This window comes from Pseudomonas sp. 37 R 15, from assembly GCF_900004865.1.
Lineage (GTDB): Bacteria > Pseudomonadota > Gammaproteobacteria > Pseudomonadales > Pseudomonadaceae > Aquipseudomonas > Aquipseudomonas fluorescens_AM.
This window is the reverse complement of sequence record NZ_CVTV01000055.1, coordinates 45384-101602: the sequence shown is the minus strand read 5'-3', so window position 1 is coordinate 101602 and position 56219 is coordinate 45384. Positions and strand designations below refer to the sequence as shown.

The following is a 56219-nucleotide window of genomic DNA, read 5'->3' as shown; positions in this document are numbered from 1 at the left end:
GAACTTAATCCACTTATAAATAAAGGTTATTCATTATTCCACTTTCACACTTTTCAAAAACTCCAGGTTCAATTGCCTGCACGCCTCGCCAAGTTCGACAGGGCCTGAGGCGGCCGCACCGGCGACCCGCTTCAGATGAAGGCACAATGCCAACTGCCCGGCGGCTTCTTCACGCTGGCGGTCTGCCTCGGCGTTGAGGTGTACGAAATAGAAACCCAGCAACGCCGCAACCCCCAGCACGCCTACCACGAAGTTGCGCAAGCTGTTGGATGGCTCGGGGTCCGGGGCGCGCATAGGATCAGCGCGCCCTGTGCTTTTCGTAGCGAACGTCGTCACCGTCTGCGCCGCCAGCCTTCAGCCAGCCCAGGCGCTGATAGAACCCGTTGGCGCGGATCTCATCGCGGCCATCGGTGACCAGGTACACGCGGTCGTGATGTTCGAACAATGCGGCCTCGGCTGCCGCCATCAACTGCCGGCCCAGTCCGAGGTTCTCGTGGGTGGGTAGCACGAACATCGCGAACACCTCGCCAGCTTCCAGATCGACCATGGAAAAGGCCGCCGCCTGGCCGTCCACTTCCGCGACCCATGCGCACGGGGCTGTGCGCAGGGTGTCGGTGAGCACCTGCGGCGTGATCCCCAAGTCAGCCATCTGCTCGACACTCAGGTGGTTTTGCACCACAGAGGTACGGATTGTAATGAGCGTGTCGACGTCGTCGACGGTCGCCGCTCGAATAAGCACGTGCATACACGCCTCCCGATCAAGGACGCGATTGTATGCAAATACTTACACGGCATTTGTCGTGGATTTGTAAACCGCTGCGCAGGAACCTGCGACTGGCGCTTATTTGCGCGCCACTTTATAGCGCAGGCAATCCTGATAGAAACTCTGGCGAATCGCCTCGGGCTTGAGCCGGGAGTGGCTGTCATAGGTCTGCTCGGTGATGCCCATGGCCATCATGCGCATCCACGATTTGTTGAACTTGAGGGTCTGGATCTTCTGCCGCGCGGCGTACAGCGACACCCCCGAAAGCTTGAGTTCCTGGGCCCTGGCGGCCGTGCCGGCGCCCCAGCTGCACATATATTTGTCGCCCTCGCGCAGCTCCCGGGCCTGCACGGCTGCCGCGCCGCCGGCCAGTGAACAAGCAACCAGCATGATTCCCACAGTGCGCATTGGCTTCCTCACCTAACCACCTGAAAATAAAAGCGATTCTGGCGAGGATTTTGTTACAAAGGGGCCATCAGATTGCCTTATCTCATGCCCATGCCACTACCAGTAAGCCGGCGCCCAACGCCAGGCACAGCGGCGAATAAAAGTAGGTATCCAACCTGGCGAACCTTGAGCCCACCACCTTCTTGAAAAAACCCACCAGCTCCGAATCGCCGATCGCCCTGGCAAACATCACCACGGCAACGGCGCTGATCCCCCATTGCAGCGCCCCATGGGACACTGGCGAAAAATACAGTCCGGCGCGCAGGCAGACCAGCAGCGCAATCGCCACCAGTCCCATCGCCACCAGGAACGTACCCAGCGCCGAGGGCTTGAAAGCCGGCCTTGGCCCGCTGGCGAATTCGCCCGGCAATTGCGGTATGGCGGCCAGGCTGCCGAGTTTGCCGCCAGCGGCCCAGTACAAATGCACCATGCTGATGCAGGTGAAAATCCCGACGATCCAGCGCGCAATGACGAAGCTCATGGCGGGCGCTCCCAGAAATGGTGGGAATGAGCATAGACGCCCGGATATTTTTTGCAGGTATTTCGTCGGCAGCTGATGTTAAAGTGCCGCCCCATGAAACTTGCTCGTACCGACCGCTCGCTCATTGCCTGGATGCTGTATTGCTGCGTCCTGTTCAATGTGTTCGCCTGCAGCATCGGGCACGGGCAGATGGTCGGGATGCAGCTCAACGGCATCAGCGGTCAGTTCTGTACGGTCGACCCGCGCACCCAGGCGCCCGTGCAATCAGACTCTACCGGCGACAACCTGCCGACACTGGCCAAGGCGTTCGGTTGCCCACTGTGTTCCACCGGCGGCATGGGCCCCGCGCTCAGCAGTCACCTGAATGTGGCGGTGTTGCCGCAGCCACACGCCCCGCCTGCGGCGATTGTCCTCGCCGCTGACATTCCTGCCCGCTTCACCTGGCCCACGGCCAACCCGCGCGCGCCGCCCGCCGCTGCCTGATCCCTGCGCTGTCCCTCTGCACAGCCCCCTGTTTCCATCCGGAAATACGCGCGGTCGTGCGTTGTTTTCACGCCAAGTTTTCAGGATTCAACCATGAAACATTTACCCTTGCTGGCGGGCCTGTGCGGCTGCCTGCCTGTTTACGCCCCAGCCCTTGAGCTGGCCCCGACCACCATCGAAGGCGAACAAACCCGTGACTCCGGCCTGACACTGGATCAATCCAGCGGCATGGCGTCGCGGCTGGGGTTGAGCATGCGCCAAACCCCGGCGTCGGTGGCCGTCGCCACGCGCAACGATATCGAGCGCCATGGCGCCAAGACTTTTCGCGATGCGGCCAATACCTTGCCCGGCGTCAACGCCAGCGCGCCACCGGGCTTTGGGGGATTCGTCTCATACCGCGGATTCACCAGCAGCCAGATCACCCAGATGTTCAACGGTATCAACGTCGCCACCGGCCTGGCGCGGCCGGTGGATGCGTGGATCTACGACCGTGTCGAACTGGTCGGCGGCCCCTCCTCCCTGATCAATGGCGCAGGCTCCGTAGGCGGTTCGTTGAACTACGTGACTAAACTGGCCAGCCGTGAGGAACACGCCGTCCAAGGGCAGTTGACGTATGGCAGCCATGACACCGCCGGCCTGGCGTTGGGCCTCAACCAGGCGCTCACCGAGCCGAGCGCCGACGTGCAGCATTACGCACGCCTGGATGTGAGCCGCAACACCCAGCACAGCTATATCGACCGCGACCAGCGCGAGGCCTGGAGCGTGGCGTTTTCCCTGCTCAGCGACCTGACTCCGGACCTGTCTCATACCCTGGCCCTGGAATATCAGGACGAGCACGAAGACAGCCCCTACTGGGGTACTCCCGTGCTCAACCCCAAGGCCGGCGAACTGAAGATCGACAGGCACAACCGCTTCAACAACTACAACGTCGCGGACGGTCGCTATGAGCAGCGCACACGCTGGGCACGCTCGATCATTGACTACCGGATCAGCGACAGCACCACCCTGAAAAACACCCTCTACCACCTCGACAGCCAGCGCGATTACCGCAACCTGGAGACCTACCAGTACAACGCCGACAACAGCGCGGTGAACCGCGCCACCGCCTATCAGGTACGGCATCAGGGTCAGCAGAACGGCAACCAGTTCGAGCTGCGCCATGAGGACGCTGTCTTCGGCCTGGCCACCACGTGGTCCGCAGGGTTGGAATACAAGGTCAACAGCACCACCAACAGCCCCTTGAACGTGCCGGGCAACAGCACAGTCGACCCGCACGGCTATCAGCCCGGCCACTTCTACGACATACCGGGCACCCGGCCCGGTTTCGTCAAAGACAAGACCAGTGCCGTGACCACAAAAGCGCTGTTCGTGGAAAACCGCCTGGGCTTGACCGACACGTTGTCGCTGCTCACTGGCCTGCGCTATGACGCCATCGACCTGGACGTGACCAACCATAGGACGGTCACCGCCGCCAACCCAAGGCACCTGAAGCGCAGCTGGGAACCGGTGACCGGGCGCGTGGGTTTGACCTATCAGTTCATGCCCTCCGCCAACATCTACGTGCAATACAGCACCGCCGCCGAACAGCCGAGCACCACGACTCAGGTGTTCGACGTCTCCACCGGCAAGCAATGGGAAATAGGCAGCAAGTTCGACTACCTCGAGGGCCGCGGCGCCGCCACGCTTGCCGCCTACAGGATCGAGCGCAAAGACTTTGCGGTAACCGACCCACTGGACCCCACCCGCAGCGTTCCCGTGGATGCGCAATCATCCAGGGGCATCGAGCTGGCCAGTTCGCTGCGCATAACGCCCAGCCTGCTGGCTGAAGGCAACTTAGCCTGGGTGGACGCGCAATACGATGATTTCAACGAGAAAACCGCCAGCGGCGCGGTGGTGTCGCGTAAAGGCAATACGCCGACCAACGTGCCCAGGCGCGTGGGCAATCTATGGCTGACCTATGACTTCTCCGAGGACTGGCAAGGCGGTGTGGACGCGCGCTATGTCGCCCAGGTGTATGCCGACAATGCCAACACCCAGACGGTGCCGGCCTACACGCTGTTTGGCAGTTTTCTGCGCTATAAAGTGGACACACATACCTCGATAACCGGCCGGGTGCGCAACCTCACCAATGAGGTGTATGCCGAATTCGCCCACGTATCACCGGCGTATTACCTCGGCTCACCGCGAACGTTCGAGGTGGCCGTACAAACCGCATTCTGAAGCTCAAACGCAAAAAATGTGGGAGGGGCTTGCCCCCGATTGCAGTGTGTCAGCTTGCACATCCGTGTCTGGCTGACCGCTATCGGAGCTTAGGTACCTACACAACTTTCCAGACCGTAGCAGCCGACGGTAACCACAATGCGAAGCGAGTCGCTCTTGATCTTAGGCGCCCCGCTAAACCACCCTGGCCGAGCGCAGGCTTGAATCCGTAGGCCGCAGTCAGGGCGGAACCCATAGCAGCCGTTACCGCAGAAACAGATATGTACTCGGTCTGACCCAGCATCCTGGTCGGCCCAGAGGCCGCCATCGGGGGCAAGCCCCCTCCCACATTTGGATTGCAGTGCATCAGTCAGATAGCTATAGGCTGTACGGCCGTCACGGGAGCAAACGCAAAAAATGTGGGAGGGGGCTTGCCCCCGATTGCAGTGTGTCAGCTTGCACATCGGTATGTGGCTGACTGCTATCGGGGCATAGGTACCTACACAACTTTTGAGACCGTGCAGCCAACGGTAACCACGATGCGAAGCGAGTCGCTCTTGATCTTGATCTCAAGCGCCCCGTTAAACCACGCTGGCCGAACGCAGGCTTGAATCCGTGGGTAACCCGGCAGGACGCCGGGTTAGCCGCACTGGGCCAGGGATGGCCCATTGCGGCGGCCCACGGATTCAAGCCTGCGTTCGGGCACACCGAGCCTAGGCGAGGTGCCGAGTGGTGGGGCAAGAGCCTTTTTGGTTACTTTTGGGGCTCTTTTCCAAAAGTGACCCGCTGTAAAAGCGGAACCCATGGTGGCCGTGACCGCAGAAACGGATATGTACTCGGTCTGATCCAGCGTCCTGGTCGGCCCGGAGGCCGCCATCGGGAGGCAAGCCCCCTCCCACCTTGAACCGAGGCGTGTCAGTGGGTAGCTGTCGGTTGGGAGGCCGCCATCGGGGGCAAGCCCCCTCCCACATTTGGATTGTGGAGCATCAGTCAGATAGCTATAGGCTGTCCGGCCGTCACGGGACAAGCCCCCCTCCCACATTTTGAGTTCCATCAGGCAGCGACACTGTCGATCACTTCAGGGCCGACTCAACCTTGAGTGCCACATCCTCCGTCAACCACGCCTTCCACACCTCGGGATGAGCCTTGAGAAACGCCAGGGCCACGTCCCGAGGCGGCGTATGGTTCTCACTCATTTTCGCCAACGCCTGGTTAAGCGGCTCGATAGGAAACTCAACCTTCTCGAAAAACTGCGTAATCTGCGGATGCTCTTTCTGGAACGGCGTGGACACCCCGATGCTCAACTTCGACGCCAGCGACCGCGTCGGCTTGGGATCAGGATTATCCGCATCCGTCAGCGTCTTCCAGGCCTGCGCGTCGAACGGCGGCTCTTGCAATTGAATCAGCTGATAGCGGCCCATTAATGGCGTCGGTGACCAGTAATAGAACAGCACCGGCTTGCCCCGGCGTATTGAAGAGGCAATCTCGGCATCCAGTGCGGCCCCCGAGCCGCTGCGAAAGTTCACGTAACTGTCGTCCAGGCCGTAGGCCTTGAGCTTTTGCCTGTTGACCACTTCCGAGGTCCAGCCGATGGGGCTATTGAGAAAACGCCCCTTGTCCGGTGATTCCGGGTCTTTGAACACATCCTTGTAGCGCGCCAGGTCTTGCACGCTTTTCAAGTCAGGGGCCAGCGGCTTGATACCCTTGGCCGGATCACCCTTGACCACGTACTCCGGCACCCACCAGCCCTCGGTGGCGCCCTTGACCGTATCGCCCAGGCCTACCACCTTGCCTTCAGCCTCGGCCTTGACCCAGACCGGACTGCGGCCCGCCCACTCTTCACCGATCACCTGAATGTCGTTCTTGGCCAGGGCGGTTTCCAGGGTGATCGTGGTACCGGGCAAGGTGTCGGTGGGCAAGCCGTAGCCCTTCTCGACAATGAACCGCAGTACCTCGGTGATCAGGCTGCCGCTTTCCCAGTTCAGGTCGGCAAAGTGCACCGGCGCCTGGGCGGCCGATGCCGGCACTGACGCCATGGACAGGCCCAGGCTCGTCAGCGATGCAGCCAACAGCGTTCTCAATCCTTTCATCCCTTCGCACCTCGCACTATCGCAGCCATCAGCGGACGGCTTTGCTGCTATGCGCGAAGCCTCTCTAGTAGTTAAGTCAACTCAACTGTAGTAGAGGTTCCGGGAGATAAAGGAAGTTCGCCGTGTTTGCGCTTATTCACTGGCCTTGAACGTTACCAGTTCGCCCTTGCGCCACTTGGCGGCCTTGCCGGTGACGGCCTTGAGGGTTTTGGTCAGGCCTTCCTGCAGTTGTTCCTTGGCGGCAAATACCAGCATGACGCTGTGGCCTTCCTTGAACACAATGCCTTCGCCTTCGGCCGAAGACACAAAGGCGTAGTCGCCCAAGCCATACACGGTCAACTTGATATCGCGAAACTTCAGTTCAAACTTGCCACCTTCACGGCTGGGCAATACCGCCGCGCGAAAATGATCGCCTACCTTGAGTTCCAGGCGTGGCTTGTCGTCCACGACCAACGCCGCTTCGGTATCGATCTCGGCGATGTAGATACCTTCCGGGGTCTGTTCGGTAACGTAGACAAAACGAGATTGAAACTGCTTGACCAACTTTGCGCGTAAATCACCCAGCACGAATAACGCGTGCATATCCAGATTACTGACTGCCAAGGAAACGCCCCCACATCGATAAAGCACTGACCGCTTGAGCGGGCAGCACAAAAAAACGGCCGTTACGGCACGAAAGACAGACTCGTTAAAAACCTGAAGACAACCATAAGACCCGTACAGACAGCCGCGGTGGCCCTTGTGCGAGGTCATCCGGCGACACAGCAAATCACAGGTTCAACGACCCGAGAATACGAGTCGAACAACTTCAGAGAATAACCCGGTTAAAAACACAGTTTTCCGACACGCATCACAAAAGAAAATACCCGGGCATGGAACCAGGCGCGCGTTGCCGACGACAATACTAAAACAGCAACACCGGTCAAAACCAGCCGAACCGTGGCGCTGATATCAACCAGGTCAATCGACAGGAGCTGAGCATGCAACGACGTCAACACGACACAGCGTCTTTTCACACTCGTTCATCATGTCCAGAAGAACACCAATACTACTGCTTACCTACGCCCGATGGGTACTCCCATTGCGTGCTTTATCGAGTGCTGCCGGCTGGAAGAAACTTTTTTCATATCCAGGAAGTGACCAGCGGCAGGATAAAAGGCTTTCGCAGCGATCACAGCAAGGCCTGTGCACTGGCAAAAGCGCTGGAAGCCAACCTGTACAGCTTGCACGGCACACTCGTTTCGTCAGCTGGCTGACTTTACTGCACACTTTACTGCACAGCGGCCCTTCAACAACTGCCATACTGACCCGTCCTTGAAGTTTGCCCCCTGCGGGTCAGGTTTCATCAGTGCAGTTACCTCGAAGGGAAGGCTATACGTGACGGAATTTGATATTGGCGAATTTTTTATCCATGGCGATGCCAGGGAAGTGGACGGTGAGTTTCAAGCGGTGATCTTCATGCGGGCCAAACCGCCGTTGACCACAGTAACAGCCCATCAGGTCGAAAAAGACCGCTGGTTCAAAACCGTCGACGCTGCCGCCATTGCAGGCAGAGACGCCGCCAAGGCCCTGAAAGCCGCCGTGGATTCAGGTGCACTCAATTCGTGACAATCCAATAGAACTCTGGCGCACCATACCCCTCACATGCAGAACGATGATCAGCCCGCATGGAGAATATTATGGACACCACGACCCCGACACTTGAAACCCTCTTCGACCAGTTAGGCCTGGATTCCACTCAGGAAGGCATCGAACGCTTCACCGCCGAGCACCGTCTGCCGGATGACGTGAAACTCATCGACGCGCCCTTCTGGAGCGAGCAACAGGCGAATTTCCTCAAGGAACAACTGCATGTCGATGCCGAATGGGCACCTGCGGTCGATGACCTCAATGCCTTGCTGCATGAGTCTCCCGTCGCTTGATTCAAACGCACTGACAGCACGCCCGCTCCTCCCGCAGGAGCGCGCTTGCTGCTAGCGGGAACTGGCGCCTTGCGGCTTGTAGCCCAGGCGCAAGCCACCCCAATGCCGCCCGCGGACGATGATCGGCACTGACAGGTCGTGCATCAGCTCGCCGGTATCGCGCGTGTAGGTCTGCAGCAACATGGCTTGTTGATGGCTACCGCAGCGTATGCCGGTACGGTCATCAAATTTGCGCTTGGTACGGTTCTGCACCGCGTCCACCTGCGCATCACCGCTCAATGCGTGGGAAAACGCTTTGTTATGCGTCGGCACGTAGCCCTGAGGCGTACAGGCAATAGCAAACACCAAACCCTCATGAAGCGGCAACAGTGCCTCTTGGATGGCGGGTAATACCTGGTCGGTGTAGGCGTCAAAACGTGTTTTATATTTACTCGGGTGGGTATTTGGGATCGGCGTGTAGGTTCGGTCGAACAGATCTTCCAGACTGATCCGGTTGTGCAGCACATCCGCCTCGAACTGTTCGCCGATGCGCCTGGCGCCTTCGCGAGCCAGGTCGTAGATGCGCTGGTGATAGTCATCCAGGCCGACGTGCGCCAGGCGCTCGCTGATGGTTTCCGCCTGCCCTTCCATCTGCACGGCGGCGTCGGCGAGCTGGCGGGTTTGCTCATCGCTGATTGCAAGGTCACTGCGCATTTGCTCCACGGCGTGGAACAGGCTGTCGAGTTGGGTGCGGTTGGTGTCGGTGCCGTGGGCTATTTCACTGACCTGCTGTTCCACATCCGCCGCCAGGCCGGCGATGCTCGCCAGGTGTTGGCCGGCATCTTCCACTTGTTCTACACCGGTGTGCAGGTCCGCCGACAGCTGGCGAATCTGCTCCACCACCTGGGCCGTGCGCTGCTGGATATCGGCGACCATCACCCCGACTTCATCCGTGGCCGTGGCCGTACGTCCGGCGAGGCCGCGCACTTCATCGGCGACCACCGCAAACCCGCGCCCATGCTCGCCGGCCCGCGCCGCTTCAATCGCCGCGTTCAGCGCCAGCAGGTTGGTCTGGCTGGCGATGGATTGGATCACCAGCGTCACGCGCTGAATTTCCTCGCTGCGCTGGCTCAAGGCTTCGATCAGCGTGCGGCTGGCATCGGCACGCTGGCTGAGCTGGTGCATGCGGGTGATCGACTGCACCAGCACTTCACGGCCTTCGCTGCTGCGCTGATGGGCCTGGCTCGCCGCGCCCAGGGCCTGACGGCTGAGCTGTGAAGTGACCTGTTCGGTGCCGATCATCACCTGCGCGCTGCTGACGATTTGCTGGGAGGCGCTCAACTGCGATTGCAGGCGCGCCGCCAGCTGTTTGACCGAATAGGCCACGCCCGCAGCGGAGAGTGCATTATGGCTGGTGGTGTAGGACAGGTCGCGCGTCAGCTCGCCAATTGCATCGCTGGCCGCAGCGTGCATCACAGAAGGCTTGGAGGGTCTCAGGCGGGGCAGCCAGATCACCAGCAAGGCCAGCGGCAGGCACAGGTAAATCGGCAAGCGGGCAAAGGCCAGACCCAGCAGTAGCAGCACCAGGACGGTACTCTGCGCGAGCGGTATCAGCCAGCCGGGCAACACCCGCACCACCGGTTGCGGTGGTACTGCTGCGCCCATCAGAGATCCGTCTCCAGCCATTGTCGTTACCCCACTGCTTGTCGTTATTGTGTCTGCATTAAACGCCACTATCGGGCCATTATCCATGGGCCTTTAGTACAGGCGCTTGCAGCAGATCAATAAAGGGGGTGTAACGGAAAACTCTCCGGGGGGCCGATGATACGGCCCCCGTGCGCCGCGTCAGGCTTGACGCTGGTGCTTGTCGATCTGCTCGTGGCGCTCTTGCGCTTCGATACAGTATTTGGTGGTCGGGCTGATCAGCAGGCGTTTGAGGCCGATAGGCTCGCCACTGTCATCACACCAGCCAAAGGAATCTTCCTTGATGCGTTCCAGGGCACGTTCCAGCTGCGGCAACATGCGCTGGTCGCGGTCGATGGCATTGACCAGCCAGGTGCGCTCTTCTTCCACGGAAGCAGCGTCGGCCGGATCGGCCGGGGTATCCAGGCTTTCAATGGCGATACGGTTCTGTTCAATGCGCTCGTGGTGTTCCACTTTCATGTCTTGCAGCAACTTCTCGAAAAAAGCGTGCTGTTCGGCATTCATGTAGTCATCCGCCGGCATGGCCAGCAACTTTTCCTTTGTCATTGATTTCTCTATAAAAAATACGTGCATTAAGGCGAATAAGGGAGCGTTCCGGCCGACCTCTGCAGGTCTCGGAAAGGCGCCATCCATTCCAAGCGCCACCCGGCACTCAATTTACGAGGGGCGGCAGTCTAAGGCCGACTTGAAGGCGCAGCAACTGAAATGACAGGCATTTTTTCCCGATCAACCCCCAAAAGCACCAGGACGGGCTTGGCGAACGGTCATCGGAGTGCGTTTATAGCAAGAAATTCAAGTTTATGGAGCTATATAGAAGACAAACGGTTGATAAGGACGGCATAGAACTAAAAATGTGGGAGGGGGCTTGCCCCCTCCCACATTTGATGGGCGTTGTCCTCGAGACAGGCTCAGCGCTTGAGCTTGCGTTTGTTGCGGTATTGGTCGATCACCACCGCCACCACGATGATCAGCCCCTTGATGATGTCCTGGATATACGCATCGACCCCGACGAAGGTAAAGCCGCTGGCCATGACGCCGAGAATCAGCGCGCCGATCACGGTGCCGGTGATGCGCCCTACCCCGCCCGCCAGGCTGGTGCCTCCGATGACCGCCGCGGCGATCGCATCCAGTTCATAGGACATGCCCATGCCCGCCTGCCCGGTCGCGGCGCGGGCCGAAGCCACCACGCCCGCCAGGCCCGCCAGCAGGCCGGCGATGCTGTAGACGATGATCAGGTGACGCTTGACGTTGATCCCTGAGGTGCGCGCCGCCTGCATGTTGCCGCCGATGGCATAGGTGTACTTGCCGTACTTGGTGTAACGCAGGGCGATGTGGAAGATCACCGCCACCACCAGAAAGATGATCACCGGCATCGCGCCATGACCGATGGCCGTGTACGAGTCCGAGAGCATGCTCACCGGCTGGCCTTCGGTGTAGTAACGCGCCAAACCACGGGCCGACACCATCATGCCCAGGGTCGCAATGAACGGCGGAATCCCGGTGACCGCAATAATACTGCCGTTGATCGCCCCCGCCAGCAGGCCCACACCCAGGCCTATCGCCACCGGGATCCATACCGGCAAGTCGGTCAGGGACGGAAACACCGCCCGGGAAAAATCGGACGTCTGCGCCAAACTGGCGGCGATCATCGCAGACAACGCCAACACCGAGCCGGACGACAGGTCGATCCCGGTGGTGATGATCACCTGGGTCACGCCGATGGCCAGCAAGCCGATGATCGACACCTGCAGGATCATCAGCACCAGCCGCTGGGAGTTCATCAAAAAGCTCTGGTCGCGCACGATCCAGCCGAACACTTCAAACACCAGGCCGATGCCGATCAGCACCAGGAAGATGCTCAATTCGGTGGGCATGCGTCGACGGTTCTTGACCGGTGCCGTGGCCGGCTTGTTATCTGTTATTGCATTCATAACCCATCACCTTCTTATTCTGGAGTCAGTGGACTGCGGTCATACCGGAGGCCAATTGCATGACTTTTTCCTGGGTGGCATCCGCGCGATCCAGGGTGCCCATCAGTTCGCCTTCGTGCATCACCATCACCCGGTCGCTCATGCCGAGCACTTCGGGCAGTTCCGAGGAAATCATGATCACCGCCATGCCTTCGCTGGCGAGAAAGGCGATCAGGCGATAAATCTCGGCCTTGGCGCCCACGTCGATGCCCCGGGTCGGTTCATCGAGGATCAACAGGCGCGGGTTGGTCATCAGCCAGCGCGCCAACAGCGCCTTCTGCTGGTTACCGCCGGACAGGGTATCGATGCACTGTTCCAGCGAGGGGGTTTTCACCCGCAGTTTCTTGCACATGTCCTCGCACAAGGCGCGCAGGGCCTTCTGCTGGATGAAACCGTTGCCCGAATAGTGCGGCAGCACCGCCATCTCCATGTTTTCCAGCACCGACAGGCACGGGAACAGGCCGCTGAGCTTGCGGTCCTCGGTCAGCAGCGCGAAGCCCTTCTCGCGATGGCCATGTGCGGGTCGCTGATGCGCACCGGCTGGCCGTCCAGGGTGATCTGCCCGCTGCTGCTGGGGGTGATGCCGAAAATGGTTTCCGCGACGTTGGTGCGGCCCGAGCCCATCAGCCCGGCGATGCCGAGGATTTCACCGGCGTGCAGGTCGAATGAAACGTCCTTGAACACGCCGTCCAGGCTCAGGTCACGCACCGACAGCAACAAGTCGCCAATCGGCGTCTCACGCACCGGGAACAACTGGCTCAGCTCACGGCCGACCATCATCGAGATCAGGCTGTCGCTGTCCATGCTGTCGGCGCGCTGCAGGCCGATGTACTGGCCGTCGCGAAATACCGCCACTTCATCGGCGATGGCAAACACTTCGTTCATTTTATGCGTGATGTAGACGATGCCTTTGCCCTGGGACTTGAGGTCGGCAATGATCGAAAACAGGTGGGCGACTTCCTTTTCGGTAATCGCCGACGTCGGTTCATCCATGATCAGGATATCGGAGTCATAGGAAACGGCCTTGGCGATCTCGACCATCTGCCGTTCGGCGATGCTCAGGTTGCCGACCTGTTCTTGCGGGTCGAGGTTGATGCGCAGGCGCGCCAGCAGGTCGGCGGTGCAGCGGTGCATTTCGCGGTGATTGACCATGTGCAGGCTGTTGAGCTGCTCACGGCCGATCCAGATATTTTCGGCGATGCTCATGTGCGGCATCAGGTTGAGTTCCTGGTGGATCATCGCAATCCCGGCCTTCTGCGCCGCCAGCGGCGTCTCGAAGGTGATCGGCTTGCCCCGCAGGCGGATTTCGCCGGCGTCGGGCTGATAGATGCCGGCGATGATTTTCATCAGCGTCGACTTGCCCGCACCGTTCTCGCCCATCAGCGCCAGCACCGTGCCGGGGCGCACCCGCAGTTGCACATCGTCCAGGGCCACGACGCCGGGAAAGCCTTTGCTGATGTTGAGAATTTCCAGCAGGTAGGGTTCGTCCTGCGCCAGCGGCTGGATACCCGGCGGCGGCGAGGCAGTGGCGTGAGCGAGCATAGGGAGGTACTCCATCTGCAGGGTGGCCGTGACCGCCCTGCGAGCTTAGGGTTGTGAGTTCAGGGCTACTTGAAGTCTTTGACGTTGTCCGGGGTGATGAGCTTGAACGGGATCACCACGTTCTGCTCCACCGGCTCGTGCCTGGCCATCTTGCGCGCCGCTTCCACCGAGCCCACGGCCTGGCCCTTGGCGTCCTGGAACGCCGAGGCAGCCATGTCGCCCTTGGTGATTGCGTTGAGACCGTCCGGCGTGCCATCGACCCCGGCGATCAAGACCGTGCCGGGCTTGGTACCTGCCGACTTCAGCGCCATGGATGCCCCGATCGCCATTTCGTCGTTGTTGGCCAGCACGGCATTGAACTCGCGGCCCTGGGTCAGCCAGTCATTGACCAGGGTCATGCCCCTGTCGCGCAGCCAGATACCGGTCTGTTCCTGCTCGATCTTGATGTCCGGGTACTTGGCCAACACCTCCTTCACGCCCTTGGTGCGGTTGGTGGTGGAGTTGTTCGCCAGGTCGCCCAGCAGGATCACGATCTTGCCCTTGCCGCCGAGTTTTTCGGCGATGTACTGCATTTGCAGCCTGCCGGCCTCGACGTCATCGGAGACCACCGCCACCACGTCCTTGGGCAGATCTTTCTGGTCCGGACGACGGTTGACGAACACCAGCGGGATGCCTGCCTTGGTAGCCGCATTGATAATGTTCTTCGTCGAGGCGGTGTCCACCGGGTTGACGATGATGGCGTCGACTTTCTGGCTGATAAAGTTCTCGACCTGGCTCAGTTGCTTGACCACATCGGCGCGGGCGTCTTCGAACTGCAGTTGCACGCCGTCGCCCTTGGGATAGGACTTGGCCTGCTTGTCCATGTCTTCGCGCAGGTAGGTCAGGAAGGTGTCATCGAAGGCGGACATGCTCACGCCCACCTTGATGTCAGCGGCTGCGGCAACGCCGCTGGCGAGTAGCATCGACAGGGCCAGCGCGGTAAAACGGATCGGGGTCTTCATGAACGGTCTGTCTCCACTTTCTTGTTGGTTTTATGGACGTTGCGTTTATCAGCGTTCGGCGGGCACGCGTACCACCGGTGCGCCGGGAATGCAGCAGACCAGCGCGCCCTGGTTTTCGACGCACAGCACATTGAGGAAGGAGAAGTAGAACGGCCGGGCGCGAGGCAATGCGCGTGGCGTGTGGGCAGGGCGTAAAACTCGCAGTACAGCGTTGAAGATTTTCATCTGACGGTACCTGGTTGTTTTTGATCTTGTTTTTGTTGAGTCGCCGGGGTCGAGCCCAAGACGTACTTTATGCAACCTGGAAAAGACTTTATTGGAAAATAATTTCCATATCAACCTGTTTTAGAATTTTATTCTATTTTTGTCGAAACCACCTGCTGGCGCTCGGCGCTCAGGCGTGCGGTGTCCAATATACGGGTGGTTTCCAGCGCATCATAGGCATTGACCGGCAGCGGCCCCTGGCCCTGTACGGCACCTTGCAACTGCCGGTAGAACTGCGGCCAGCAACCCTTTTCCGAGGGCACCCGTTCGCGCTCCGGCCCTTGTTCGAACCAGCCCCAGCGTCGATGCTCTTCCGCGCCCCAATGCTCGCCTTCGGTTTTCGGTGACTTGCCGGCCATCAGCGCGTCTTCCTGGCCGTCCAGCCCTTCGACGGTATAACAGCCCAGCGTGCCACTGACACGAAATCGCGGTGCCTGGCTGTTTTGCAAGGCGCTGCCCCACAGGTGCGACATCACGCCATTGGCATGGGTCAGCGCAACGAAAAAACCGTGATCAAGGGTGGGATGCTCGGGCGTGAAGTGCAGTTGCGCAAATACCCGGTCCACCGGGCCGAACAGTTGCAGGGCCTGGTCCACCAGATGGCTGCCGAGGTCGCGCAACCAGCCGCCGCCGCTGGCATTACCCACCGCCTGGGGGCTGTAGCGTTCGACGCGGGATTCAAAACGGGTTATCTCACCCAGCGCACCGGCCTCGATGAGTTTGCGCAGGGTCAGGTAATCCGAGTCCCAGCGGCGGTTCTGGTAGACGCTGAGCAACGTGCCTTGGCGTTCAGCGGCGGTGATCAAGGCCTGGGCCTGCTCGGCGTTGGCGGCGAACGGCTTGTCGCTGACCACCGCCACGCCATGTTCGATGGCTTCAAGCACCAGGGCCGGACGGCCTTTGAGGGTGGTGGAGATGACGAGGGCATCAACGCCGGCTTCGACGATCTGGCCGATGGTGTCGAAGGCCTGCAGACCAGGGTGGTCGTTTGCCAGTTGCTGGCGGCGCTCGGGGGATCGTGTGACGACGCCGACAAAGGTCGCGCCGGGCAACGTCGCAATCAGCGGCGCATGAAAGAAGCGCCCTCCGTGGCCGTAGCCGACTAGTCCGATTCGCATGATTTATTCCTTCTTTGAAGTGCAAACCCAATCAAATGTGGGAGGGGGCTTGCCCCCGATAGCAGTGGATCAGTGACAAGAGTGTTGACTGACACACCACTATCGGGGGCAAGCCCCCTCCCACATTGACCGCATTTCAATTCTGGTTGGGTTCAGCCATAGAAATGCGGGCGATCCGGCAGGCTCACCGGCACAATCTGCCCACTGCCCTGCGCTTCGATACACGCATCCGCCGCCACCGCCGCCGCATAGCCGTCCCAGGCCGACGGCCCGCCCACTTGCCCGGCGCGCACGCTGTCGATGAACGCCTGCAATTCCACGTCATAGGCGCCGATAAACCGGTCCTTCCAATCCATCAGAATCGCCTTCGACAACTTCGCCCCACTGCGCATCTGCACCTGCGAAGGCTCCGGCAATTTGGCGATACCGCTCTCCCCTACCACTTCGCATTGAATGTCGTAGCCGTATTGGCAGTTGACGAACACTTCCACGTCGATGCGCGTGCCCTTGACGGTCTCCAGCAAGACGATCTGCGGGTCGCGCAGGTGCGCCAGGGCTTTGCTGGTCTTGCGCGGGAACACCACCTGCACGGAGGCGTAATCGTCGTTGAGCAGCCAACGCAGTACATCCAGTTCGTGGATCAGGGTGTCGGTAATCGCCATGTCGGTCTTGTAGTTGTCGCCCACCGTCGGGTTGCGATGGGCGCAGTGCAGCATCAGCGGTTCGCCGATCTGGCCGCTGTCGATCACCGCTTTCAAGGCACGATAGCCTTCGTCGTAGGGGCGCATGAAACCGACCTGCACCAGGCGCTTGCCGTACGCCACCTCGGCATCGACGATCTTGCGGCAGCCTTCGGCGGTGACGGCCAATGGCTTTTCGCAGAACACGGGCTTACCGGCGGCAATGGCGGCGAGCACAAATTCTTCGTGGCTTGGGCCCCAGGAGGTCACCAGGATCGCTTCGACCTGCGGCGAATTGATCAGCGCATGGCCGTCCGGATATACCTCGGCGGTAAGTTTCAACTCTGCAACGACCTTGGCGGCTTGCTCAAGGTTGATGTCCGTCACGGCCACCACCTGGCTGTTAAGCAAGGTCTGGCTGCAACGACGAATATGGTCACGGCCGATGGCACCGGTACCGATTACTCCAAGCTTCAACGACATACAAACACTCCTCTTGTTATTAGTACTGCCGGGCTTTAGCCAGCTGTTCATTGAGTTTTTTTGCAGCGGCATTCGTGCGCTCGCTGGTGGACACCTGCGCCACCCCCACTCGCCACCACGACAGGTAGCCATGCACCATGGTCTTGGGCAGCACCTTGATATCGATCAGGGTCGAAACGGTTTGGGTACGCGCATCGGCCAGCGCCGCTTCAAGCTGTTCCACGCTGCTGACCTTGTAGGTCTTGCAGCCATACGCCGCCGCGCTCATGGCGAAATCCACCGGCACCAGGCCGCCGTCGAGCTTGCCGCTCTCGGGGTTGCGGTAGCGGAACTCGGTGCCGAAGCTGTCCATGCCGTTGCCGATCTGCAGGTTGTTGATGCAACCGAAAGCCATGTTGTCGAGCAGCACCACGTTGATCTTGCGGCGCTCCTGGATCGAGGTGGCCAACTCCGAATGCAGCATCATGTAGGAGCCATCGCCGACCAGTGCGTACACTTCTTTGCTCGGTTCGGCCAGCTTGACGCCGAGGGCGGCGTTGATCTCGTAGCCCATGCACGAATAGCCGTATTCGACGTGGTAGGTGTTCACGCCCTTGCTGCGCCAGGCGCGCTGCAGATCGCCGGGCAGGCTGCCGGCGGCGGCGACAATGATGGCGTCGTCGGCCAGGGTCTGGTTGAGCACGCCGAGTACGCGACTCTGGGTCAGGCAGGAGCCGGTCAGTTCGATAAATTCGCGCAGTACCGCGCGGTCCAGGTGGTCATCGACTTCGGGGACGAAATCATCGCCCTGGTACTCGACCTGATGCACCCGGTCCACTTCGGCATCCAGTTGCGCCCTGGCGTCACGCACCTGGTCGCCCCACCCGGCGCGGTAATCACCCAGCGCATCGGCCAGGGCTTCAAGGGCGACCCTGGCATCGCCCAACACTTGCACGCCGTCGAGCTTCAATGCATCGCACGGGCTGATATTGAGGTTGAGAAATTTCACCTGCGCGTGCTTGAACAGCGATTTGGACGAGGTGGTGAAGTCGGTATAACGGGTGCCGATACCGATGATCAGATCCGCCTCCGGCGCCAGCAGGTTGGCCGCCAGGCAACCGGTCTCGCCAATGCCGCCGACGTTCAGCGGGTGACTGGACACCACCGCGCTCTTGCCCGCCTGGGTTTCGGCGAAGGGGATATCAAAGCGCTCGGCAAAGGCTTGCAGCGCGGCATTCGCGCCGGAGTATTTCACCCCGCCACCGCAGATGATCAGCGGTTTGCGCGTGCCACGAAAGGCCGCCAGCGCATCGTCGAGCATCGCGGCGGTGGGCGGGCGACGTTCGATGCGGTGCACGCGCTTTTGCAGGAAATAGTCGGGATAGTCCCAGGCCTCGGCCTGCACATCCTGGGGCAGCGCCAGGGTGACGGCGCCGGTTTGCGCAGGATCAGTCAGCACGCGCATGGCGTGGATCGCCGCGCTCATCAATTGCTCCGGGCGGTTGATGCGGTCCCAGTACTTGCTCACCGAACGGAACGCATCGTTGGTGCTGATGCTCAAGTCGTGAAACTGTTCGATCTGCTGCAGCACCGGGTCGGGCTGGCGGCTCGCGTAGACGTCGCCGGGCAACAGCAGCAACGGAATGCGGTTGGCCGTGGCGGTGGCCGCTGCGGTGAGCATATTCGCCGCACCCGGCCCCACCGAGGCGGTGCAGGCGTAGATCTTGCGGCGCAGGTGCTGCTTGGCAAACCCGATGGCGGCGTGGGCCATGCCCTGCTCGTTGCGGCCCTGATGCACCACCAGGTCACCGCTGTCCTGCTCCAGCGCCTGGCCGAGGCCCAGCACATTACCGTGACCGAAAATGGTGAACACGCCGGCGACAAACTTGCTCTGCACGCCATCGACTTCGATGTATTGGTTATCCAGGAACTTCACCAGGGCCTGGGCCATGGTCAGTCGGGTGGTGGTCATGTCGCGCCCCTTAACTTTTTTTCAGGTGGGCAATGCTTGCCCCCAAGGCCTGCTGGATATCCGCCAGCTCATGCACGCTTGCCGCAAACGGCTCGAACGACAGGTAGCCGCTGTAGCCGGTGCTGAGCAAGGTGTCGATCTGCGCCGCATTGCCGAGGATGTCGCCCTCGCCGACCAGTACGCGGTGGCCGTCACGGATCGAGTTGAGCGGCGCCTCGGCATCCTCCACGCCGGAGATGTGGACCAGGCCAGTGAGTTCCGGGAAGAACTCATGCTCATTGGCAAGGTGATGATGGAAGGTGTCGTGCACCACACGGAACACATCCAGGCCGCCGATGGCCTTGATCGCGTCAACCGCCACGCGCTTGCGGCGCAGGGCGGATTCTTCGAAGCCCAGGGGCTCGACAAAGCCGAGGATGCCGTATTCGCGCAGGATCGGCGCCAGTTCGCTCAAGGCCGTGCGCAAACCGGCGGCACGCTGGGCATCGGTGCGCGTGTCGCCCGGCTCGTTGAACGGGCACATCACCAGGCCCTGGGCGCCGCATTCACGGGCATAGGCGGCAAGCTCGAGCGCCTGGGCCCGGTGCTCATCGTTCCACACGTCAAAGGGATACAGCGCGTTGATCGACAACACTGTGATGCCCTGCGCCGCGCACAACTGGCGCACGCGGCTGGCCGGCGCGCCGTATTCGATCTGGCGGTCCTTGAGATCATTGCGGATCTCGATGGCATCGCACTTGAGCGACGCGGCCAACTGGATGAAGTCCGGCAGGGACAGGTTGGGTGCGACCATACGGTTAAGGGCAAAGCGTAGCGGCGACTTCATTGTTGTTGTTCTCCGTGCGAAACCGTTCAGAGGTCCAGCAGCCAACTGTGCTGCGGGTCGTTGTGGAAATGCCAGGCACGCTTGGGGCCGGCCATGACGTTGAGGTAATACGACTCGTAACCGTACGGCACGCTAACCGGGTGATAACCCTTGGGCACCACCACCAGGTCGCTGTTTTCCACGGCCATGGCCTGGTCAATACTGCGATCGTCGGTGTACACGCGCTGGAATACGAAGCCCTGGGGCGGATTGATCTGGTGGTAATAGGTCTCTTCCAGAAAGCTCTGGTGCGGCAGGTCATCGATGTCGTGCTTGTGCGGCGGGTAGCTCGATGAATGCCCGGACGGCGTGCGCACTTCCACCACCAGCAATGAATGCGCCGGCTCGCTGTCGGGCAGGATGTCGCACACATAACGGGTGTTGGCACCTTTACCGCGCACGCTGCGCTTGCAGTCTTCGGGACGGATCAGGCGCGGTTCGTAACCCTGCGCACCGGGCGCTGCGCAGACCGCGATCTGCACGTCGCTCAAGGCGGTGACCTGGGCCGCAGTGCCGGGCGGCAGGTAGGCGGCGAACGGCGATTTGTCTTCGAATACCGACTGGCGATCACCGAGATTCTGCCAGTCGAAGCCCTCGCCCTGGATATTTACCCGGCCGCTGAGCAGCACCAGGCACAGTTCGTTATCACCGGCGCTGACCGGCAGGGTTTCGCCCAGGCTCAGGCGATAAGCGCTGAAACCGACATACTCCAGGCGCCCTGCTTCCAGGGCGACCATGGTCTGCCCACGTGTGTTGCTCTTGACCAGCAAGCTCATGATTAAGTCCTCTCGTTGAGAAGCGCACGCAACGTGTCATAACCCTTTTTTGCATAGACATAGCTGGGCGCCACCGCCGGGTCCTGCTCGGCTTCCACCACCAGCCAGCCCTCGTATTTCGCGGCCAGCAGCACATCGAGCAATTCGGCAAAGTCGATATCGCCATCGCCAGGCACGGTGAAGGTGCCGTTGACGATGCAGTCGGGAAAGCTCCACATCTGGTTGCGCGCCAGCTGCACCACGGGGTTGCGCACGTCCTTGAAATGCACGTGGCAGACACGGTCGATGTGTTTGCGCAACACCGCTAAAGGTTCGCCGCCGCCCATGTAGCAGTGGCCCGAATCGAACAACAGGCCGACTTCCGGACCGGTGCGGCGCATCAACTGGTCGATGTCTTCCGGGGATTCGACGTAGGCGCCCATATGGTGGTGATAAGCCAGGCGCACGCCCTGGGACAAGGTGAAACGCGCCAGCTCCGTGAGTTTGTCGGCGTAATCCTGCCAAGCCTGCTCGCTATGGAAACGCGGGCGCTCGATCAGGCGGATGCGCGAGCCCTGGATCGAATCGGCCACCTCGCCGTACACCAGCACTTTGGCGCCGTTGTGTTTCAGTAACTCGACGTGGCCGGCGATGGCCTCGATTTCCTCGGCCACCGAACGCCGCGCCAGGCGGCTGGAATACCAGCCGGAGACCAATGCCAGGTCATAGGGGCGCAGTACATCGCCCACGCCCTTGGCGTCCTTGGGGAATTTGCCGTTGAGTTCAAACCCTTCGTAGCCGATCTCCTTGCCTTCGCTCAAGGCGGTGCTCAGCGGCGTTTCACCGCCCAGGGCCGGCAGGTCGTCGTTGCTCCAGGAGATCGGGTTGATGCCAATTCGGATTGCGGGCATGGCTGCACCTTTATTATTTTCAGGTATCACTGAGATCTGCTTTTTGCTTTATGTGGGAGGGGGCTTGCCCCCGATAGCGGTAGATCAGTGACTGAAGTGTTGCCTGACACTCCGCTATCGGGGGCAAGCCCCCTCCCACATTTGACCTTATTTAATTTCGCGCACTGCGCCAGGCGCTGATGAGTTGCTCGAACGTGGCCTGCACCTGCTGGATCAACGTTTCATCATCGATCTCCCCCGCCATCCACGCCTTGCTCGGCTCCTGGAAGATCGTGCGGCCCACTGCAAAACCACGGCAGGTGGTGCTCTGGCTGGCCTGCTTGAAGCCGTCGGCGAGAAATTGCGCCGACGCATTCAGCCCCAGCAGCACCACACCCCGGCAGTACGGGTCGCGTTCGTGGATCAGTGCATCAAGCTTTTCCCAGTCCTCGGCCGATTGCGCTTCGATCTTCCACCACGCCGGATAGATGCCCAGGTTGTACAGGCGCTTGAGGCTGCGGTAGAGCACGTCGGGATAAGTGGACGGGTGATCCTTGGGCGGGATGACTTCCAGCAGCAGTTCATGACCGCTGACCAGGGAGGCGTCGTACACCGCCTTCAGTTGCGCTTCCTGTTCCAGGCGCAGCATCGGCTCGTCATCGGGATGGTATTGCACCAGGCACTTGATGATCTGTTCCTGGGGCCAGGCGATCAGGTTGCTGCCAACCGAACGGCCGTGCTCGAAGGCCAGCGGGCGCGAATTCTGTACTTCAACCGGGCGCGCGATCCACCAGCCGCGACCGCTGGCGGCGTTGAGCGCGTCCTGGCCGAAGCGCTGGTCGGCCAACAGACCCACATCGGCCTCGACGCCCTGCTCGGCGAGCTTTTTTTCCACGCGTTCGATGGCCTGGATAAACAGCTGCTTGATCTCGCTGATGCGGGTCAGGTCCTGGCCGCCGCGTTGCGCCAGGTCCACCAGTTGCCAGCGATGGTCGAAGGCGAAGATGAACAGTTGCTTCCAGGCCTTGCGCGGCACGCTGACGCGGTGCAGGCGCTGCAGCGTCACATCCTGGTCAGGCCGGGTGATCGGCACCGGGCTGCTGAACAGATAATCCAGCTCGGCAGGCGTCGGCATGGCCGGCGCACAGGCGTGGCGCGAGACGACGAGACCGCCACAGGCATTGGCCAACTGGCTGCAACGCTCATCGCTGGCGTCATTGATCCAGCCGCTGAGAAAGCCCGACATAAAGGCATCGCCGGCGCCCAGCACGTTGAGCACTTCAACCCGCACGCCCGGGTAGATGGCGCCATCTTCCAGCCGCGCCGGGATCGCACCCTGGATTACCGTGCAGCCTTGCGGGCCAAGCTTGACCACCAGGGTGGCCGGGGTCAGTTCACGCACGGTGCGCAGCGCAGTGAGCAAATCTTCACTGCCGCCGGCAATCAGGAATTCTTCTTCGGTGCCGACGATCAGGTCGAAACGCGGCAGGATTTTCTGCACATGCTGGCTGACATTCTGGTCGGCGACAAAACGGGTCTCGCCGTCAGCCTTACCCGCCAGGCCCCACAACACCGGGCGATAGTCGATATCCAGCACGCGCTTGACGTTGTGTTTGGCCGCATAGTCCAGGGCCTGGATGCTGGCCTTGTACACGCCGTCGGTGGAGAAATGCGTACCGGTGATCAGCAGCGCTTTGCTGGAGGCAATGAAGGCTTCGTTGATGTCCTCGGCACGCAGGGCCATATCGGCGCAGTTTTCGCGATAGAACACCAGTGGGAAGGTTTCGCGGTCCTTCAGGCCCAGCAACACCAGGGCAGTCAGGCGTTCCGGGTCGACCTTGATGCCGCTGACGTCGCAGCCTTCACGGGCCAGGGACTCCACGAGGAAGCGGCCCATATGGTCGTCCCCTACCCGGCTCAGCATGGCGGACTTGAGCCCCAGCCGCGCCGTGCCGAAGGCGATATTGGCGGAGGAACCGCCGAGGTACTTGGCAAAGCTGGACACGTCCTCAAGCCGCGCACCCACTTGCTGTGCGTAGAGGTCGACGCCCAGGCGCCCGAGGCAAATCAGATCCAATTGACGCCCACTGGCAAAACGAGTCTGGCCCATGCTGGCTCCTGTTATTTTTATCAGCCTGCGTTGTGCCGCCGTGGCGACGGCAAACGCTCTTGGTGGGAGCAGACTAGAACGTCCGGCGGCGGCAATCAATATTTATTCCATAATTATTTTTAGTGGAATATTTTTTCCAATAAGCCGGCATAATGCAGTGACAGCCGTCGTGCATCGTTTCAGCAGCCCGCGCAGGCCGTGATGCCGAGGTATTTTTTTACGCCTACCCTGTAGACTTGCGCCACCCATCAGCGCACCAGACGAACACGCCAGAAGGATTGCCCATGTCCCGCACCGATCCCGAGACCCATCTGGAAGATCCAATCGCCAGCCCTCCGATCAATGCCGAACGCCTGTTGCAGCTGATCACCGAGGAATACGAAAGCCTGCCGCGCCAACTCAAGCGCATCGCCAGCTACATGAGCCAGCAGAGCGACCGGATCATGGTCGATCGCATCAGCGACATCGCCGGCGAATGTGAAGTGCACCCCTCGGCCATCGTGCGGTTTTCCCAGCGTTTCGGCTTCAGCGGCTTCAGTGAGATGCAGGCGCTGTTTCGCGAGGCGTATACGCACAAGACCACGCCGGTACAGAACTACCAGCAGCGCATCCGCAGCATGATCGCCAACAAGTCGCAGAAGGCCAGCGGCGGCGACCTGGCGCGTGAGTGCGTCAACGCCACGTTATCCGGCATCGAACGGCTTGGGCTTGAGCTTGATGACGCAGCCTTCGACAAGGCCGTGGACCTGGTGGTGAATGCCGACAATATCTACGTGGTCGGTGTACGCCGCTCATTCGCGGTGGCCGACTACCTGGTCTACAACCTGCAGCACACCAACAAGCGCATTCACCTGGTTTCGGGGCTGGGCGGCAGCTACCGCGAACAAATGCGCAGCGTGCGCGCCAATGACCTGGTGATCGCGATCAGCTTTACGCCCTACGGCAAAGAGACCCAGCACTGCCTGCGCATTGCCCAGCATCATCAGGCCAAGACACTGATTATCACCGACAGCAACCTGTCGCCCCTGGCCAAGCGGGCGAACGCTGTGCTGTTGGTCAATGAAGGCTCCTCGTTTGCCTTCCGTTCACTAAGCGCCACGCTGTGCCTGTGCCAGGCGTTGTTCATTGCAGTGGCGTATCGGCTGGAGTTGAAGGTGGACGAGATTCACGAGCAGGTGGGGTTCGACGACTAAGGCTGGTTCACCGCCAACCAAATGTGGGAGGGGGCTTGCCCCCGATAGCAGGGTATCAGTCGCCGAATCGGCTGACTGACACTCCACTATCGGGAGCAAGCCCCCTCCCACATTGAGCCAGGCTCAGATTTAGTGCATGAAAATGGCAATCAGGATAATCAGCGGAATCGGCACGCCGAGGAACCACAGCAGTAATGAGCGCATCTTGTTCTCCTTGATTTAACGAATGTAGTTTTCGGTTTCGACGTACACCACGGCATCCCGGCGGCGACCGCCGAAGGTTGCGGCGAAGCTGGCGAAGAATGCACCGATCAGCAGCGCGACGAAGGTCCACAGCGAGGTGTAGGCCGCGACTTTTGCAGCGGTGTCGGCAGCTTGCTTGGCTTTGACCTTGGCGTCTTCGATGGCTTTACGGGCATCGCCGTAGACCTTGTCGATCCGCGCCTCGGCATCGGCCTGGCTGAGGTTGGTGCGCTGGCTGATCAATTGGGCCAGGTAGGTACGGTCTTCCGGAGCCAGTTGGCCGTCATTGCTCAATGTACGCGCAAAGATGCGACCGACCACGGCATGGGCGGCGTCATCGCTGACCGCTGCAGGGCGGTCGTCGCGGAACAGGCTGTCGACGTAGTAACCGAAGTCGCCACTGTGGGCGCCCTTGGCTACGCTGCCGGCGGCTTGGGACATACCGCTGGCGGCGCCCGACGCAACGCTGGCACCGGCTTTCACGCCGCCGCTGACCACGCTGCTGACCGAACCGACCACCAGCATCGCCGTGATCAGTGTCGCGACCGCCCAGGCCAGGAAGCCGTGTGCGGTGTCACGGAAGTACACCTCATCGCCATGCAGATTGGCCCACTTCACGCGCAACCGACCGGCAATATAGCCGCCCAGACCCGACGCAACGATTTGGGTGAATGCCAGCCAGACAATCGTGGAAATGCCAAGCCCCTTGGCGCTCATGCCGCTGTCGGCCCACGGCGACACCGCCGAAAAACCCAGGCCGAAGCCCAGCAGCACCAGGATCAGGGACAGTGCGGCAGCCGCGGCCGCCCCAGCAAAAATCGCCCCCCAGGAAACCCCGGAGAGCGCGCTTGACTCTTGCAGCGTGGATGAGGATGTGATCATTGTTGTTTTGCTCCAGGCATGAAAAATAGTGTTACAAGTCTCAAAAAGGACAGTGCAGGCAGCGTGCCAGCCAAGGCAAAAAATAAACTTCTTATATTTCAACAAGTTAACTAAATTGAACTTCTTAAAATCATGCAAGTTGCAAGAATGCTGTTTTGGGAACGGGCGTTATGCATTCTCCTGTTGAACACCCGATGTGGGAGGGCGCTTGCGCCCGATAGCGGTGTGTCTGGTAAGAATTGATAGCCTGACCTACCGCTATCGGGGGCAAGCCCCCTCCCACACTGATTTGCCTAGATGAAGTTTTATTTAGGAAACATTCAGCAACTTCTTGGCAAAATGCCCGCACTTCTAGTGTGAACGCTCACCAGGTAATCCTATGACCCGCATTTTGACCATCGAGGATGACGCCGTAACGGCCCGCGAGATCGTCGCCGAGCTGAGTAGCCATGGACTGGACGTAGACTGGGTGGACAATGGCCGCGAAGGCCTGGTCCGTGCCGTCAGTGGTGATTACGATCTGATCACCCTCGACCGCATGCTGCCCGAACTCGATGGCCTGGCCATCGTCACCACCCTGCGCACCATCGGGGTGTCGACGCCGATTCTGATGATCAGCGCCCTCTCCGACGTGGACGAACGCGTGCGCGGCCTGCGCGCCGGCGGTGACGACTACCTGACCAAGCCCTTCGCGTCCGATGAGATGGCCGCCCGCGTCGAAGTGCTGCTGCGACGTAAAAGCACGGTCAAGGAATTCGAAACCGCCCTGCGCGTGGCCGACCTCGAACTGAACCTGATCAGCCGCGAAGCCAGCCGCGCCGATCAACCGCTGAGCCTGTTGCCCACCGAGTACAAGCTGCTGGAATTTCTGATGCGCAACACCGGGCAGATCCTGTCGCGGATGATGATCTTCGAGGAAGTCTGGGGCTATCACTTCGATCCCGGCACCAACCTGATCGACGTGCACATCGGTCGCCTGCGCAAGAAAATCGACCCACCGGGCCTCACGCCGCTGATTCGCACGGTACGAGGCTCGGGATATGTCATTGCTGAACCCCTCTAAGGGCTGGCGCTCTTCCAGCAGTCGGTTGCTGGCGCTGTACAGTTCGCTGTTCGTCGCGTGGAGCTGCATCCTCATGGGGGTGCTGTATTACGAGGTGTCGGGTTACCTCAGCGACCTGTCACGCCATTCGCTGCTGCAGCGCCAGCATCTGTTCCAGCGCTTCGACGGTGAAGAACTGGTGGAGGCGCTGACCACCAGCATGACGTTCGACATGAAAGGCGTGGATGCCTATGGCCTGTTCGACGAACAATTTCGTCCTTTGAGCGGGCCGATCCGCGCCGTGCCGCCGGACTTGCCGCTCGATGGCAAGATCCACGCCCTGGCCAACTGTGTCGATTCCGATGACCCGAAACTGCCCAAGGACAGCTGCGACGCCGTGGCTACCCACACCGAAGACGGCCGCTGGCTGGTGCTGGTGCGCGCCAACGGCTCGCTGTTCGGCGTGACCCGCATCATCTGGCATGCCCTGCTGTGGGCCCTGTCGCTGACCATCATCCCAGGCGCCGCCGGCTGGCACCTGCTGCGCCGCCGTCCGCTGCGGCGCATTCGCGGCATTCAGGCGAGCGCGGAGGCCATCGTCGCCGGCGACCTGACGCATCGCTTGCCGCTGTCGAACCGGCGCGATGAGCTGGACATGCTCGCAGCCATCGTCAACGCCATGCTCGACCGCATCGAAAAGCTGATGAACGAGGTCAAGGGTGTGTGCGACAACATCGCCCACGATCTGCGCACCCCGCTGACGCGCTTGCGTGCGCAGCTTTACCGCATCAAGCAACAAGCGGAGGAAGATTCGGCCCATGCGGTGAAGCTCGATGACGCGATTGCCGAAACCGACACGCTGATGGCGCGTTTTCGCGGCTTGCTGCGGATTTCGGAACTGGAAGACCACCAGCGTCGTTCGGGCTTTCTGGTGATGGACCCACTCCCGCTGTTGCGCGAGCTGCACGACTTCTACCTGCCCCTGGCCGAGGAAGGCGAGCTGCAACTGCTGCTGCAGACCCCGGATTCACTGCCCTGGATTACCGGCGACCGCGCGCTGCTGTTCGAGGCCCTGGCCAACCTGCTGAGCAATTCGATCAAGTTCACCCCGCCGGGCGGCACGGTGATCCTGCGCGCGCTCAATGATGTGGGCAGCACCCGGATCGAAGTGCTCGACTCCGGGCCGGGGATTCCTGCGGCCGAACGCGCCTCGGTGTTCCAACGCTTCTATCGGGTCGATGAGAGTGACCAACAAGGCGGGTTTGGCCTGGGCCTGTCGATTGTCGCGGCGATCATCAACCTGCACGGCTTCAAGCTGGACGTGGCCACCAGCGAACTGGGCGGCGCGCGGCTGGTGCTGGAGTGCCGCCAGCAATTGATGCCTGAGTAGGTAAAGGTCCAAATGTGGGAGGGGGCTTGCCCCCGATGACGGTGTGCCTGCTACAGATAAGCTGGCTGACACACCGCTATCGGGGGCAAGCCCCTCCCACATGGGTACCTGGCCACTCAGTTCTACAGCACACTCCCCATGGCCTTGATCAACACCGGGTCGCGCGCGTAGATATCCGGCGCGTACACCAGGCTTCCCTGGCGATCCACTTCCACCGTCCAATACCCCAGCAGCACCGGTACCGGCGTGGCCAGCCTGAATTCATGGGTGACGCCGGTGGCCAGCAGCTCATCGCTGCGCGTACGTTCGGCAGGGCTCACCAACAGGTCGCGCAATAGCAGCGGTTGTTCGACGCGCACGCACCCTGAGCTGAACGCCCGCGGCCCCTTGGTAAACAGCGGCTGGCTCGGCGTGTCATGCAGGTACACCGAATACGGGTTGGGAAAACGCATCACAATCTTGCCCAACGGGTTGCGCGGCCCCGCCTCCTGGCGCAGCAGGATATTGCCGGGGCGCGCCCAGTCGACCTGATCCGGGGTCAGCGGGTGGCCTTCGGCGTCAAGCACTTGCAGGTTCTGCTGGCGCAGATAGTGCGGATTGAGGCGGATGGCCGGCAGCTTGTCCTCGCGCATGATGGTGGGCGGGATGGTCCACGTAGGGTTGAGGGTCAGTCGCGTGATGCGCGACTTGAGCAGCGGTGTCTGGCGCTCGGCGCGGCCCACTTGCAGGCGGGTCTGCCACACGGGAATGCCGCCCTGATACACGCTCAGTTGCGCGGCCGCAATATTGACCACCACGCCTTCGGGCTCCAGGTCCCGGGCCAGCCAGCGGAACCGCTCGAGGTTGATGCGCAACTGGTCGCGGCGCGTCAAAGGGCTGATATTGAGTTCGGCCACGGTGCCGGCGCCGATCACACCGTCGGACTGCAGGGAATGGCTGAGCTGGAAGGCCTTGACCGCAGCGACCAGGTCGGGGCGGTACTGCCTGGCGCTGCCCTTGGGTTCCTGGGTCAGGTACCCGCCGCGGTACAGGCGCCGCGCCAGTTCCGGCACCCGTGGGTCTTCCATGCCCGGGCGCAACAGCGGCCCATTGCTCACCGCCTCCCACTGCGGCAGCGGCTGCTGGCGCGCACTGGAATAGGCGTTGCGCAGGCTGCGATACAAATCCGCGCTGGGACGCGCCTGGTCGAACGCCTGGGCCATGTCCTGCAAGCCGGTGGCAGCGAAGGCCAGCACGGCGGTGTCTGGCTCATCGACAGGCGGTTGGGCGTGCCAGAGCGGTTCGAAGCGCGATTGCTGCAGGCGCCCGAAATGCAAATCCTGCAGGGCCTGGAGGTACTGCTGGCTGATCGCGATATCGCTGCACAGCACATTCGCCGTGGCATCTGCAGCGGGCAGGCTATAGTGGGTGGGGTCCAGACCGTCGTCGGCCAGCATCAGCAACTGGCTGTGCAAGGCCTGTCGACGCTCGTCGGCCGACCACAGCGGCGCGTCGCCTTGCTGCTGGTAAAAGGCTTGCAGGCGCAATTGCGCGCTGGCGTCGATACGCGGCGCGAGCTGCGGGCAGACACTGGGCAACTGCGCCAGGGCCTGTTGCAGCGGCGCCAGGTCGATCGGTGCCGGAGTCGTGACCGGCAACGGCTCCAGCGGCGGCGCTTCGGCCGTGGCGACCAGTGGTGTAACGAGCAGGCAAATGCTCAAGTAACATGCGTGTTTTTTGAACAATTGACTTAGCTCCACTCCACAGCGGGGACTCGACTGTAGATGCTGACTTTAATGCGCCGGCTCGGATTAACCACCCTGGGCCTGATCACTGCGAGCCTGGCGTTATTGAGCAATGTTGCGCTCGCCGCCAATGGCCCTTCTCCTTCCTTGTATAGCAGCCTGGCGCGCTCGGCTCCAGAACTCAATCCCATCGTGCTGAAAAGCGCCCTGGGCGCGGTGCAGTGCGCAGTCAATAACGGCGAGGAACGTTCCGATCGCCTGGCGGTGATTGACTACTCCCAGCCTTCTACCGCCCGTCGGCTGTGGATCTTCGACCTGCGTAAACAGACCCTGGTGCTGCGTGACCTGGTGGCCCACGGTGCCAGGTCCGGCGAAAATTTCGCCACCGAATTTTCCAATCTCGAAGGCAGCCACCAGTCCAGCCTGGGGCTGTTCCGCACCCAGGAAAGCTACCTCGGCACCCACGGCTACTCGCTGCGCATGGACGGCCTGGAGCCTGGCTTCAATGACTTGGCCCGCGACCGCGCCATCGTGATTCATGCCGCCGACTACGTCAGCCCGCTATGGAGCAAGCGCGAAGGGCGTATCGGCCGAAGCCAGGGCTGCCCGGCGGTGCGCCCGCAAGTCGCACGCCAAGTGGTGGACAAGCTCAAGGACGGACAATTCATGTTCTCGTGGTACCCCGACCAGCGCTGGTTGAAGTCTTCGACCTATCTCAATTGCAAACCCCAACAGGTGGCGAGTAGTCGTACAATCCGTGGCGGATAGCCTGTCCCACAGATAAAAGAGAGCGTCGCATGCTTCTACACAAGTCCACCTGGATCGAGATCGGGCAGTTTCTGCAGCGCAGCCGCACGGTGATAATCCCCATCGGCTCCAACGAGCAACACGGCCCCACCGGCCTGCTGGGCACCGACTGGATGTGCCCGGAGATCATCGCCGTCGAGGCGCAGAAGCAGGCTGATATCCTGGTCGGCCCGACGTTCAACATCGGCATGGCCCAGCACCACCTGGGCTTTCCCGGCACCATCTCGCTGCGCCCTTCCACCTTTATTGCCGCGATCGGCGACTGGGTGCGCTCGCTGGCCGGGCATGGATTCGACAAGATCCTGTTCCTCAACGGCCACGGCGGCAATATCGCCACCATCGAAGCGGCGTTTTCCGAACTCTACGCCGAAGCCAGCTTCGCCCGCCGCCCGGCCGGGTTCGCATTGAAGCTGGTCAACTGGTGGGACCTGGAAGGCGTCACCGACCTGGCGCAGCGCCAATTCCCGGTGGGCCATGGCAGCCACGCCACGCCGTCGGAAATCGCCGTGACGCAATGGGCCTACCCTGACTCGATCAAGTCGGCCGAGTACTCGCCGCAAATCGCCGGCACCGGCCCGATCCGTGAAGCGCTGGACTTCCGCGCACGCTTCCCCGACGGGCGCATGGGCTCGGACCCTGCATTGGCAACGGTGGACAAAGGCGGTGAGTTGGTCGCGCTGGCGGCGCAGGGGCTGGTCAAGACGGTCACTGCCTTCAGCAACGAGGCAAAACCCTGAATGTGGGAGGGGGCTTGCCTCCGATAGCGGTGGGTCAGTAACAAATTAGCTGACTGACCCACCGCGATCGGGGGCAAGCCCCCTCCCACATTTAATCTTTATTCCAGTTCAAGGTTACTGGCAATCCTGCGCCGCCTGCTCGAGCCGCGACGCCTTGATCGCCGAAGCCAACGGTTTGCGCTCATACAGGAACACCTTGGTGCCATCCTGGGATTTGTAAGCTTCCAGCACATCATCGGCCGCGATCTTGCTGGTCAACAGCACCTTGGCGTGGCGTGAGTTCTGCGTCACGGTCGAGGTGATGCCGTGCTTTTCAAGCTTGGGCAATACGCATTGCACATAGCCTTCAGGGGTTTTGGCGGTGTGCAGGGTCAGCGATGGGGCATTCGGAGCCGTGATACAACCGGTCAGCGCCAGGGAAGCTAGGGCCAGGGCCGGGGCGAAAAAAGCGCGCATAAACATTCCTGAAAAATAACAAAATAGGTGCCTGTCGATCCGCGTATCAACCTGCGCGGACCAGGGCTTTTAGGGAGGCGTCAAACTGCTTCAAGGCATCTTGTTGTACATCTCGCTGCTGCTCGATCTGCGCGGCAATCTCGAGTGCTGACTTGTCATGCACCCACACCGACGGCACCTGCTTGTCCACCGAGCCTTCGGCCTTGGCAATGTAGTGCAGATCGGCATCATAGAAACGTGCAGTAAAGTGCGCCTCGACCACATCGTTACGCTGGGTCAGCAATTGGTTATGGGTATCGAGCACCACGGCGACGTCCGGATGCGCCTGCACCAGAGCATCCAGGCTGCCATAGACCGTCACCGAGACAAACGTGCCTTGCAACGAGTTCATCAGCCAGTCGATGGCCAGTTCCGGATCGGAACTGTTGACGAACGCCTCGCGGATACGCGCGTCCAGGGCATCCTTGGCGCCGTTCAACGCCATGGCGTGGTAGCGCTCAAGGTAGCTGAGGTTGTCGCGCGTGTTTTCGCTGTACAACACCCCCACCGACTGGGCGCGCTGCAGGGAGTTTACGCTAGCGGCGAGTGGCAGCAAATGGCCCGTACGCAGCTCATCGGCAACGGCCGGGTTGGTCAGCACGGCAGTGCCGAGCATCAGGGTGATCAAACCCAGCTGGATCAGAGTCCTCATCGCGCATTTCCTTGAGTCGCGTTTCGATGAGCGGATTTTGCGCTTTTGCCGTAAAAACAGAACGTGTGATCCTTGATGGTGACTATCATTTGAACCGATAGTGTCAGGGAGCCCCGCCCCATAAAACTATAAGGACCATGCCATGAAGCGTCACCAGAAAACCTTCGACCGCATCCGCGAGGCGGTATTGCCGGAGTTCCGCGAGCGCGTCGCCGATTACCTGGCCGAGTATGAAGACGTGCTGCTGAGCGAGACGAGCGTTGCCGCCGAGCAAGCGGCCAGCGCCCAGCAACTGCGTGGCTACCTGCGCGGTTTGAACACCACGCGCGTGCTGGGTATGGCCGATTGGGAAGACCTGGACCGGCGCGTCGCGCAAATGAACGAGAACCCTACATCCCAGGGCGTGGCTGGTTGATCCATGCCTGCACGGATGGCCTTTGCCATTGACGCCGGGCGTAAGCCACCAGCTGCGCGGGCACGGCGTCGCCGTTGAGGACCAGGCGATTGAGCATCACCGCCAGGTCCACGTCGGCAATTGACCAGGTGCCGAACAGGTACTCACGGTCATCCGCCAGCAAAGCATGCGCCACATTGATCAACCTGCCTGCTGCCGCGTCGGCTGCCGGCGACAGCGGCGGCATCTTCTGCCCGCAGAACACCACCAGGGTCGAGCGCTCCTGGCGAATCGGCAGCAAATCGCTGCGCACCCATGCCTGCACTTGCCGCGCCCTCGCCCGCTGCTGCGGATCGAGCGGATAAACGCGGGTCTCGGGATAGGCCTCGTCCAGGTATTCAATAATCGCCGAAGACTCCGACAAGGAGAACTCGCCCTCCTCCAGTGTCGGCACCCGCTGGGTCAGTGACAGTCGCGCGTAATCCACGGCCTGGTGCTGGCCTGCGTCCAGGTCCAGGGGCACGGTCTCGAACGCCAGGCCCTTTTCCCGCAAGGCGACGAACACCGACATGGCATAGGGGCTGGTAAACAGCGAATCAACGTAGAGGCGCAGCGGACCGTGGCTCATGGACCATCTCCTTGAAATGAGGCTCAACGCTACGAGATCCCGGACGATAAAGACAATGCGGTGTTTTTATGGGGGCATTCCTGGCGGGAATAGCGCACATGGCGGCTCAATAGGGCTAACCCGCGAAGCCACCGGCGTTGAGGAAGTCCTGCTCTTCATCGGTGGTCTCCCTCCCCAGCACCGCATTGCGATGGGGAAAGCGCCCAAACCGCTGAATAATCCGGGCATGTTCCTTGGCCCAGTGGTAGGTGCTGGCGTCCAGGTGCTGATTGAGCGCGATGGAGCGTTGCTGGTCGCGAGGGTCTTCGGAGTGTTCAAACGGCAGATAACAAAACGCCCGCAGTTCCGGTTCGATCAATGCGTCCAATCCTGCATCGACCATCCGCTGCGCATACAGGCGTGCCAGCGGGTCGGTGGCGAACATATGCGCGGTGCCGCGAAAGGCGTTGCGTGGGTATTGGTCCAGCAGGATCAGCAAGGCCAGCGCGCCGTAAGCCGAGGCCAGCCAATCGTCCAGCTCGCGCCGTGCCGCTTGCAGATGACTGGCGTAGAAGGCCTCGCGAAAGGTCGCGTCGAACTGATCGTTCTTGGCAAACCAATGCGTTGGGCCAGCCTGTTTCCAGAATTCGATCACGGCCTCGGCCGAGGGTGGGTTCACGCGTGTCATCCGTACCTCCGATAAGCTCGCCTGTGCGGCGCGGCAATGTGTTGATTAATGTTATAGGATAACGCTTATTTTTTGCCCAGCCTTGTGAACCGCCCCATGACTGATGCTGTTGCGCTACGCCCACGCCTGCTTTCCATTGACGCCTTGCGCGGCCTGGTGATCCTCTTCATGTTGCTCGACCACGTGCGCGAAACGTTTCTGCTGCACCGCCAGGTGGGCGACCCGATGAGCATCGACGCGACCGAGCCGGCGCTGTTTTTCAGCCGCACCCTCGCCCATCTTTGCGCGCCAGTGTTTGTGTTGCTCACCGGTTTGTCGGCCTGGCTGTATGCTCAGAAATACCAGGGACGGCGCGCAGTGTCGGCTTTTTTGTTCAAGCGTGGACTGTTTCTGGTGGTATTGGAGTTCACGCTGGTCAACTTCGCCTGGACCTTCCAGTTGCCGCCGGGTGTGATTTACCTGCAGGTTATCTGGGCGATCGGGGTGAGCATGATCGCCCTCGCGGCGCTGGTATGGTTGCCCCGCCCGCTGCTGATAACCTTGGCGGTGGCGATCATTGCCGGGCACAACCTGCTTGATGGTGTGCATTTCACTGCGGGGTCGGCCTCGCAGGTGGCGTGGTCGATCCTGCATGAGCGCAGTTGGATCGAGGTGTCGGACACCCTGCGCCTGCGGGTGACCTACCCGGTGCTGCCGTGGATCGGCGTGATTGCCCTGGGCTACGGCCTCGGGCCATGGTTTTCGAACGCTGCACTGCCGGCCGTGCGCCAGCGTTATCTGCTGCTGGCGAGCGTCGGCGCATTGCTGGGTTTTGTGTTGTTGCGGGCGGCCAACGGGTATGGCGAAAAGCCTTGGCAGGCCTATGACAGCGGGGTGCAGACCGTGATGAGCTTCTTCAACATCACCAAATACCCACCTTCGCTGTTGTTCCTGGCGCTGACCCTGGGCATCGGCCTGCTGTTGCTGCTGGCGTTCGAACGTGCCGGGCACAAGCGCTGGATCAGCACGCTGGCGGTGTTTGGCGCGGCGCCGATGTTCTTTTATCTGTTACACCTGTATGTGCTCAAAATATTCTATGTCGCATGTGTCGCGTTGTTGGGGCTCAATCACGGCACTTACTTCGGCTTCGCCAGCATGGGCGCCGTGTGGCTGGCGGCGTTGGCGCTGCCACTGGCGCTGTATGTGCCGGTGCGATGGTTTGCCGGACTCAAGGCGCGGCGCAGGGACATCACCTGGCTCAAATATCTCTGAGAGAATGGACGAACGCTCAGGGTCGTTCGAACTGATGGCGCAGCGCTTCGATGCGCCCTCGGCAGATGCAGCCCTCCAGGTGGTCATTGACCATCCCCAGCGCCTGCATCAGCGCATACATGGTGGTCGGGCCGACAAAGGTCCAGCCGCGTTTCTTCAGCGCTCGGGACAAGCGCACCGACGCCGGTGAGGTCGGATTGGCTTTCCAGTACGCCATGTCCACCACCGCCGGGCGCTCCTGCGGGCCGGGCTCGAACGACCATATCCAGCGCGCCAGCGAACCGCTTTCACTCACCCATTCACAGGCGCGGCGAGCATTGTTGATCGTGGACAGGATTTTCGCCCGGTTGCGCACGATACCCGGGTCGCTCATCAAGCGTTCGATATCCGCCTCGTCATACTGCGCCACCTTGCGAAAATCAAAGCCATCGAACGCCCGCCGAAACTGCTCGCGCTTGCGCAGAATGGTGATCCACGCCATCCCCGCCTGAAAACCTTCCAGGCAAATCTTCTCGTACAACAGGACGTCATCCGCCACCGGCACGCCCCACTCATGGTCGTGGTAATGCAGGTATTGCGGCGCGGCGTTGCGCCAGGCGCAATGGGTGCGCCCGGCTTCATCCGTTGTCAGTCCTGGCTGGTCCATTCATCACCTCGCGTCCGAGCGCGGATGATACGCAAAAAAAATTCCATGGCGTCAACCGCTCAAGCGTGGCGCTTGTCGACCAACTGGTCAGACCGGGTCCGGTTGACCACCGAATATTTACTTGTAGTTTGAAAAAAACCAGGCGTAGACTGGCCGCGCACTGGACTTACCGGTAAGACCACAACAATTAAGCCCTGGAACCACCAGGGCACCGAATAGAGATCCTTCCCATGCTCAGATGGTGCTCGCGTTCGATTTTCCTGCAAGTCGTGATCGGCCTGATGCTAGGCATCATTTGCGGCCTGGCCCTTCCTGAATTCTCCTCGCAACTCAAACCCCTGGGTGACGGCTTTATCAAGCTGATCAAAATGCTGATCGGCCTGATTGTCTTCTGCGTCGTGGTCAGCGGCATTTCCGGCGCCGGCGACTTGAAGAAAGTCGGGCGCATTGGTTTGAAGTCAGTGATCTATTTCGAAGTGCTGACCACCGTCGCCCTGGTGCTTGGCTTGATCATGGCCTTCAGCACCGGCATCGGCAGCGGCGCCAACATCCATCTGGAGCAATTGTCCTCCGCCGGCCTGAATGAACTCGCCGACAAGGGCCAGCACCTCAAGGGCACCAGCCAGTTCCTGATGGACCTGATCCCCAACTCGGTGATCGGCGCCTTTGCCGACAACAACGTGCTGCAGGTGCTGTTGTTCTCCGTGCTGTTCGGCAGCGCCCTGAATCTGGTGGGTGAAGCAGCTTCGGGCATCTCGCGGCTGATCAACGAGCTGAGCCATGTGATCTTCCGCATCATGGGCATGATCGTGCGCCTGGCGCCGATCGGCGTATTCGGCGCGATCGCGTTCACCACCAGCACCTACGGCCTGGACTCCCTGCAACACCTGGGCAGCCTGGTGGGCCTGTTCTACCTGACCTGCCTGGCCTTCGTCGCGCTGATCCTCGGCCTGGTGATGCGCTTGTCGGGCCTGCGCATGCTGCCGCTGCTCAAGTACCTGCGCGAAGAGTTGCTGATTGTGATGGGCACGGCGTCGTCCGACGCGGTGCTGCCGCAGATCATGCGCAAGCTGGAGCACCTGGGGATAGGCAGCTCCACCGTGGGCCTGGTGATTCCTACCGGCTACTCGTTCAACCTCGACGGTTTCTCGATCTACCTGACCCTGGCCATCGTCTTTATTGCCAACGCGACCGGCACCCCGCTGTCGATGACCGACCTGCTCACTATCCTGCTGGTATCCTTGATCACCTCCAAAGGCGCCCACGGCATTCCGGGTTCGGCCTTGGTGATCCTGGCGGCCACGCTCACGGCCATCCCGGCGATTCCGGTGGTCGGCCTGGTGCTGGTACTCGCGGTGGACTGGTTCATGGGCATTGGCCGTGCCTTGACCAACCTGATCGGCAACTGCGTCGCCACCGTGGCCATCGCCCGCTGGGAAAAAGACATTGATATCCAGCGCGCCAACAAGGTCCTCGACGGCCAGCAAGGCTATGCCTTCCAGGCCAAGAAACCGGTATTGCCGGCGCATCAGGAATTTTGAAAGCGGCATAGACAGATATGGGAGGGGGCAAGCCCCCTCCCACACTGTGATCTTCAACAGCTTGACTATCGTGTTCGCAATTTCAAGGAGTGCAGGAGACGTGATCAGCACCTCAACCGTCGTCAATTCAGTCGTAGAAAAACTGCGCGCCGCCCTGGCACGCGGCCAATGGCGGCGTGGTGAAATGCTGCCCGGCCAGCGTGAACTGGCCGAGCAGATGGGCATCAGCCGCCCGAGCCTGCGCGAAGCGGTGATCGTGCTGGAAACCCTCGGCCTGGTGCGCTCCATGCCCGGCAAAGGCGTGGTGGTGCTGGAAAGCAGCGTCAGCGAGCCGCAGTCGAGCGACGCCGTGGCCGATGCCAGCCTCGAAGACATTCTGCAACTGCGCTATACCCTCGAACCCTTCATCGTCGGCCTGGTCGCCCAATCCATCAGCAGCAAGGAAATCGGCCAACTGCGCCTGACCCTGATGGACATGCGCGAAGCCCTGGAGGCGGGCGACGCCGAGGCTGGCATGAATGCCTACATCGACTTTCACGAAGAGCTGTTTGCCCTGACCTCCAACCCGATCTTCCAGAACGTGGTGCAGCAGACCAGCACGGCGCTCAAGCAAAGCGCCCAGGTGTTGCGCAATTCCCCGGAGCACCTGGCCGAACGCCTGCAGGAAAACGAAGCCGTGGTGCGCGCCATCCGCAACAAGAACAGCGCCCTGGCCAGTGCCGAAATGCGTCGGCACATTCTGCAGGAAGGCTTGCGCATGGGCATTCGCCTGAACATCCCGGATGACCATCTGGGCAGCTGAATAATTGGAGACAGGCCATGAACGTCCACGCCCTGCAACGCGACCCCTTGCCCTGCCTGCGCCGGGTGCCGGGCAAGAGGCCCTCGGCAGATGAAATCTACCCACAGCTGTTCGACGCCATCCTCGAGCAACGCATCGCCCCCGCCAGCCGCTTCACCGAAGAAAGCCTGGGGGAGCTCTTTGGCGTGAGCCGCAGCGTGATCCGTCGCGTCCTGGCCAAGTTGTCACAGCAGCACGTGATCATCCTGCGCCCCAACCAGCGTGCCCAGGTAGCGGCGCCGGATGCCCAGCAGACCCGGCAGATTCTCGAAGCCCGGCGCATGACCGAAATGACAGTGGTGCAATTGGCCTGCGCCCAGGCGACAGCGGCACAGGTACGCCAGCTGCGCGAATTGATCGCCCGCGAACGTGACTGCATCGAGCGCGAGCAGCGCGGGCCGGCGATTCGGTTGTCCGGTGAATTCCATTTGCAACTGGCCGCTATCGCCGGGAACGGGCCCCTGGTGCAGTTCCTCAACCGTCTGGTGCCATTGACCTCGTTGGTCATTGCTCACTACGAAACGACAGCCTGCACCTATTGCACGTGGCAGCAACACAAGGTGATTGTGGAGGCTGTAGAGCAGCGTGACGGCACCGCCGCAGTGGCACTGATGACGCAGCATCTGGACCATCTTGAGAGCAAATTGCTCATGCATCATTGATCCAAAAGCGCGCACACCCCAATGTGGGCGAGCGATGCGCTAAGTAATTAGCGCCTTGAGCCCAGGCGCTCTCCATAACCTGTACCGCGCACAATCCAGTGCGCCTTACAGGAATGAGTCATGTCCACCGAATCACAAGTGCTGCCCCCTCTGTCCGCGTTGATCACACAACTGCATAACGAAGCCAAGGCGCTACCGGCCCAATTGAACTCGGCCCTGACTGAGTTGACAGAAGCCGCCAAAGACACCGGATTCGCGCTGTTCAGATTACGCAGATACAAAAAGGCCAGGTTTCACCTGACCATCGTCGGTGCCGCCGGCGATGTAGATGCGCAATACGCAATGGCCACGTGTCAATCGGTGCTGGACGGAGGAGCACGCCGCGCGACATCCGCAACCAGGCGATGGCTTACCCTGGCTGCCGCCCAGAACCACATACCTGCTCTGATGAGGCTGGGTGACGTCGAATCACTCGCAAAAGCCAGGGAACTGGCAACCAATGCCGCAAACGCCCATGACACCGATGCCATGAGCTATCTGTACATGATGACCAAGGACATCGAGTGGCTGAACAGAGCGGCGGCCACAGGCGCCCCAGAGGCGCTGTTTAAACTCGCCCTGGCTTTGCGGAACAGGCCGCAATTGATCGCCGATCGTCAAGAGCACGAAGCAAGGATCGCGGACCTCATCCAACGTTCTGCCGACGCCGGGCATCCCCCAGCCGTGTATGAACTCGCCTTTGCTCAAGACGGAACGGTGAGTACCGAAGAAAAACAAAAACGGATCATTCAATTGGCTGAGATGGGTCAATTGGAGGGGCTGCTTGAGTACGGCTACGCACTGGCAGGCCTGTCTCAAGACAAAGCCAAAACCCATCGCACCTACGGGCTTGAAAGAAACCTGCCCAAAGCCTGCGCATTGCTGAAACTGGTACTCAGGGAAACAGCCGACGCGATGGCACTGCCACAGGTCGAAGCGGACTACTGGGCGTTGATGCATCAGATGCCAAACACCCAAGACTATGCAGCGATCCTTGAGGCTCTACAGGAGTCCACACCGCCGATATTCAGCGTGCTTGAACCGATGATCCTTATAGGTTTGCCGGATTGATACCGGGCAACCCCGCCAATGAAAAAGCCCCCGCAGCTCACGCTACGGGGGCTTTTGTTTCAGCGCTTGATCACGCCGACTGCAACACCGACTGGCCGCTCAACGCCAGGTCCAGCAACTCACGGTTGGCCACCGCGTACATGGCGTAGTCCGTGCCGACCGCAGCACGGATTTCCACCATCATCGCACGCCAGCGATCCGCCATGTCCTGGTGCTGCTCAAGCCACAGGGCCACGCGGGCTTCCATGTCTTGTGGCGCATCAGCCATTTGCAGGACCGAAATGGTGATCGCCCGTTGCTGCCAGTCCACGTCATCGCGGAAGGCTTCGCGGGCCTGGGCCTGCCAGTTGTTGGCCACCGGCAGGTCACTGATCTGCTGCAGGTACCACGGCAGGTCCAGGGCGCTGCCGACGGCGAAGTAGGCCTTGGCCACTTCGGCGGCGTCATGCCCGGTCACGTCGGCAGCTTCGATGATCGGCAGCAGGGTGTACAGGTGGTTCGTGCCTGCAACCATGCGTGCCAACAACTCCGGTACGCCGGCCTGGGTGTAGGCCTGGTAGCGGTTCTGCCAGCCTTCACGGGTCGGACCTTCCAGCAGTTCGTCGAGCTTGAGACCCAGCGCCGCCAGGTGCGGACCGAAGTGCGCGGTGTCACGCCCGGCGTCCTGCTCGTTGCGACGGCTGCGCAGGAACCAGCGCGTGGCGCGACGGCCCAGGCGCATCAGCTCGTCCATCAGCTCCAGTTGCACGTCGGCCGAAACCTGGTGGTCCAGGGCTTCGATCTGACGGAACCAGTGCGGGAGATGGAAGATGTCACGCACAATCACGTAGGCGCCGGCCACGTTCGCCGGGCTCATGCCGGTCGACTCCTTGAGCCGCTGCACGAAGGTGATGCCCATGTGGTTGACCAGGTCGTTGGCGATCTGGGTGCTGACAATTTCGCGCTTGAGGCGGTGACGACGCATGGCCTCGGAGAACTTGGCCACCAGGCTCGGCGGGAACGCGGTCTCCATGTCGCGGGTCAGGTACTCGTCATCCGGTACCTGGGACTTGAGCAGCGCTTCCTTGAGGTCGATCTTGCTGTAGGAGATCAACACCGACAGCTCCGGACGCGTCAGGCCCTTGCCAGTCGAGGCGCGCTCGACCAGTTGCTCCTCGGTCGGCAGGTACTCGATGGCGCGGTCCAGCTTGCCACGGCCTTCCAGGTCGCTCATCAGGCGCTTGTACTCGGCGGCGCGCTCGTAAGCCTTGCGCGCGGCCAGGGACAGGGCCTGGGTCTGCTTGTAGTTGTTGCCCAACACCAGGTTGCCGACTTCGTCGGTCATGCTCGCCAGCAACTGGTTGCGTTGCTTGTCGGTCATGTCACCGGCCTGCACCACTTCGTTGAGCAGGATCTTGATGTTCACTTCGTGGTCGGAACAGTCCACGCCGCCGGCGTTGTCGATAAAGTCGGTGTTGGAACCGCCGCCATTGAGGCCGAACTCCACACGACCCAGTTGGGTCATGCCCAGGTTACCGCCCTCGCCCACCACTTTGCAGCGCAGCTCGTTGCCGTTGACGCGCAGTGCGTCGTTGGCCTTGTCGCCCACATCGGCGTGGCTCTCGGTGCTGGCCTTGACGTAGGTACCGATACCGCCGTTCCACAACAGGTCCACCGGCGCCTTGAGCAAGGCGTTGAGCAGTTCGGTCGGGGTCAGCTTGTCGGCCTGGATGTCGAAGCGTTCTTTCATCTGCGCCGAGATGGCAATGCTCTTGGCACTGCGCGAGAAGATCCCGCCGCCTTCGGACATGATGCTGGTGTCGTAGTCGGTCCACGCCGAACGCGGCAGCTCGAACAGACGCTGGCGCTCGACGAAGCTGGTGGCCGGGTTCGGGTTCGGGTCGATGAAGATGTGCAAATGGTTGAAGGCCGCGACCAGTTGCAGCTTGTCGGACATGAGCAAGCCGTTACCGAACACGTCACCGGCCATATCGCCGACGCCGACCACGGTGATGCTGTCTTCCTGCACATTGATGCCGCGCTCACGGAAGTGACGCTGCACACCGACCCACGCGCCCTTGGCGGTGATGCCCATTTTCTTGTGATCGTAACCGGCAGAACCACCGGAGGCGAACGCATCGCCCAGCCAGAAGCCGTAATCGATGGCGATGCCGTTGGCGATGTCGGAGAAGGTCGCAGTGCCCTTGTCCGCTGCCACCACCAGGTACGGGTCATCGTTGTCATGACGCACGACGTTGGCCGGCGGCACCAGCGCGCCGTCCTTCAGGTTGTCGGTAATGTCCAACAGGCCGGAAATGAAGATGCGGTAGCAGGCGATGCCCTCGGCCGCGATCTCGTCACGGCTGCCGCCCAATGGCAGGCGACGCGGCAGGAAGCCGCCCTTGGCGCCCACCGGCACGATCACCGAGTTCTTCACCTGCTGGGCTTTTACCAGGCCCAATACTTCGGTACGGAAGTCTTCTTCACGGTCGGACCAGCGCAGGCCGCCACGGGCCACGTTGCCAAAGCGCAGGTGCACGCCTTCGACGCGGGGCGAGTAGACGAAGATCTCGAACTTCGGCACCGGCTTGGGCAGCTCGGGGATCGCATGCGGGTTGAACTTGAAGCTGAAGTACGACTTGTTCTGGCCGTTGGCGTCGGTCTGGTAGAAGTTGGTACGCAGGGTCGCCTTGATCAGGTCCAGGTAGCGGCGCAGGATGCGGTCTTCGTTGAGCACCTGGACGTCGTCCAGGGCGGTGAGGATCGCTTGTTCCAGGCGTTGCTGCTTGTCTTCCAGGTCGTCGGCGGTGAGCTTGCGCGCCAGGTAGAAGCGGGTCTTGAACAACCGGGTCAGCTCGCGGGCGATGTCGGTGTGGTTGTTCAGGGTGCTGGCGATGTAGCCCAGGTCGAAGCCCAGGCGGATCTGCTTGAGGTAGCGGGCATAGGCGCGCAGCAGCGCCACGTCACGCCAAGGCAGGCCGGCGGTGAGTACCAGGCGGTTGAACGCATCGTTTTCGGCATCGCCGTGGACGATATGCACGAACGCGTCCTGCAGGGTGTCGTTGAGCTGCGAGATATCCAGGTTCACGCCTTCGGCGGCGATGAACGCGAAATCATGGATCCAGAACTCGCGGCCATTGGCATGGCGCAGGCGGTACGGGAACTCACCCAGCACGCGCAGGCCCAAGTTCTCCAGGATCGGCAGCACGTCGGACAGCGCCAGCGGGGTGTCGGCGTGGTAGAGCTTGCAATGCAGCTCACGCTGGCCGGAGACCTGGCCCAGCGGCTGATAGAAGCTCATCACCAGCGGGTTGGCTTCGGTGAGGCTGTTGAGGTGCTGCATGTCGACCACAGCCGAATGCGCGGCGAAACGCTCGCGGTAGCCGGCCGGGAAGCCTTTCGGGAAATCCGCCAGCACGTTGGTGCCGTGGGCTTCGCCGAAGCTTTCCACCACCAGGCTGGCGTAGTCGTCCTGCCAGCTGCGGCAGGCCTGCACCACTTCCTTTTCCAGTTGCAGCGGGTCGATGTCCAGGCGGTTCTTGGGGTCGACCCGCAGAATCAGTTGCACTCGGGCCAGCACGGACTCGGAGAAGAAGGTCCAGAATTCGCAGTCCGAGGCTTTCAGGCGATCCATCAGCACTTGCTGGATTTTCTGGCGCACTTCGGTGGAATAGATGTCGCGCGGCACGTAGGCCAGGCAATAGCAGAAACGGCCATAGGGGTCTTTGCGCAGGAACACGCGGATCTTGTTGCGTTCCTGGATCTGCACGATCGACATTACCGTGCTGAACAGCTCATCGACCGGGGTCTGGAACAGGTCGTCACGGGGCAGTACTTCAACCACCTGGGCAAGCTCCTTGCCCAGGTGCGCCTTGGCCTGGAAGCCCGAGCGGCGCTCGATTTCCGCGACCTTGCGGCGGATGTAAGGAATCACCCGCACGCTTTCGCCGTACACCGAGGAGGTGTACAGGCCCATGAAGCGGTGTTCCTTGATGACCTTGCCGTCGGCGCTGATTTCGCGGATCGACACATAGTCCGGATAGGCCGGGCGGTGTACGCGGCTCGGATGGGCAGCCTTGGCGAACGACAGCACGGTCGGTTCGCGCAGATAGGCTACGGCGTAGTCTTCGATGCGCAGGTCTTCGGCGGTGAGGCCGGCGCGCAGCAACTTGGTCAGACCGAGGAAGGAGCTGGCGTCATATTCGATATGACCGCCGTCCGCCTCGTCACGTACCACGAACTCTTCGTAGCCCAGGAACGTGAAGTGGTTGCCCACCAGCCACTCGAGGAAATTCTTGATCTCGGCTTTTTCTTCGCCGTCGATCACGAACGCGCTGGCGTCGATACCGGCCAGCAGGTCCTGGACCTTGGCTTTCATCGGCTCGAAATCGGCCACGGCCACGCGCACTTCGCCCAGCACCTGCTCAAGCTCTTTGCTCAGCACGTTCAGCTCGGCGGCGTTGGCGCAGCGGTCGATTTCCAGGTACATCAGCGATTCTTGCAGGATGCCTTCGCCCTGGGTGCCCTTGGGCAGCACTTCCAGCAGTTCGCCCTTGCTGCCACGGCGCACGCTGAGCACGGTGGTTTGCAGGGTGTGGATGCTGTAGCCACGGCGGTTGAGCTCGGTACGCACCGAGTCGACCAGGAATGGCAGGTCATGGTGCAGCACTTCGACCGCGGTGTGGGTCGACTGCCAGCCATGACGTTCGTAATCGGGGTTGTAGACCCGCACTTGCGGTTGGGTGTGATCGAAGCGCTCAAGCAGGCGCCAGGCAGACAGGGTGCAACCGGCCAGGTCGGAAAGGCGACGCTGGGTCAGTTCGTCCAGGGAAATGATGCCGAAGAATTGCTCAGCGAACAGCGCCACTTGTGGCAGTGCCTGTTCACTGATGTGCTGCGCCAGTGCCGCTTGCAGTTGGTGCTGGAAGTCGGCCTTGCTGGCTGCGGTGAAGAACGCCATCTGTGGTACTCCGCTTGGGCTTGTTATTGATGGAAGCGTCGCGTGTTATCCCCCTGCGGGGAGACCGTCAGCTCTGTTCGTCAGTCACGATAAACGATTCAGAGTGACAGGTGGGTGAAGCTGGACAAGACAGTCAGGTCACATACAACTTCCACCGGATGCACACCTTGCCGGGTGACGGTACGACGGGCAGGTCAGACGCCTGGCACGGAGCACATCCGTTGCGCAGCTTAACGACTGTGGGAAGCGCGCTGCTTGCGGTGCTGCGACATATTCGGTCATCGGCAAGCAAGTGCAGGGTTGCAACTTGGGCAACCGGGTTTTTCCGGATAAAAAACCGGCTGCTTTGAGGCCCGCGAGTACCGGAAATGACCGATACCGCTCGCCAGGTCATGCCCTTATCTGCCACATCCTTCTGACACATCGCGCAGCATAAAATTCGCCGCAATGGCACAATCACCCGGTGCAACGCCCCTCCCCCACACAGGATTCCCCATGCTGCAGCTGAAAACCGACGCCTTGATGGCCACCCCGTGCGACGACGAAGAAGACAACATGGCCATGCTCTGCTGCCACGGCAAGAACGGCGAGATGTTCATGCTGAGCCGTTACCCGGATGAAGACGACGTGGAGTTGACCTGGGATTATGAGCCGTCGACGCTGGCCGGGCTGAAAGTCACCCTGAGCGCCACGACCCTGCTGGTCGAACTCGCCGCGGGCGATGCCGATGCGCTGGGGGGCAAGGACCAGTTGCAGATTACGCACGCCACCACGGCGGCGGACATGGCCGAAGTGGAAGAAACCTTGCAGAACATCCTCAGGGGCACCGGCACCTACACCCGGCTCTGACCGCAAGCCCCCCCGACCGCTGGTCAAGACTGTCAGTTCTAACAGTAGGCAGTCGCCGGTTTTGAGTCTTAGCTCAAGCTTCGATACTCACTCACTGGTGCCTACATGAAGCCAAAGACTCACTGTATGAGCGCTGCGTTGCTGCTGGTTGCAGCGTTGCCGGCGCTGACGAACGCAGCCACTGGCGGCTACACGCAATTGATCGTCTTGATGAAAAGTGACGCGCCTCACGTGCAGGATGAGACGGCCACGGGCGCGGGGCCATTAAGCGACCTCAAGAAACTGGCCCCCGGCCTGAGACCCGTCATCCCCCCCTCGCAGATGCGCACGAAGGAAAGTCTGCAGGCGCTTCAACGGCATCGGCTGGACCGCTATTACCTCATCGACACCCGCGACAGAACCCCAGAGCAGGCGCAACAGCTGGCGTCACGGATCAGACAGGATCCTCATGTTGAAATGGCTGAATTCGAGCCCATCGTCGATGGCATGCAGGGCGATAACGGCTCTCCCGTCGCACTCGACAACGATAAGGACATACCCGATTACACGGGACGGCAATATTATCTGCAGGGGGAACGTCCGGTCGCCCCCTACAGGATTGGCGGGGTCAACGCTGTGCAAGCCTGGCAAACCCTGGGCGGCAAAGGTCAAGGCATGCGGGTTATCTCTACGGAGCTTGACCACTGGTCCTACGAGCATGTGGACCTGCCGCCTCCCTACACAGAACTCTACGACCCCATCAATCCAGCCCCGGTAGGCGCCCACGATAGCGCCAGTGCGGGGGTGATCGCTTCCAGGGAAAACGCGTTCGGCACGACCGGCCTGGTCCCCCATGCGCAGTTGGGTTACTTGCAATGGGGCGTTGCACGGTTGGCAGAAATGGCAGCGAGACTCCAAGACGGCGATGTCATGCAACTGGGCGTGCACTACCTGTATGCGGACGACGCCTTTGCGCCCGACGTATGCACAAGCAACTGTTATATGCCGCTTGAAGCAAATGACTTGGTAAGAGACACGATTGCCTATCTGACCGAAGAAAAGGGTGTGCATGTGGTACTGGCTGCCGCCAATGGCAATATCGACCTGGACCACCCTTACTTCCGAGGCCGTTACAACCGCAATATCTTTGACTCCGGCAGCATTTTTGCCGGGGCGGTCAATTCAAATACCGGCCTGAGATCCTACTTTTCGCAATATGGCAGCCGTGTCGACCTGTTCAGTTGGGGCGACAGTGTCACCACCACCACCTGGAACCGGGCCAATCCAACGACCGCCTATACCCATGCCTACAGCGGCACCTCATCGGCCAACCCAATCATTGCCGGTGCTGTCGCGTCATTGCAAGGTGTGGCACGGGCGCAGAAGCTGGGCAATATCTCGCCCAAGGAGCTGCGCCATATCCTTGTGGCGACCGGGCACCCACCCTCCGATGGCAACCGCACGACCATCGGGGTGCAACCCGATCTGGGCGCCGCCATCAAGAAAATGCTCGCTGACCACGCCGATCGGCCTCCAACCGCACGCCTGGCGGCCCCCGAAACAGCGAAGTCCGCAGAGACCTTCAGCGTGCATGTCTATGCCGAATCGCCCACGGAAAAACCTCTGAGTTACCAGTGGAGCGCAACCGGATTCACCCCGGCGACCGGCAGCGAGGCAACGCTGTTGCTGCGCGCCCCGACAGTGGACAAGGACACCTCGATGCCCGTATCCGTTGAAGTCTACGATGGCCTGCATCGCCTGACACTCACTGACACCATCACCATCCAGGCGCCGCCGGACAGTGGCGGCTGCGCCGACATTGCGACCTGGGACCCCCACAAGACCTACGTCACATACGGTGAACGCGTGGTATACGCGGACAAGGTGTACAAACAGAACTTCTATAGCTTCAACCAGCGCCCGGATCTGAACTCGGCAGACCATGGCAAGCCCTGGTTTACGGGGGTCGCATGCGCCTCAGTACCGCCAGGGGGTGCCTGAGGGTCTGTTTCAGCTATTTTCCAAAAAATACCCCGCGCCGTTAGTCGTGCCCCCCTCCAATAGATTAAAGTAACGCACCCGGCGGCGGCGCATTCCTGGCCGCCGCCTTCCCTTTCCAGGAACCGTCATCGATGGAACATCGTGAAGCGCTGCTAGCGCTGCGAACCTTTCTTTCTACGCAGATTCTCGGCCAGGAAAAACTCATCGATCGCCTGCTGATCGCCCTGCTCGCCGACGGCCATATGCTGGTCGAAGGCGCACCCGGCCTGGCCAAGACCAAGGCCATCAAAGAGCTGGCTGAAGGCATCGAAGCGCAGTTCCATCGTATCCAGTTCACCCCCGACCTGTTGCCTGCCGACATCACCGGCACCGAAATCTATCGTCCGGAAACCGGCAGCTTCGTGTTCCAGCAAGGCCCGATCTTTCACAACCTGGTGCTGGCGGACGAAATCAACCGTGCGCCGGCCAAGGTCCAGTCGGCGTTGCTCGAAGCCATGGCCGAGCGCCAGGTCAGCGTGGGCCGCAGCACCTACGAGCTGTCGCCGCTGTTTCTGGTCATGGCCACGCAGAACCCCATCGAGCAGGAAGGCACCTACCCCCTGCCGGAGGCCCAGCTCGACCGTTTCCTGATGCACGTCAAGATCGGCTTCCCGGATGCCGCCGTCGAACGGCGCATCCTGCAACAGGCGCGTGGCGAAGCGCTCAACGGCGAAACCAAGCCCGAGCGCCGCGTCAGCCAGCAGGCAATCTTCGCCGCGCGCAAGGAAATCCTCGGCCTGTACATGGCCGATGCGGTGGAGGAATACCTGGTGCAACTGGTCATGGCCACGCGTACCCCGGCCAAGTTCGACGCGGAGATGGCCGAGTGGATTGCCTATGGCGCCAGCCCGCGCGGCTCCATCGCCCTGGACCGCTGCGCGCGGGCCCATGCCTGGCTGGCCGGTCGCGACTTCGTCAGCCCCGAGGATATCCAGGCGGTGCTGTTCGACGTGTTGCGCCACCGCATCATCCTGTCGTTCGAAGCCGAAGCCGCCGGCGTGGACCAGGACCGCGTGGTGCAACGCATCCTTGACGTCGTTGCCGTCGCTTGAAGTCGATGAACGCGAGCGCCGGTATCCACGTCACGCTCAGTGAGCTGATCGAGATGCGCCATCGCGTGCGTGAAGTGCAATTGTTTTCCACGCCCGGCCAGCGCAGCCCGTTGATCGGCCTGCATCACTCCAAGCTGCGCGGGCGCGGTGTGGATTTTGACCAGGTGCGCGTGTATCAGGCCGGGGACGACGTGCGCACCATTGACTGGCGCGTGACGGCGCGCACCCAGGAGCCCCACACCAAACTGTTCCACGAAGAGCGCGAACGGCCGATTTTCATCATGGTCGAGCAAAGCTGTCGGCTGTTTTTCGGCTCGGGGCAGATGTTCAAGTCGGTGCTCGCCGCACAAGCCGCCAGCCTGATCGGCTGGGCGGCGCTGGGGCATAACGACCGCGTGGGCGGCCTGGTGTTCGGCGACAGCGAGCACTACGAAATCAAACCCCGGCGCAGCAAGCAGAGCCTGCTGCAACTGCTTAACCGCCTGGTGCGGGTCAACCAGAGCCTCACTACCGAAAGCCTTCCTGAAGCCGATGCGCTGGGCATGGCCCTGCGCCGGGGCCGCGAAGTACTGCGCCCGGGTAGCCTTGGCATTGTGATCTGTGATGAACGGGCGCTCACCGAAGGCGCCGAGCAACAGCTGAGCCTGCTGTCGCGCCACTGCGACCTGCTGCTGTTGCCCATCTCCGACCCGCTGGACCATGCCCTGCCCGCCGCCGGGTTGCTGCGCTTTGCGCAACGAGGCGCGCAACTGGAACTGGATACGCTGAATGTCGATTTGCGCAAGGCCTACAAGGCCCAGGCCGAAGCGCGCATCGCCCGCTGGGAATTGCTCGCGCAGAAGCTACGGGTTTTATTGATGCCATTGAGCACCCAGAGTGAAATGGTCGAGCAACTGCGCGAATACCTCAACCCGCAACGCCCGGTCAAAAAACAATGAGCAGCCTCGACCAACTGCAACCGCTGATCGCCCCGCCGACCATCGGCTTCTGGCCGCCTGCGCCGGGCTGGTGGCTGCTGTTGCTGGTGATCCCGTTGCTCGGTTGGGGCGCCTGGCGGCTGCGGCGCTGGCTGCCCGCCCGCCAGCCCGTGGCCCGCGCCGAGCAACCACTGGACCCGCTGCGCATCGCGGCCCTGGCCGAGCTTGCGCTGATGCCCAAACCCTATGACGGCGCGCCCGCCGGTGCCTGGCTGCAACAACTCAATGGCTTGCTCAAGCGCCTGTGCCGCAACGACTACCCCTACAGCCAAAGCCACACCCTCAACGGCCGCAAATGGCTGGCGTTCCTGGACAACCGTTGCCCCGCCGCCGGCCTCACGCGCTGGATGGTGCTGGTCGAAGGCGCCTACAAGCCCGAATGCAAACTCGACGACAAAGCCATCGCCGGCCTGACCCAAGCCGTCGACACCTGGATTCGCAAACATGTTTGAGTTCGCCTGGCCGTGGATCTTCGCCCTGTTGCCGTTGCCGTGGCTGATGCGCCTCATCCTGCCGGTGGCCGACAGCGGCGAACCGGCCTTGAAAGTCAGCTACCTCACCGACCTCGAAAGCCTGGCCCGGCGCCGCGCCCGGATCAATCTGCCGGGCTGGCGCCAGCAGGCACCCTTCGTGGTGCTGTGGCTGCTGCTGTTGACCGCCGCCGCACGCCCGGAATGGCTCGGCGAGCCGCTGCCGATTGCCGCCAGTGGCCGCGACTTGCTGGTCGCCGTGGATGTCTCCGGTTCCATGGACTTTCCCGACATGCACTGGCAGGACGAGGACGTCAGCCGCCTGGCCCTGGTCAAGCACCTGCTCGGAGACTTTCTTGAAGCGCGCGAGGGCGACCGCGTGGGCCTGATCCTGTTCGGCAGCCAAGCCTACCTGCAGGCGCCACTGACCTTCGACCGGCGCACCGTGCGCACCTGGCTGGATGAAGCGCGCATCGGCATTGCCGGCAAGAACACTGCGATCGGCGACGCCATCGGCCTGGCCTTGAAACGCTTGCGTCAGCGCCCGGCGCAAAGCCGCGTGCTGATCCTGGTGACCGACGGCGCCAATAACGCCGGGCAAATCGACCCGCTCACCGCCGCGCGCCTGGCCGCTGAAGAAGGCGTGAAGATCTATCCGATCGGCATCGGCGCCGACCCCGAGCAAACCGGTTCCCTGGGCATTCTTGGCGTGAACCCGAGCCTGGACCTCGACGAACCGGCGCTCAAGGCAATCGCCGAGGCGACTGGCGGCCAGTATTTTCGCGCCCGTGATGGCAAGGAGCTGGAACAGGTCAAGGCCACCCTCGATACCCTTGAGCCGGTCGAACAGCAACCCACCCGGGCCCGCCCTGCTCACGCGCTGTACAGCGGCCCTTTGGCCCTGGCCTTGCTGCTGAGCCTGTTGCTGGTGGTGCAGGAGCGCTGGCCGAACAACGCCTTGCAGCGTCTGTACGACAAACTGTCGAGCAAGGGCATGTTCCTGCCACAGAGCCCAGAATGGCGCCAGCGCCTCAAGCGCCTGCGCTTGCGGAGGCGTCGATGATCGCCTTGTGGCCGCACTGGCTGCGCCCCTGGTGGCTGTTGCTGCTGCCGCTGCTCGGCGGGTTGCTGTGGCAACTGTGGCACCGGCAAAAACGCGCGGGCCGCTGGCAGATCATCCTGCCGCCGGCCTTCCACGCCGTGCTGCTCAGTGGCGGCAACGGTCGCGAAAGCAAATCCCCCTGGGTCGTGCTGGGCATCGCCTGGCTGCTGGCAGTGCTGGCGCTGCTGGGCCCCAGTTGGCAACGGGTTGAACAACTGAGTCAGAAGCCTTCCGACCCGTTGGTCGTACTGCTGGAACTCACCCCCGAAATGCTCGCCACCGACAGCCCGCCCAATCGACTCGAGCAGGCGCGGCGCAAGCTGTACGACCTGTTGCAAGCGCGCACGGATGCACAAACCGCCATCGTCGTGTATGCCGGCAGCGCCCACACCCTGGTGCCGCTGTCCGATGACCTGGCCACCAGCCGTAACCTGCTTGAAGCGTTGCGCCCCTCGATCATGCCCGAGCCTGGCCACCGCGCCGACCTCGCCGTGGACAAAGCCCTGGCCCTGCTCAAGCACGGCGGCCTCGGCCAGGGGCGCCTGCTGCTGATCGGCTCGTCGCTGTCCAAGCAGGAGCGCCAGGGGATTCGGCTGCTGCTGCAAGGTAACCAGGCGCCGAGCCTGTCGATCCTCGGCATCGGCAGCCGTGAAGGCACGCCGGTCACCCAGGAAAGCGGCGAATTTCTCAAGGACGAACAGGGCGCGATTCTGATCCCGCGTCTGGACAGCCCGACCCTCAAGGCGTTCGCCAGCGAAATGGGCGGGCGCTACCGAGCGGCGCGCCTGGACGACAAAGACCTGCGGCAACTGGGCGTACTCGACCCACCCCAAACCCTGCGCGACGACGGCCAACTGCTGCGCCTGGACACCTGGGCCGACCAGGGTTACTGGCTGCTCCTGCCGCTGCTGCTGTTGGCCGCCTGCGCGGGACGGCGCGGCTGGCTGTTTTGCCTGCCGCTGCTATTGATGGCCGCACCGCAGCCCAGCTACGCCTTCCAATTCGAGGACCTGTGGCTGCGCCCCGACCAGCAGGGCCAGTCCCTGCTGAAGCAAAAACGCCCCGCCGAGGCCGCCGAACGCTTCCAGGACCCGCAATGGCAAGGCGTGGCCCTGTACGAAGCGGGTAACTATGCCGAGGCCATCAAGCGTTTTGCCAGCGCCGACAATGCCTACGCCCACTACAATCGGGGTAACGCCCTGGCCAGATCCGGTGCGCTGGAAGCCGCAGTCGACGCCTACGAACAGGCGCTGGAGGCCCAGCCCGATCTGCAACCGGCCTTGCAAAACAAGGCGCTGGTGGAAAGCCTGCTGCAGCAACAAGCGCAGCCCGAGCCCGATCAACCCGAAAAAAACCAGGATGACGAAACCACCCAACCCGGCCAAACTGCGCAACCGGGCGCCGACGGGCAAACTGCCAAGGGTGGCGAGCAATCCACTCAAGGCCAGGGCCAGACCGGCAATGGCGCTACCGACACGGCTACCGCGCCGCCCACCGGCAGTAACGAAGTGCCAGGCAGCGAACTGGGCGACGAGCACACCACCACGCCGCCGCTGCGCCCAACCGATGCCAGCCTTGACGGCGAACACCGCCAGGCGCTGGAGCAATGGCTGCAGCAGATCCCGGACAACCCCGGTGAGCTGCTGCGGCGCAAATTCTGGTACGAACAGCAACAGCATCAGGACAAGACTCGATGAGCCGCCGCACCACCCTTCTGCTCCTGCTCGCCTTGTCGGCAGGCCACGCCCAGGCGGCGAACCTGGTCGCCAGCGTCGACCGCAGTCGCCTCAATTCCGGGGAAACGGTGGAACTGACGGTGGAATCCAGCGACGTAACCCAGTTCGGCAAACCCGACCTGTCGCCCCTGGATGCGCAGTTCGAAGTCAGCGGCACGCGCCAGATCAACCAGCTCACCACCCTGGGCGGCGATAACCACGCGACCACGCGCTGGATCATCACCCTGCTGCCCAGGGAAAACGGCACGGTGGTGATCCCGCCGCTGCAGGTGGGCGAGCTCAAGACCCAGCCGATCACCCTGCAGGTGGTGGAAACCGCCAGCCAGAACACCAGCGCCGAGCTGGCGCCGGTGTTTGTCGAAGCCAGCCTCGACCAGACCAGCGTCTACGTGCAGGCCCAGGCCCTGTTGACAGTCCGCGTGTATCACTCGGTGTCGCTGTATGACGACAGCAGCCTCACGCCCCTGCAAATCCCCGATGCACGCGTGGAGCAACTGGGCGAGTCGCGCACCTATGAAAAAGTCATCAACAGCATTCGCCATGGCGTGATCGAAACCCGCTACGCGATTTACCCGCAGCGCAGCGGGCCGTTGGCGATTGCGGCGCAGACGTTCAGCGCCACGTTGGTGGAGTCGCGCCCGCCGCAGGAGAACACTTTACAGGGCACCAAGCCGGGCAAGCTGATCCACGCCAGCTCCGCGCCCCTTGCGCTGACGGTCAAGCCCAAGCCCGAGTTCTACCCCGCCGACGCGCCGTGGCTGCCGGCGCGCAGCCTGAGCCTGGACGAAGCCTGGAACCCGGTGCCCGAGCATGTGCAGGTCGGTGACTCGCTGACGCGCAGCCTCACGCTCAAGGTCGAAGGCCTGTCCAGCGCGCAACTGCCGGCGTTGCCCAGCACCGAGGTCAACGGCCTGCGGCGCTACCCGGATCAACCGGTACTGGGCAACGAGACCCGCGACCGCGGCCTGATCGGCAGCCGTGAAGACCGCGAAGCCCTGGTGCCCACCCGTGCCGGTGCGCTGGAACTGCCCGCCGTGGAGGTGGTGTGGTGGAACACCCACGAAGACCACCTTGAACGCACCACCCTGCCGGCCCGTACCCTGCAAGTGGCGATCAACCCGAGCCTGGTGGTGGACACCCCCGCCATGCCCACCGTCATCACCGCGCCGGATGACGAACGCCTGTGGCTGTGGCAACTGAGCACCGTGCTGCTGGCCTGCACCACCTTGCTGGGTTTCGGCCTGTGGTGGCGCGCCCGCCGCCAGCCCGCCGTGCAACGCGCCGCGCAAACCGGCCCCAGCCCGCGCACCCTGCTCGACGACCTCAAGCGCGCCACCCAGGCCAACGACCCCCAGGCCACCCGCCAGGCCCTCGATGCCTGGGCGCGCCAGCAACCGGAAACCCTGGCCGACATGGCGGCGCGCTTCGTGCCGTTATCGGATGCGCTGGACGGGCTCAATGGCGCGCTGTACAGCGAGAGCGGCCAGTATTGGCTGGGCGAAGACCTGTGGCGGGCGATCAAAGCCATCCCCGTGGCCGAGCGCGAGCAGGACCCGGCGCTGGACACCACCAGCCTGCCGCCGCTCTATCCCAAGTAAACGACATGTGAGATGCCAATGTGGGAGGGGGCTTGCCCCCGATGCGGTGTGTCAGCCAGCTCTGTTGTCGCTGACACACCGCCATCGGGAGCAAGCCCCCTCCCACAGGATGGCGCCCACTCAGATATATCCCACAACCGTTTCAGGTTGTCGCTCGGAACTCCGCTGGCTAACCTCCTCGCCGTCGCTGCCCATTCAGCGACCGGATTTGACCGTCCGACCTTGTTAACGAACGGCTACGCCCTGCACCTATCCCAGGCGTTTTTTTTGTGCCTGAGGTATCGTGTCGCGGCAGTTGTGCGCGGGATACCTTCGGGTATGCCGGGTTCGTTGACAACCGGTCGGTCAACCCGCGTACAGCTGCCACCCTCTTCGTTTGACCGCGAACGCTGGCAGCTCCACTTGTCAACGGAATCTCACCATGATCAAAGACAGCCCCAACCCTCCAGAACAACTCTTTACCGTACGCCCCGACCTCGGCACGGAAACCTTGCTGGTCAACGCCTCCCAGGACCTGGCCTCCATCACCGACATCGCCACCCACCTCGCTTTCGAAATCGACGGAGCCCACCGCAATGTAGCGCTGGGCATCTGCCGAATGCTTGAAGGCGTGCAACTGCTGGTGGACAAAGTGCTGGATGAGGCCTGCCCAGCCACGTAAATCTGCAGCGTATAAAATCCTCCAAAACACTGGAGATCCAAATGTGGGAGGGGGCTTGCCCCCTCCCACATTTGGACCGGGATCGACACAAAATACCGGTCGGCTCTAAGGCCGCCGCGTTTTTGATCTTGATCTCAGGCGCCCCGTTAAACCACGCTGGCCGAACGCAGGCTTGAATTCGTGGGTAACCCGGCAGGACGCCGGGTTAGCCGCA

General features: G+C 61.7%; 52 protein-coding genes and 1 pseudogene. 26 read left to right on the top strand and 27 right to left on the bottom strand.

Features of this window, described 5'->3' with window-relative positions; genetic code table 11:
- Nucleotides 1-33 precede the first annotated feature (33 nt).
- The 4 genes from BFQ04_RS20960 to BFQ04_RS20945 form a co-directional block, all read right to left on the bottom strand.
- The gene (locus BFQ04_RS20960; protein WP_065952409.1) at nt 34-294 is read right to left on the bottom strand and encodes a hypothetical protein; all 261 of its coding nucleotides are present in this window, start codon (nt 292-294) and stop codon (nt 34-36) included.
- A 4-nt stretch (nt 295-298) separates the two neighbouring features.
- Nucleotides 299-745 (bottom strand): GNAT family N-acetyltransferase, encoded by a 447-nt coding sequence (locus BFQ04_RS20955; RefSeq protein WP_065952408.1) that lies wholly within the window; start codon nt 743-745, stop codon nt 299-301.
- A 96-nt stretch (nt 746-841) separates the two neighbouring features.
- A complete protein-coding gene (locus tag BFQ04_RS20950) occupies nt 842-1171 on the bottom strand; it encodes a hypothetical protein (protein ID WP_065952407.1) in 330 nt (109 codons plus the stop codon).
- Nucleotides 1172-1253: 82 nt separating this feature from the next.
- Nucleotides 1254-1691: a DUF3995 domain-containing protein gene (locus BFQ04_RS20945; RefSeq protein ID WP_065952406.1), complete on the bottom strand. Its 438-nt coding sequence runs from the start codon at nt 1689-1691 to the stop codon at nt 1254-1256.
- Nucleotides 1692-1784: 93 nt separating this feature from the next.
- Between BFQ04_RS20945 and BFQ04_RS20940 the strand changes: the two genes are divergently transcribed.
- Both BFQ04_RS20940 and BFQ04_RS20935 read left to right on the top strand, forming a co-directional pair.
- Entirely contained in the window at nt 1785-2174 is a 390-nt protein-coding gene (locus BFQ04_RS20940; RefSeq protein ID WP_065952405.1) for a DUF2946 domain-containing protein, read from the top strand.
- 93 nt (nt 2175-2267) lie between these two features.
- Entirely contained in the window at nt 2268-4394 is a 2127-nt protein-coding gene (locus tag BFQ04_RS20935) for a TonB-dependent receptor (RefSeq protein ID WP_065952404.1), read from the top strand.
- Nucleotides 4395-5446: 1052 nt separating this feature from the next.
- Here BFQ04_RS20935 and BFQ04_RS20930 read toward each other — a convergent pair.
- Both BFQ04_RS20930 and BFQ04_RS20925 read right to left on the bottom strand, forming a co-directional pair.
- Nucleotides 5447-6463 carry an ABC transporter substrate-binding protein gene (locus BFQ04_RS20930; RefSeq protein WP_065952403.1) on the bottom strand — a complete coding sequence of 339 codons (1017 nt, stop codon included), beginning with the start codon at nt 6461-6463 and terminating at the stop codon, nt 5447-5449.
- 132 nt (nt 6464-6595) lie between these two features.
- The gene (locus BFQ04_RS20925; protein ID WP_065952402.1) at nt 6596-7066 is read right to left on the bottom strand and encodes a hypothetical protein; all 471 of its coding nucleotides are present in this window, start codon (nt 7064-7066) and stop codon (nt 6596-6598) included.
- 377 nt (nt 7067-7443) lie between these two features.
- Here BFQ04_RS20925 and BFQ04_RS29470 point away from each other — a divergent pair, with 377 nt between their 5' ends.
- From BFQ04_RS29470 to BFQ04_RS20915, 3 genes are all read left to right on the top strand, one after another.
- Complete coding sequence (locus tag BFQ04_RS29470) at nt 7444-7719, top strand: hypothetical protein (RefSeq protein ID WP_101221215.1); 276 nt, start codon at nt 7444-7446, stop codon at nt 7717-7719.
- Nucleotides 7720-7840: 121 nt separating this feature from the next.
- Nucleotides 7841-8071, top strand: coding sequence for a hypothetical protein (locus BFQ04_RS20920; RefSeq protein ID WP_065952401.1), 231 nt, complete (start codon nt 7841-7843; stop codon nt 8069-8071).
- Nucleotides 8072-8142: 71 nt separating this feature from the next.
- Complete coding sequence (locus BFQ04_RS20915) at nt 8143-8385, top strand: DUF2789 domain-containing protein (protein WP_065952400.1); 243 nt, start codon at nt 8143-8145, stop codon at nt 8383-8385.
- Between the two features lie 51 nt (nt 8386-8436).
- Here BFQ04_RS20915 and BFQ04_RS20910 read toward each other — a convergent pair whose 3' ends face one another.
- The 13 genes and pseudogenes from BFQ04_RS20910 to iolC form a co-directional block, all read right to left on the bottom strand.
- Entirely contained in the window at nt 8437-9666 is a 1230-nt protein-coding gene (locus BFQ04_RS20910) for a methyl-accepting chemotaxis protein (protein ID WP_371914531.1), read from the bottom strand.
- Between the two features lie 543 nt (nt 9667-10209).
- Entirely contained in the window at nt 10210-10614 is a 405-nt protein-coding gene (locus tag BFQ04_RS20905; protein ID WP_003191666.1) for a TraR/DksA family transcriptional regulator, read from the bottom strand.
- Between the two features lie 362 nt (nt 10615-10976).
- Nucleotides 10977-11999, bottom strand: a complete 1023-nt coding sequence (locus BFQ04_RS20900) for an ABC transporter permease (protein ID WP_065952398.1) — start codon at nt 11997-11999, stop codon at nt 10977-10979.
- Between the two features lie 25 nt (nt 12000-12024).
- Nucleotides 12025-13580 (bottom strand): annotated as a pseudogene (locus tag BFQ04_RS20895) (sugar ABC transporter ATP-binding protein).
- 65 nt (nt 13581-13645) lie between these two features.
- Complete coding sequence (locus BFQ04_RS20890) at nt 13646-14581, bottom strand: sugar ABC transporter substrate-binding protein (RefSeq protein WP_065952397.1); 936 nt, start codon at nt 14579-14581, stop codon at nt 13646-13648.
- Nucleotides 14582-14629: 48 nt separating this feature from the next.
- On the bottom strand, nt 14630-14806 hold the full coding sequence (locus tag BFQ04_RS29735) for a hypothetical protein (RefSeq protein ID WP_163001556.1): 177 nt from the start codon (nt 14804-14806) through the stop codon (nt 14630-14632).
- Nucleotides 14807-14934: 128 nt separating this feature from the next.
- Nucleotides 14935-15963, bottom strand: coding sequence for a Gfo/Idh/MocA family protein (locus BFQ04_RS20885; RefSeq protein ID WP_065952396.1), 1029 nt, complete (start codon nt 15961-15963; stop codon nt 14935-14937).
- Nucleotides 15964-16115: 152 nt separating this feature from the next.
- On the bottom strand, nt 16116-17126 hold the full coding sequence (locus tag BFQ04_RS20880; protein WP_065952395.1) for a Gfo/Idh/MocA family protein: 1011 nt from the start codon (nt 17124-17126) through the stop codon (nt 16116-16118).
- A gap of 19 nt (nt 17127-17145) precedes the next feature.
- A complete protein-coding gene (iolD, locus tag BFQ04_RS20875; protein ID WP_065952394.1) occupies nt 17146-19077 on the bottom strand; it encodes a 3D-(3,5/4)-trihydroxycyclohexane-1,2-dione acylhydrolase (decyclizing) in 1932 nt (643 codons plus the stop codon).
- 10 nt (nt 19078-19087) lie between these two features.
- Complete coding sequence (locus tag BFQ04_RS20870; protein ID WP_065952393.1) at nt 19088-19903, bottom strand: TIM barrel protein; 816 nt, start codon at nt 19901-19903, stop codon at nt 19088-19090.
- A gap of 26 nt (nt 19904-19929) precedes the next feature.
- Nucleotides 19930-20718 carry a 5-deoxy-glucuronate isomerase gene (gene iolB / locus BFQ04_RS20865; RefSeq protein WP_065952392.1) on the bottom strand — a complete coding sequence of 263 codons (789 nt, stop codon included), beginning with the start codon at nt 20716-20718 and terminating at the stop codon, nt 19930-19932.
- A gap of 2 nt (nt 20719-20720) precedes the next feature.
- Nucleotides 20721-21608: a myo-inosose-2 dehydratase gene (gene iolE, locus BFQ04_RS20860; protein ID WP_065952391.1), complete on the bottom strand. Its 888-nt coding sequence runs from the start codon at nt 21606-21608 to the stop codon at nt 20721-20723.
- Between the two features lie 151 nt (nt 21609-21759).
- Nucleotides 21760-23697: a bifunctional 5-dehydro-2-deoxygluconokinase/5-dehydro-2-deoxyphosphogluconate aldolase gene (iolC, locus tag BFQ04_RS20855; RefSeq protein WP_065952390.1), complete on the bottom strand. Its 1938-nt coding sequence runs from the start codon at nt 23695-23697 to the stop codon at nt 21760-21762.
- On the opposite strand from iolC, the gene BFQ04_RS29465 reads away from it, so the two are divergent.
- Together BFQ04_RS29465 and BFQ04_RS20850 are read left to right on the top strand one after the other, a co-directional pair.
- Complete coding sequence (locus BFQ04_RS29465; RefSeq protein WP_137200778.1) at nt 23696-23899, top strand: hypothetical protein; 204 nt, start codon at nt 23696-23698, stop codon at nt 23897-23899. The two genes, iolC and BFQ04_RS29465, sit on opposite strands and share 2 nt — an antisense overlap.
- A gap of 82 nt (nt 23900-23981) precedes the next feature.
- A complete protein-coding gene (locus tag BFQ04_RS20850; protein ID WP_065952389.1) occupies nt 23982-24890 on the top strand; it encodes a MurR/RpiR family transcriptional regulator in 909 nt (302 codons plus the stop codon).
- A gap of 219 nt (nt 24891-25109) precedes the next feature.
- On the opposite strand, the gene BFQ04_RS20845 is transcribed toward BFQ04_RS20850, so the two are convergent.
- Nucleotides 25110-26015 carry a hypothetical protein gene (locus BFQ04_RS20845; protein ID WP_065952388.1) on the bottom strand — a complete coding sequence of 302 codons (906 nt, stop codon included), beginning with the start codon at nt 26013-26015 and terminating at the stop codon, nt 25110-25112.
- Nucleotides 26016-26394: 379 nt separating this feature from the next.
- On the opposite strand from BFQ04_RS20845, the gene BFQ04_RS20840 reads away from it, so the two are divergent.
- Both BFQ04_RS20840 and BFQ04_RS20835 read left to right on the top strand, forming a co-directional pair.
- Nucleotides 26395-27078, top strand: coding sequence for a response regulator transcription factor (locus BFQ04_RS20840; RefSeq protein WP_010564812.1), 684 nt, complete (start codon nt 26395-26397; stop codon nt 27076-27078).
- Nucleotides 27056-28447 (top strand): sensor histidine kinase, encoded by a 1392-nt coding sequence (locus BFQ04_RS20835; protein WP_065952387.1) that lies wholly within the window; start codon nt 27056-27058, stop codon nt 28445-28447. Before BFQ04_RS20840 ends, BFQ04_RS20835 begins: the two co-directional genes overlap by 23 nt.
- Nucleotides 28448-28569: 122 nt before the next feature.
- Here the strand turns inward: BFQ04_RS20835 and BFQ04_RS20830 are convergent, their stop codons facing one another.
- Nucleotides 28570-30171 (bottom strand): L,D-transpeptidase family protein, encoded by a 1602-nt coding sequence (locus BFQ04_RS20830; protein ID WP_065952386.1) that lies wholly within the window; start codon nt 30169-30171, stop codon nt 28570-28572.
- Nucleotides 30172-30210: 39 nt separating this feature from the next.
- Here BFQ04_RS20830 and BFQ04_RS20825 point away from each other — a divergent pair, with 39 nt between their 5' ends.
- Entirely contained in the window at nt 30211-30939 is a 729-nt protein-coding gene (locus tag BFQ04_RS20825) for a murein L,D-transpeptidase catalytic domain family protein (RefSeq protein WP_065952385.1), read from the top strand.
- A 29-nt stretch (nt 30940-30968) separates the two neighbouring features.
- The gene (locus BFQ04_RS20820; RefSeq protein WP_065952384.1) at nt 30969-31715 is read left to right on the top strand and encodes a creatininase family protein; all 747 of its coding nucleotides are present in this window, start codon (nt 30969-30971) and stop codon (nt 31713-31715) included.
- Nucleotides 31716-31829: 114 nt separating this feature from the next.
- Here the strand turns inward: BFQ04_RS20820 and BFQ04_RS20815 are convergent, their stop codons facing one another.
- Nucleotides 31830-32171, bottom strand: coding sequence for a hypothetical protein (locus BFQ04_RS20815; protein WP_065952383.1), 342 nt, complete (start codon nt 32169-32171; stop codon nt 31830-31832).
- 46 nt (nt 32172-32217) lie between these two features.
- Nucleotides 32218-32862, bottom strand: coding sequence for an ATPase (locus tag BFQ04_RS20810; RefSeq protein ID WP_065952382.1), 645 nt, complete (start codon nt 32860-32862; stop codon nt 32218-32220).
- A 142-nt stretch (nt 32863-33004) separates the two neighbouring features.
- On the opposite strand from BFQ04_RS20810, the gene BFQ04_RS20805 reads away from it, so the two are divergent.
- Entirely contained in the window at nt 33005-33277 is a 273-nt protein-coding gene (locus tag BFQ04_RS20805) for a hypothetical protein (RefSeq protein ID WP_065952381.1), read from the top strand.
- Here the strand turns inward: BFQ04_RS20805 and yfcF are convergent.
- Both yfcF and BFQ04_RS20795 read right to left on the bottom strand, forming a co-directional pair.
- On the bottom strand, nt 33252-33884 hold the full coding sequence (gene yfcF / locus BFQ04_RS20800; RefSeq protein WP_065952380.1) for a glutathione transferase: 633 nt from the start codon (nt 33882-33884) through the stop codon (nt 33252-33254). The genes BFQ04_RS20805 and yfcF overlap by 26 nt on opposite strands.
- A 115-nt stretch (nt 33885-33999) precedes the next feature.
- Entirely contained in the window at nt 34000-34551 is a 552-nt protein-coding gene (locus BFQ04_RS20795) for a DUF924 family protein (protein WP_065952379.1), read from the bottom strand.
- A 96-nt stretch (nt 34552-34647) separates the two neighbouring features.
- Between BFQ04_RS20795 and BFQ04_RS20790 the strand changes: the two genes are divergently transcribed.
- Nucleotides 34648-35802 (top strand): DUF1624 domain-containing protein, encoded by a 1155-nt coding sequence (locus BFQ04_RS20790; protein ID WP_065952378.1) that lies wholly within the window; start codon nt 34648-34650, stop codon nt 35800-35802.
- A 16-nt stretch (nt 35803-35818) separates the two neighbouring features.
- On the opposite strand, the gene BFQ04_RS20785 is transcribed toward BFQ04_RS20790, so the two are convergent.
- Nucleotides 35819-36448 (bottom strand): DNA-3-methyladenine glycosylase I, encoded by a 630-nt coding sequence (locus tag BFQ04_RS20785; RefSeq protein ID WP_065952377.1) that lies wholly within the window; start codon nt 36446-36448, stop codon nt 35819-35821.
- A 230-nt stretch (nt 36449-36678) separates the two neighbouring features.
- On the opposite strand from BFQ04_RS20785, the gene BFQ04_RS20780 reads away from it, so the two are divergent.
- The 4 genes from BFQ04_RS20780 to BFQ04_RS20765 all read left to right on the top strand — a co-directional run bounded on the left by BFQ04_RS20780 (nt 36679) and on the right by BFQ04_RS20765 (nt 40602).
- Nucleotides 36679-37989 carry a C4-dicarboxylate transporter DctA gene (locus BFQ04_RS20780; protein WP_065952376.1) on the top strand — a complete coding sequence of 437 codons (1311 nt, stop codon included), beginning with the start codon at nt 36679-36681 and terminating at the stop codon, nt 37987-37989.
- Nucleotides 37990-38089: 100 nt separating this feature from the next.
- Nucleotides 38090-38791, top strand: coding sequence for a FadR/GntR family transcriptional regulator (locus tag BFQ04_RS20775; RefSeq protein ID WP_065952375.1), 702 nt, complete (start codon nt 38090-38092; stop codon nt 38789-38791).
- Between the two features lie 17 nt (nt 38792-38808).
- A complete protein-coding gene (locus BFQ04_RS20770; protein ID WP_065952374.1) occupies nt 38809-39492 on the top strand; it encodes a GntR family transcriptional regulator in 684 nt (227 codons plus the stop codon).
- 120 nt (nt 39493-39612) lie between these two features.
- The gene (locus tag BFQ04_RS20765; RefSeq protein WP_065952373.1) at nt 39613-40602 is read left to right on the top strand and encodes a tetratricopeptide repeat protein; all 990 of its coding nucleotides are present in this window, start codon (nt 39613-39615) and stop codon (nt 40600-40602) included.
- A 70-nt stretch (nt 40603-40672) separates the two neighbouring features.
- On the opposite strand, the gene BFQ04_RS20760 is transcribed toward BFQ04_RS20765, so the two are convergent.
- Nucleotides 40673-45541 (bottom strand): NAD-glutamate dehydrogenase, encoded by a 4869-nt coding sequence (locus BFQ04_RS20760; RefSeq protein ID WP_065952372.1) that lies wholly within the window; start codon nt 45539-45541, stop codon nt 40673-40675.
- Nucleotides 45542-46036: 495 nt separating this feature from the next.
- Here BFQ04_RS20760 and BFQ04_RS20755 point away from each other — a divergent pair, with 495 nt between their 5' ends.
- The 9 genes from BFQ04_RS20755 (at nt 46037) to BFQ04_RS20715 (ending at nt 56005) form a co-directional block, all read left to right on the top strand.
- Entirely contained in the window at nt 46037-46390 is a 354-nt protein-coding gene (locus BFQ04_RS20755) for a hypothetical protein (protein WP_065952371.1), read from the top strand.
- Nucleotides 46391-46516: 126 nt separating this feature from the next.
- On the top strand, nt 46517-48370 hold the full coding sequence (locus BFQ04_RS20750) for a S8 family peptidase (RefSeq protein ID WP_065952370.1): 1854 nt from the start codon (nt 46517-46519) through the stop codon (nt 48368-48370).
- A 131-nt stretch (nt 48371-48501) separates the two neighbouring features.
- Nucleotides 48502-49461: an AAA family ATPase gene (locus BFQ04_RS20745; protein ID WP_046068397.1), complete on the top strand. Its 960-nt coding sequence runs from the start codon at nt 48502-48504 to the stop codon at nt 49459-49461.
- A gap of 5 nt (nt 49462-49466) precedes the next feature.
- Complete coding sequence (locus BFQ04_RS20740) at nt 49467-50399, top strand: DUF58 domain-containing protein (RefSeq protein ID WP_065952369.1); 933 nt, start codon at nt 49467-49469, stop codon at nt 50397-50399.
- On the top strand, nt 50396-50890 hold the full coding sequence (locus BFQ04_RS20735) for a DUF4381 domain-containing protein (protein WP_065952368.1): 495 nt from the start codon (nt 50396-50398) through the stop codon (nt 50888-50890). Before BFQ04_RS20740 ends, BFQ04_RS20735 begins: the two co-directional genes overlap by 4 nt.
- Nucleotides 50883-51971, top strand: a complete 1089-nt coding sequence (locus tag BFQ04_RS20730) for a vWA domain-containing protein (protein WP_065952367.1) — start codon at nt 50883-50885, stop codon at nt 51969-51971. The genes BFQ04_RS20735 and BFQ04_RS20730 overlap by 8 nt, the downstream gene beginning before the upstream one ends.
- Complete coding sequence (locus BFQ04_RS20725) at nt 51968-53707, top strand: tetratricopeptide repeat protein (RefSeq protein WP_065952366.1); 1740 nt, start codon at nt 51968-51970, stop codon at nt 53705-53707. Before BFQ04_RS20730 ends, BFQ04_RS20725 begins: the two co-directional genes overlap by 4 nt.
- Nucleotides 53704-55344, top strand: a complete 1641-nt coding sequence (locus tag BFQ04_RS20720; RefSeq protein ID WP_065952365.1) for a BatD family protein — start codon at nt 53704-53706, stop codon at nt 55342-55344. The genes BFQ04_RS20725 and BFQ04_RS20720 overlap by 4 nt, the downstream gene beginning before the upstream one ends.
- Before the next feature lie 421 nt (nt 55345-55765).
- Nucleotides 55766-56005 carry a DUF6124 family protein gene (locus BFQ04_RS20715; RefSeq protein WP_065952364.1) on the top strand — a complete coding sequence of 80 codons (240 nt, stop codon included), beginning with the start codon at nt 55766-55768 and terminating at the stop codon, nt 56003-56005.
- Nucleotides 56006-56219: the final 214 nt, after the last annotated feature.

Bases quoted from the DNA above. Each gene is read 5' to 3' on its own strand.
- BFQ04_RS20960 (WP_065952409.1), bottom strand. From the start codon at position 294: ATGCGCGCCCCGGACCCCGAGCCATCCAACAGCTTGCGCAACTTCGTG.
- BFQ04_RS20955 (WP_065952408.1), bottom strand. From the start codon at position 745: ATGCACGTGCTTATTCGAGCGGCGACCGTCGACGACGTCGACACGCTC.
- BFQ04_RS20950 (WP_065952407.1), bottom strand. From the start codon at position 1,171: ATGCGCACTGTGGGAATCATGCTGGTTGCTTGTTCACTGGCCGGCGGC.
- BFQ04_RS20945 (WP_065952406.1), bottom strand. From the start codon at position 1,691: ATGAGCTTCGTCATTGCGCGCTGGATCGTCGGGATTTTCACCTGCATC.
- BFQ04_RS20940 (WP_065952405.1), top strand. From the start codon at position 1,785: ATGAAACTTGCTCGTACCGACCGCTCGCTCATTGCCTGGATGCTGTAT.
- BFQ04_RS20935 (WP_065952404.1), top strand. From the start codon at position 2,268: ATGAAACATTTACCCTTGCTGGCGGGCCTGTGCGGCTGCCTGCCTGTT.
- BFQ04_RS20930 (WP_065952403.1), bottom strand. From the start codon at position 6,463: ATGAAAGGATTGAGAACGCTGTTGGCTGCATCGCTGACGAGCCTGGGC.
- BFQ04_RS29470 (WP_101221215.1), top strand. From the start codon at position 7,444: ATGCAACGACGTCAACACGACACAGCGTCTTTTCACACTCGTTCATCA.
- BFQ04_RS20915 (WP_065952400.1), top strand. From the start codon at position 8,143: ATGGACACCACGACCCCGACACTTGAAACCCTCTTCGACCAGTTAGGC.
- BFQ04_RS20910 (WP_371914531.1), bottom strand. From the start codon at position 9,666: ATGATCGGCACCGAACAGGTCACTTCACAGCTCAGCCGTCAGGCCCTG.
- BFQ04_RS20905 (WP_003191666.1), bottom strand. From the start codon at position 10,614: ATGACAAAGGAAAAGTTGCTGGCCATGCCGGCGGATGACTACATGAAT.
- BFQ04_RS20900 (WP_065952398.1), bottom strand. From the start codon at position 11,999: ATGAATGCAATAACAGATAACAAGCCGGCCACGGCACCGGTCAAGAAC.
- BFQ04_RS20890 (WP_065952397.1), bottom strand. From the start codon at position 14,581: ATGAAGACCCCGATCCGTTTTACCGCGCTGGCCCTGTCGATGCTACTC.
- BFQ04_RS29735 (WP_163001556.1), bottom strand. From the start codon at position 14,806: ATGAAAATCTTCAACGCTGTACTGCGAGTTTTACGCCCTGCCCACACG.
- BFQ04_RS20885 (WP_065952396.1), bottom strand. From the start codon at position 15,963: ATGCGAATCGGACTAGTCGGCTACGGCCACGGAGGGCGCTTCTTTCAT.
- BFQ04_RS20880 (WP_065952395.1), bottom strand. From the start codon at position 17,126: ATGTCGTTGAAGCTTGGAGTAATCGGTACCGGTGCCATCGGCCGTGAC.
- iolD (WP_065952394.1), bottom strand. From the start codon at position 19,077: ATGACCACCACCCGACTGACCATGGCCCAGGCCCTGGTGAAGTTCCTG.
- BFQ04_RS20870 (WP_065952393.1), bottom strand. From the start codon at position 19,903: ATGAAGTCGCCGCTACGCTTTGCCCTTAACCGTATGGTCGCACCCAAC.
- iolB (WP_065952392.1), bottom strand. From the start codon at position 20,718: ATGAGCTTGCTGGTCAAGAGCAACACACGTGGGCAGACCATGGTCGCC.
- iolE (WP_065952391.1), bottom strand. From the start codon at position 21,608: ATGCCCGCAATCCGAATTGGCATCAACCCGATCTCCTGGAGCAACGAC.
- BFQ04_RS29465 (WP_137200778.1), top strand. From the start codon at position 23,696: ATGCTGGCTCCTGTTATTTTTATCAGCCTGCGTTGTGCCGCCGTGGCG.
- iolC (WP_065952390.1), bottom strand. From the start codon at position 23,697: ATGGGCCAGACTCGTTTTGCCAGTGGGCGTCAATTGGATCTGATTTGC.
- BFQ04_RS20850 (WP_065952389.1), top strand. From the start codon at position 23,982: ATGTCCCGCACCGATCCCGAGACCCATCTGGAAGATCCAATCGCCAGC.
- BFQ04_RS20845 (WP_065952388.1), bottom strand. From the start codon at position 26,015: ATGATCACATCCTCATCCACGCTGCAAGAGTCAAGCGCGCTCTCCGGG.
- BFQ04_RS20840 (WP_010564812.1), top strand. From the start codon at position 26,395: ATGACCCGCATTTTGACCATCGAGGATGACGCCGTAACGGCCCGCGAG.
- BFQ04_RS20835 (WP_065952387.1), top strand. From the start codon at position 27,056: ATGTCATTGCTGAACCCCTCTAAGGGCTGGCGCTCTTCCAGCAGTCGG.
- BFQ04_RS20825 (WP_065952385.1), top strand. From the start codon at position 30,211: ATGCTGACTTTAATGCGCCGGCTCGGATTAACCACCCTGGGCCTGATC.
- BFQ04_RS20820 (WP_065952384.1), top strand. From the start codon at position 30,969: ATGCTTCTACACAAGTCCACCTGGATCGAGATCGGGCAGTTTCTGCAG.
- BFQ04_RS20815 (WP_065952383.1), bottom strand. From the start codon at position 32,171: ATGCGCGCTTTTTTCGCCCCGGCCCTGGCCCTAGCTTCCCTGGCGCTG.
- BFQ04_RS20810 (WP_065952382.1), bottom strand. From the start codon at position 32,862: ATGAGGACTCTGATCCAGCTGGGTTTGATCACCCTGATGCTCGGCACT.
- BFQ04_RS20805 (WP_065952381.1), top strand. From the start codon at position 33,005: ATGAAGCGTCACCAGAAAACCTTCGACCGCATCCGCGAGGCGGTATTG.
- yfcF (WP_065952380.1), bottom strand. From the start codon at position 33,884: ATGAGCCACGGTCCGCTGCGCCTCTACGTTGATTCGCTGTTTACCAGC.
- BFQ04_RS20795 (WP_065952379.1), bottom strand. From the start codon at position 34,551: ATGACACGCGTGAACCCACCCTCGGCCGAGGCCGTGATCGAATTCTGG.
- BFQ04_RS20790 (WP_065952378.1), top strand. From the start codon at position 34,648: ATGACTGATGCTGTTGCGCTACGCCCACGCCTGCTTTCCATTGACGCC.
- BFQ04_RS20785 (WP_065952377.1), bottom strand. From the start codon at position 36,448: ATGGACCAGCCAGGACTGACAACGGATGAAGCCGGGCGCACCCATTGC.
- BFQ04_RS20780 (WP_065952376.1), top strand. From the start codon at position 36,679: ATGCTCAGATGGTGCTCGCGTTCGATTTTCCTGCAAGTCGTGATCGGC.
- BFQ04_RS20770 (WP_065952374.1), top strand. From the start codon at position 38,809: ATGAACGTCCACGCCCTGCAACGCGACCCCTTGCCCTGCCTGCGCCGG.
- BFQ04_RS20765 (WP_065952373.1), top strand. From the start codon at position 39,613: ATGTCCACCGAATCACAAGTGCTGCCCCCTCTGTCCGCGTTGATCACA.
- BFQ04_RS20760 (WP_065952372.1), bottom strand. From the start codon at position 45,541: ATGGCGTTCTTCACCGCAGCCAGCAAGGCCGACTTCCAGCACCAACTG.
- BFQ04_RS20755 (WP_065952371.1), top strand. From the start codon at position 46,037: ATGCTGCAGCTGAAAACCGACGCCTTGATGGCCACCCCGTGCGACGAC.
- BFQ04_RS20750 (WP_065952370.1), top strand. From the start codon at position 46,517: ATGAGCGCTGCGTTGCTGCTGGTTGCAGCGTTGCCGGCGCTGACGAAC.
- BFQ04_RS20745 (WP_046068397.1), top strand. From the start codon at position 48,502: ATGGAACATCGTGAAGCGCTGCTAGCGCTGCGAACCTTTCTTTCTACG.
- BFQ04_RS20740 (WP_065952369.1), top strand. From the start codon at position 49,467: ATGAACGCGAGCGCCGGTATCCACGTCACGCTCAGTGAGCTGATCGAG.
- BFQ04_RS20735 (WP_065952368.1), top strand. From the start codon at position 50,396: ATGAGCAGCCTCGACCAACTGCAACCGCTGATCGCCCCGCCGACCATC.
- BFQ04_RS20730 (WP_065952367.1), top strand. From the start codon at position 50,883: ATGTTTGAGTTCGCCTGGCCGTGGATCTTCGCCCTGTTGCCGTTGCCG.
- BFQ04_RS20725 (WP_065952366.1), top strand. From the start codon at position 51,968: ATGATCGCCTTGTGGCCGCACTGGCTGCGCCCCTGGTGGCTGTTGCTG.
- BFQ04_RS20720 (WP_065952365.1), top strand. From the start codon at position 53,704: ATGAGCCGCCGCACCACCCTTCTGCTCCTGCTCGCCTTGTCGGCAGGC.
- BFQ04_RS20715 (WP_065952364.1), top strand. From the start codon at position 55,766: ATGATCAAAGACAGCCCCAACCCTCCAGAACAACTCTTTACCGTACGC.